Source organism: Modestobacter lacusdianchii, assembly GCF_054177765.1.
On record NZ_JBJJTJ010000011.1, the window covers coordinates 1 to 57,338 of the forward strand.

General features: G+C 74.1%; 54 protein-coding genes and 1 pseudogene (1 of these 55 running past the window's edge). 13 read left to right on the plus strand and 42 right to left on the minus strand.

The window, feature by feature from the left end:
* Positions 1-14 precede the first annotated feature (14 nt).
* Positions 15-224 (plus strand): helix-turn-helix domain-containing protein, encoded by a 210-nt coding sequence (locus tag ACJTNH_RS09935; protein ID WP_458175414.1) that lies wholly within the window; start codon positions 15-17, stop codon positions 222-224.
* 165 nt (positions 225-389) lie between these two features.
* Positions 390-689: a hypothetical protein gene (locus ACJTNH_RS09940; RefSeq protein ID WP_458175117.1), complete on the plus strand. Its 300-nt coding sequence runs from the start codon at positions 390-392 to the stop codon at positions 687-689.
* Here the strand turns inward: ACJTNH_RS09940 and ACJTNH_RS09945 are convergent, their stop codons facing one another.
* The 3 genes from ACJTNH_RS09945 to ACJTNH_RS09955 form a co-directional block, all read right to left on the minus strand.
* Complete coding sequence (locus tag ACJTNH_RS09945) at positions 690-911, minus strand: hypothetical protein (RefSeq protein WP_458175119.1); 222 nt, start codon at positions 909-911, stop codon at positions 690-692.
* A 716-nt stretch (positions 912-1,627) separates the two neighbouring features.
* Complete coding sequence (locus ACJTNH_RS09950; protein WP_458175120.1) at positions 1,628-1,864, minus strand: hypothetical protein; 237 nt, start codon at positions 1,862-1,864, stop codon at positions 1,628-1,630.
* Between the two features lie 58 nt (positions 1,865-1,922).
* Positions 1,923-2,729 carry a PP2C family protein-serine/threonine phosphatase gene (locus ACJTNH_RS09955; RefSeq protein WP_458175121.1) on the minus strand — a complete coding sequence of 269 codons (807 nt, stop codon included), beginning with the start codon at positions 2,727-2,729 and terminating at the stop codon, positions 1,923-1,925.
* Between the two features lie 620 nt (positions 2,730-3,349).
* On the opposite strand from ACJTNH_RS09955, the pseudogene ACJTNH_RS09960 reads away from it, so the two are divergent.
* Positions 3,350-3,570 (plus strand): annotated as a pseudogene (locus ACJTNH_RS09960) (methyl-accepting chemotaxis protein); the annotation flags it as partial.
* A gap of 169 nt (positions 3,571-3,739) precedes the next feature.
* On the opposite strand, the gene ACJTNH_RS09965 reads toward ACJTNH_RS09960, so the two are convergent.
* The 8 genes from ACJTNH_RS09965 to htpX form a co-directional block, all read right to left on the minus strand.
* Complete coding sequence (locus ACJTNH_RS09965; RefSeq protein WP_458175122.1) at positions 3,740-4,240, minus strand: ATP-binding protein; 501 nt, start codon at positions 4,238-4,240, stop codon at positions 3,740-3,742.
* Between the two features lie 133 nt (positions 4,241-4,373).
* Entirely contained in the window at positions 4,374-5,657 is a 1,284-nt protein-coding gene (locus ACJTNH_RS09970; RefSeq protein WP_458175123.1) for a PP2C family protein-serine/threonine phosphatase, read from the minus strand.
* Positions 5,654-6,613 carry a SpoIIE family protein phosphatase gene (locus ACJTNH_RS09975; protein WP_458175124.1) on the minus strand — a complete coding sequence of 320 codons (960 nt, stop codon included), beginning with the start codon at positions 6,611-6,613 and terminating at the stop codon, positions 5,654-5,656. The genes ACJTNH_RS09970 and ACJTNH_RS09975 overlap by 4 nt, the downstream gene beginning before the upstream one ends.
* Positions 6,614-6,657: 44 nt before the next feature.
* The gene (locus ACJTNH_RS09980) at positions 6,658-7,074 is read right to left on the minus strand and encodes an ATP-binding protein (protein WP_458175125.1); all 417 of its coding nucleotides are present in this window, start codon (positions 7,072-7,074) and stop codon (positions 6,658-6,660) included.
* On the minus strand, positions 7,052-7,426 hold the full coding sequence (locus ACJTNH_RS09985; protein ID WP_458175126.1) for an STAS domain-containing protein: 375 nt from the start codon (positions 7,424-7,426) through the stop codon (positions 7,052-7,054). Before ACJTNH_RS09985 ends, ACJTNH_RS09980 begins: the two co-directional genes overlap by 23 nt.
* Positions 7,423-8,286: an STAS domain-containing protein gene (locus ACJTNH_RS09990; RefSeq protein WP_458175127.1), complete on the minus strand. Its 864-nt coding sequence runs from the start codon at positions 8,284-8,286 to the stop codon at positions 7,423-7,425. The genes ACJTNH_RS09985 and ACJTNH_RS09990 overlap by 4 nt, the downstream gene beginning before the upstream one ends.
* A 457-nt stretch (positions 8,287-8,743) precedes the next feature.
* The gene (locus ACJTNH_RS09995; RefSeq protein WP_458175416.1) at positions 8,744-9,517 is read right to left on the minus strand and encodes an SGNH/GDSL hydrolase family protein; all 774 of its coding nucleotides are present in this window, start codon (positions 9,515-9,517) and stop codon (positions 8,744-8,746) included.
* Positions 9,518-9,551: 34 nt separating this feature from the next.
* Positions 9,552-10,424 carry a zinc metalloprotease HtpX gene (gene htpX, locus ACJTNH_RS10000; RefSeq protein WP_458175129.1) on the minus strand — a complete coding sequence of 291 codons (873 nt, stop codon included), beginning with the start codon at positions 10,422-10,424 and terminating at the stop codon, positions 9,552-9,554.
* 226 nt (positions 10,425-10,650) lie between these two features.
* Here htpX and ACJTNH_RS10005 point away from each other — a divergent pair, with 226 nt between their 5' ends.
* Positions 10,651-12,612, plus strand: coding sequence for a 2-oxoacid:acceptor oxidoreductase subunit alpha (locus tag ACJTNH_RS10005; protein ID WP_458175131.1), 1,962 nt, complete (start codon positions 10,651-10,653; stop codon positions 12,610-12,612).
* Positions 12,609-13,730: a 2-oxoacid:ferredoxin oxidoreductase subunit beta gene (locus tag ACJTNH_RS10010; RefSeq protein ID WP_458175133.1), complete on the plus strand. Its 1,122-nt coding sequence runs from the start codon at positions 12,609-12,611 to the stop codon at positions 13,728-13,730. Before ACJTNH_RS10005 ends, ACJTNH_RS10010 begins: the two co-directional genes overlap by 4 nt.
* A 257-nt stretch (positions 13,731-13,987) precedes the next feature.
* Here the strand turns inward: ACJTNH_RS10010 and ACJTNH_RS10015 are convergent, their stop codons facing one another.
* The 17 genes from ACJTNH_RS10015 to ACJTNH_RS10095 form a co-directional block, all read right to left on the minus strand.
* Entirely contained in the window at positions 13,988-15,208 is a 1,221-nt protein-coding gene (locus ACJTNH_RS10015) for a PQQ-dependent sugar dehydrogenase (RefSeq protein ID WP_458175135.1), read from the minus strand.
* 38 nt (positions 15,209-15,246) lie between these two features.
* Positions 15,247-16,260 (minus strand): polyprenyl synthetase family protein, encoded by a 1,014-nt coding sequence (locus ACJTNH_RS10020; RefSeq protein ID WP_458175137.1) that lies wholly within the window; start codon positions 16,258-16,260, stop codon positions 15,247-15,249.
* A gap of 114 nt (positions 16,261-16,374) precedes the next feature.
* Entirely contained in the window at positions 16,375-17,925 is a 1,551-nt protein-coding gene (gene nuoN / locus ACJTNH_RS10025) for an NADH-quinone oxidoreductase subunit NuoN (protein WP_458175139.1), read from the minus strand.
* Positions 17,925-19,601, minus strand: a complete 1,677-nt coding sequence (locus ACJTNH_RS10030; RefSeq protein WP_458175141.1) for an NADH-quinone oxidoreductase subunit M — start codon at positions 19,599-19,601, stop codon at positions 17,925-17,927. Before ACJTNH_RS10030 ends, nuoN begins: the two co-directional genes overlap by 1 nt.
* A gap of 61 nt (positions 19,602-19,662) precedes the next feature.
* Positions 19,663-21,564 (minus strand): NADH-quinone oxidoreductase subunit L, encoded by a 1,902-nt coding sequence (nuoL, locus tag ACJTNH_RS10035; protein WP_458175143.1) that lies wholly within the window; start codon positions 21,562-21,564, stop codon positions 19,663-19,665.
* 35 nt (positions 21,565-21,599) lie between these two features.
* Positions 21,600-21,899 (minus strand): NADH-quinone oxidoreductase subunit NuoK, encoded by a 300-nt coding sequence (nuoK, locus tag ACJTNH_RS10040; RefSeq protein WP_458175145.1) that lies wholly within the window; start codon positions 21,897-21,899, stop codon positions 21,600-21,602.
* Positions 21,896-22,789 carry an NADH-quinone oxidoreductase subunit J gene (locus ACJTNH_RS10045; RefSeq protein WP_458175147.1) on the minus strand — a complete coding sequence of 298 codons (894 nt, stop codon included), beginning with the start codon at positions 22,787-22,789 and terminating at the stop codon, positions 21,896-21,898. Before ACJTNH_RS10045 ends, nuoK begins: the two co-directional genes overlap by 4 nt.
* A complete protein-coding gene (gene nuoI, locus ACJTNH_RS10050; protein WP_458175149.1) occupies positions 22,786-23,445 on the minus strand; it encodes an NADH-quinone oxidoreductase subunit NuoI in 660 nt (219 codons plus the stop codon). The genes ACJTNH_RS10045 and nuoI overlap by 4 nt, the downstream gene beginning before the upstream one ends.
* Positions 23,438-24,892, minus strand: coding sequence for an NADH-quinone oxidoreductase subunit NuoH (gene nuoH, locus ACJTNH_RS10055; protein WP_458175151.1), 1,455 nt, complete (start codon positions 24,890-24,892; stop codon positions 23,438-23,440). The genes nuoI and nuoH overlap by 8 nt, the downstream gene beginning before the upstream one ends.
* Entirely contained in the window at positions 24,889-27,408 is a 2,520-nt protein-coding gene (locus ACJTNH_RS10060; RefSeq protein WP_458175153.1) for an NADH-quinone oxidoreductase subunit G, read from the minus strand. The genes nuoH and ACJTNH_RS10060 overlap by 4 nt, the downstream gene beginning before the upstream one ends.
* Positions 27,405-28,733 (minus strand): NADH-quinone oxidoreductase subunit NuoF, encoded by a 1,329-nt coding sequence (nuoF, locus tag ACJTNH_RS10065; RefSeq protein ID WP_458175155.1) that lies wholly within the window; start codon positions 28,731-28,733, stop codon positions 27,405-27,407. The genes ACJTNH_RS10060 and nuoF overlap by 4 nt, the downstream gene beginning before the upstream one ends.
* A 1-nt stretch (position 28,734) precedes the next feature.
* On the minus strand, positions 28,735-29,739 hold the full coding sequence (gene nuoE / locus ACJTNH_RS10070) for an NADH-quinone oxidoreductase subunit NuoE (protein ID WP_458175157.1): 1,005 nt from the start codon (positions 29,737-29,739) through the stop codon (positions 28,735-28,737).
* A 70-nt stretch (positions 29,740-29,809) separates the two neighbouring features.
* Positions 29,810-31,132, minus strand: a complete 1,323-nt coding sequence (locus tag ACJTNH_RS10075; RefSeq protein WP_458175159.1) for an NADH-quinone oxidoreductase subunit D — start codon at positions 31,130-31,132, stop codon at positions 29,810-29,812.
* Complete coding sequence (locus tag ACJTNH_RS10080; RefSeq protein WP_458175161.1) at positions 31,129-31,812, minus strand: NADH-quinone oxidoreductase subunit C; 684 nt, start codon at positions 31,810-31,812, stop codon at positions 31,129-31,131. Before ACJTNH_RS10080 ends, ACJTNH_RS10075 begins: the two co-directional genes overlap by 4 nt.
* Positions 31,809-32,483 (minus strand): NuoB/complex I 20 kDa subunit family protein, encoded by a 675-nt coding sequence (locus tag ACJTNH_RS10085; protein WP_458175163.1) that lies wholly within the window; start codon positions 32,481-32,483, stop codon positions 31,809-31,811. Before ACJTNH_RS10085 ends, ACJTNH_RS10080 begins: the two co-directional genes overlap by 4 nt.
* Before the next feature lie 217 nt (positions 32,484-32,700).
* Positions 32,701-33,063: an NADH-quinone oxidoreductase subunit A gene (locus ACJTNH_RS10090; RefSeq protein WP_458175165.1), complete on the minus strand. Its 363-nt coding sequence runs from the start codon at positions 33,061-33,063 to the stop codon at positions 32,701-32,703.
* 601 nt (positions 33,064-33,664) lie between these two features.
* The gene (locus ACJTNH_RS10095) at positions 33,665-35,059 is read right to left on the minus strand and encodes an HNH endonuclease signature motif containing protein (protein WP_458175167.1); all 1,395 of its coding nucleotides are present in this window, start codon (positions 35,057-35,059) and stop codon (positions 33,665-33,667) included.
* Positions 35,060-35,845: 786 nt separating this feature from the next.
* On the opposite strand from ACJTNH_RS10095, the gene ACJTNH_RS10100 reads away from it, so the two are divergent.
* The gene (locus ACJTNH_RS10100) at positions 35,846-36,775 is read left to right on the plus strand and encodes an aminoglycoside phosphotransferase family protein (RefSeq protein ID WP_458175169.1); all 930 of its coding nucleotides are present in this window, start codon (positions 35,846-35,848) and stop codon (positions 36,773-36,775) included.
* Here the strand turns inward: ACJTNH_RS10100 and ACJTNH_RS10105 are convergent.
* A complete protein-coding gene (locus tag ACJTNH_RS10105) occupies positions 36,772-37,488 on the minus strand; it encodes a demethylmenaquinone methyltransferase (protein WP_458175171.1) in 717 nt (238 codons plus the stop codon). The two genes, ACJTNH_RS10100 and ACJTNH_RS10105, sit on opposite strands and share 4 nt — an antisense overlap.
* Positions 37,489-37,526: 38 nt before the next feature.
* On the opposite strand from ACJTNH_RS10105, the gene ACJTNH_RS10110 reads away from it, so the two are divergent.
* Positions 37,527-38,798: an isochorismate synthase gene (locus ACJTNH_RS10110; protein ID WP_458175173.1), complete on the plus strand. Its 1,272-nt coding sequence runs from the start codon at positions 37,527-37,529 to the stop codon at positions 38,796-38,798.
* Between the two features lie 114 nt (positions 38,799-38,912).
* Positions 38,913-41,591 carry a putative bifunctional diguanylate cyclase/phosphodiesterase gene (locus ACJTNH_RS10115; protein WP_458175175.1) on the plus strand — a complete coding sequence of 893 codons (2,679 nt, stop codon included), beginning with the start codon at positions 38,913-38,915 and terminating at the stop codon, positions 41,589-41,591.
* Here the strand turns inward: ACJTNH_RS10115 and menD are convergent.
* Positions 41,588-43,372 (minus strand): 2-succinyl-5-enolpyruvyl-6-hydroxy-3-cyclohexene-1-carboxylic-acid synthase, encoded by a 1,785-nt coding sequence (gene menD, locus ACJTNH_RS10120; RefSeq protein WP_458175177.1) that lies wholly within the window; start codon positions 43,370-43,372, stop codon positions 41,588-41,590. The two genes, ACJTNH_RS10115 and menD, sit on opposite strands and share 4 nt — an antisense overlap.
* Entirely contained in the window at positions 43,369-44,328 is a 960-nt protein-coding gene (locus ACJTNH_RS10125) for an o-succinylbenzoate synthase (protein WP_458175179.1), read from the minus strand. The genes menD and ACJTNH_RS10125 overlap by 4 nt, the downstream gene beginning before the upstream one ends.
* 115 nt (positions 44,329-44,443) lie before the next feature.
* Here ACJTNH_RS10125 and ACJTNH_RS10130 point away from each other — a divergent pair, with 115 nt between their 5' ends.
* Genes ACJTNH_RS10130 through ACJTNH_RS10145 form a run of 4 tightly spaced genes read left to right on the plus strand, consistent with a single transcriptional unit; the run spans position 44,444 to position 47,776 of the window.
* Positions 44,444-45,139 carry a CDP-alcohol phosphatidyltransferase family protein gene (locus tag ACJTNH_RS10130; protein ID WP_458175181.1) on the plus strand — a complete coding sequence of 232 codons (696 nt, stop codon included), beginning with the start codon at positions 44,444-44,446 and terminating at the stop codon, positions 45,137-45,139.
* Positions 45,132-45,689 carry a hypothetical protein gene (locus ACJTNH_RS10135; protein ID WP_458175183.1) on the plus strand — a complete coding sequence of 186 codons (558 nt, stop codon included), beginning with the start codon at positions 45,132-45,134 and terminating at the stop codon, positions 45,687-45,689. The genes ACJTNH_RS10130 and ACJTNH_RS10135 overlap by 8 nt, the downstream gene beginning before the upstream one ends.
* Before the next feature lie 45 nt (positions 45,690-45,734).
* Positions 45,735-46,907, plus strand: a complete 1,173-nt coding sequence (gene menE / locus ACJTNH_RS10140) for an o-succinylbenzoate--CoA ligase (RefSeq protein ID WP_458175185.1) — start codon at positions 45,735-45,737, stop codon at positions 46,905-46,907.
* A complete protein-coding gene (locus ACJTNH_RS10145) occupies positions 46,907-47,776 on the plus strand; it encodes a 1,4-dihydroxy-2-naphthoate polyprenyltransferase (RefSeq protein WP_458175187.1) in 870 nt (289 codons plus the stop codon). Before menE ends, ACJTNH_RS10145 begins: the two co-directional genes overlap by 1 nt.
* Positions 47,777-47,907: 131 nt before the next feature.
* Here ACJTNH_RS10145 and ACJTNH_RS10150 read toward each other — a convergent pair whose 3' ends face one another.
* The gene (locus tag ACJTNH_RS10150; protein ID WP_458175189.1) at positions 47,908-48,231 is read right to left on the minus strand and encodes a DUF4229 domain-containing protein; all 324 of its coding nucleotides are present in this window, start codon (positions 48,229-48,231) and stop codon (positions 47,908-47,910) included.
* Positions 48,224-48,652: an Lrp/AsnC family transcriptional regulator gene (locus tag ACJTNH_RS10155; RefSeq protein ID WP_458175191.1), complete on the minus strand. Its 429-nt coding sequence runs from the start codon at positions 48,650-48,652 to the stop codon at positions 48,224-48,226. Before ACJTNH_RS10155 ends, ACJTNH_RS10150 begins: the two co-directional genes overlap by 8 nt.
* A 155-nt stretch (positions 48,653-48,807) precedes the next feature.
* On the opposite strand from ACJTNH_RS10155, the gene ACJTNH_RS10160 reads away from it, so the two are divergent.
* Positions 48,808-49,041 carry a hypothetical protein gene (locus ACJTNH_RS10160; RefSeq protein ID WP_299952469.1) on the plus strand — a complete coding sequence of 78 codons (234 nt, stop codon included), beginning with the start codon at positions 48,808-48,810 and terminating at the stop codon, positions 49,039-49,041.
* A gap of 170 nt (positions 49,042-49,211) precedes the next feature.
* Here ACJTNH_RS10160 and ACJTNH_RS10165 read toward each other — a convergent pair whose 3' ends face one another.
* The 9 genes from ACJTNH_RS10165 to hemB all read right to left on the minus strand — a co-directional run.
* Positions 49,212-49,547 (minus strand): hypothetical protein, encoded by a 336-nt coding sequence (locus ACJTNH_RS10165; RefSeq protein ID WP_458175193.1) that lies wholly within the window; start codon positions 49,545-49,547, stop codon positions 49,212-49,214.
* A 167-nt stretch (positions 49,548-49,714) separates the two neighbouring features.
* Positions 49,715-50,686 carry a c-type cytochrome biogenesis protein CcsB gene (gene ccsB, locus ACJTNH_RS10170; protein ID WP_458175195.1) on the minus strand — a complete coding sequence of 324 codons (972 nt, stop codon included), beginning with the start codon at positions 50,684-50,686 and terminating at the stop codon, positions 49,715-49,717.
* The gene (gene resB / locus ACJTNH_RS10175) at positions 50,683-52,305 is read right to left on the minus strand and encodes a cytochrome c biogenesis protein ResB (protein ID WP_458175197.1); all 1,623 of its coding nucleotides are present in this window, start codon (positions 52,303-52,305) and stop codon (positions 50,683-50,685) included. The genes ccsB and resB overlap by 4 nt, the downstream gene beginning before the upstream one ends.
* Positions 52,302-53,135 (minus strand): cytochrome c biogenesis CcdA family protein, encoded by an 834-nt coding sequence (locus ACJTNH_RS10180; protein ID WP_458175199.1) that lies wholly within the window; start codon positions 53,133-53,135, stop codon positions 52,302-52,304. Before ACJTNH_RS10180 ends, resB begins: the two co-directional genes overlap by 4 nt.
* A 3-nt stretch (positions 53,136-53,138) precedes the next feature.
* Positions 53,139-53,714 carry a TlpA family protein disulfide reductase gene (locus tag ACJTNH_RS10185; RefSeq protein ID WP_458175201.1) on the minus strand — a complete coding sequence of 192 codons (576 nt, stop codon included), beginning with the start codon at positions 53,712-53,714 and terminating at the stop codon, positions 53,139-53,141.
* Positions 53,707-54,378, minus strand: a complete 672-nt coding sequence (locus ACJTNH_RS10190) for a histidine phosphatase family protein (protein ID WP_458175203.1) — start codon at positions 54,376-54,378, stop codon at positions 53,707-53,709. Before ACJTNH_RS10190 ends, ACJTNH_RS10185 begins: the two co-directional genes overlap by 8 nt.
* A complete protein-coding gene (hemL, locus tag ACJTNH_RS10195) occupies positions 54,375-55,742 on the minus strand; it encodes a glutamate-1-semialdehyde 2,1-aminomutase (RefSeq protein ID WP_458175205.1) in 1,368 nt (455 codons plus the stop codon). The genes ACJTNH_RS10190 and hemL overlap by 4 nt, the downstream gene beginning before the upstream one ends.
* The gene (locus tag ACJTNH_RS10200) at positions 55,739-56,233 is read right to left on the minus strand and encodes a hypothetical protein (protein ID WP_458175207.1); all 495 of its coding nucleotides are present in this window, start codon (positions 56,231-56,233) and stop codon (positions 55,739-55,741) included. The genes hemL and ACJTNH_RS10200 overlap by 4 nt, the downstream gene beginning before the upstream one ends.
* A 140-nt stretch (positions 56,234-56,373) precedes the next feature.
* A protein-coding gene (gene hemB / locus ACJTNH_RS10205; RefSeq protein WP_458175209.1) for a porphobilinogen synthase crosses the window boundary here: on the minus strand, positions 56,374-57,338 show its 3' portion. 34 nt of this gene lie beyond the right edge of the window; the window shows 965 of its 999 coding nt (coding positions 35-999); its start codon lies beyond the right edge, outside the window; the stop codon is at positions 56,374-56,376.

Sequence of the window (57,338 nt, forward strand, 5' to 3'; positions counted from 1 at the left end):
CCCCGGAGCCAGCCGTGCCCGACCCCACCGCCGAACGCGAACCCGAGCTGCTCACCATCACCGAGGCCGCGGACGTGCTCCGCGCGCCCGTCGCCACCCTCCGGTACTGGCGACACCTCGGCACCGGCCCCATGAGCTTCCGACTCGGCCGGCGCGTCCTCTACCGCCGCACCGACCTGCGCACCTGGATCGACGCACAAGCAGACCAGTCCCCCCGCCGATAGCCGCCATCGGAGAGCGGCGGGACCGGACACCGGACCGCTGCGCATTCGGGCACACGGTGCGGCCCGGCGGCCAGCCCCGCCTGTGGACGACGACGGTCCTCCACAGAAGCCGAACAGAACCGGGTTCCGGCAGCGCCGGAACGGCGACGCTGAGAGGAGCAAGCGATGGGATGGATGCGCCCGGTCGTGAACGGCCAGGCGCACGAGGGCTGGGTGGTTTCGCTGCTCGCCGACCGCGCGGGGCAGCGCACGCTACTCGCCGTCGACCTCAACGGCGAGCCGCTGGCGCCGCTGCGCGCTCTGAAAGAGACCCCTCTGTTCCTGGGCACTTGGGGTGAGTACGCCCGGCAGGATCCAGGCACCGAGACCCATCCGCTTCGGGTGCCGGCGCGATCACCGCCCAATGTGGGCGTTCATCGACCACGGGCTGCAGGCAGCCGGGGGCCGCTGTTGCCCAACCCCTGATCAAGACTCGGCACGGCGTTCGAGGACAACCTTCGCCGCGAAGTAGCGCAAGCGAAGCAGACCGTCTCGCCGCTGCAGCCACCTCGGGCCCTCCCTGCACTGATAGCGGCGCAGCACCTCGACGGTCCATTCTTCAGCGGCAGTCTCTTCCTCACAGAGGTGGCGCATCCACCCGAACACGACTGCCACCTCGTCAACGGGCAGTTCACCGGCGATCGACACGAGCCTCTCTCGACACTCGCGGCCCGGGACATCCGCGGCTGCACCGAGGATGCCTTATCGGATTCACGCCCCGCAGTCGTGCGCGGATGCGCTCACCCCGACGAGCGATGAGCCAACGCCAGTCAGCGAGCCACCTGGCTCTCCGAGACGCCGAGAACCTGGTGAGCCCCGAGTGGGGTGAGGTAGACCTGCATGCTGTCCGCTGCCCAGGATCGAACCGGGCGCGCGTGGCCGTCCGAGAACCTAGCGACGCGCGATCCGTAGGAGCGACCGGACCTGGTTCCGTCCGACAGTGCCTCGATCTGGAGGGGCCGCCAAAGGTGACCACGAGGGCAGCAGGGGGCCGGCCGCTGGCGGCGTCGGACGACGCCAGGCGCGCGCTACGACATTCCCCACGCCGGCTCCCGGCCCGGCCAGCGCAGGCCGAGGGCGGTGCGGACGCCGGGCTGGGTCTGACCGGCTCGCACTGGTCGCCTTGGGACTCCGGCGTGGCGCCCGACGACGGACGCACATGCAGGGCCCCGCACTCGTCGGGTTCGGCGCTCTGACCGTGGTGGCCCTGAGCCTCGATCCGCCGCTCTCGCGAGTAGACGGTCCGTCGGTGAAATCATGGTCCCCACTTCGGCGCACGCGTCCCGCGCCACCTGTCGACACTGTTCGCCCGCCTCTGGGCTGTCGCAGGTGCGACACGGGGGGGCGAGGTCGGGCGGCTCCCATCAGTCCGGGGTGTGCACCGCGATCATCCGGCCGATCACCGTCGCCCATGCCGCCTGAGCTTCTGGTGGCTGGTCACTGACGACGCTGCTGGCGCCCATGACTGTGTCGCGGCCCCCGCTGGTGACGGTTTCGAAGGCGAGGCGAAACACGAGGACGCGGATCTGCTCCAGCTCCACGCCCGCAGCGAGTAGCGGCTGGATCAGCCAGTATTGCTGCTCCGGTGCAAGCGACTCCACGAACGGGTATTCGACGGGAAAGCCGTCGGATGCTTGGTGGTGGGGAACTGGCCGCCGCTCACTCGAGCAGGCGCAGCTCGCGTCCGGTCCGCCATCCGAGCAGAACGATGCTGGCGTCGTCCTGCAGCTGGTCGGACTGGTGCGCCAACACCTGGCGCCTCAGCCGCCGGACGGTTTCGGGGGCGGCGTCACCGGCCGCCGCGGCGTGCAGCACGAAGTCGGCGAGGCGTTCCTCGCTGAAGAACTCGCCGGTGGGCGAGCGCGCTTCGACGATCCCGTCGGTGTACAGCAGCACCTGGTCACCGGGCTCTAGCCGAGTCTCACACTCCAGCGGCTTGCCCGACTGCAGGCCCAGCGGCCGGGCCGGCGGGCACGCGAGAGGATGCAGAAGCGACCCTCCTCGCAGGATGAGCGGCGCGGGGTGCCCGGCGTTGACTGAGCGGAGCTGACCCGTTTCCAAGTCCAGGCGCACGATCGCTGCGGTCGCGAACTGACTGGCGCTGAACTGCTGGGCGATGACGGCGTCCAGGGCGTGACTGGTCTCGGACAGGTCAAGCTGGCTGCGGCGGGCATGCCGGTAGGCGCCGACGGCGGCGCTGGCCAACAGCGCGGAGGCCAGCCCGTACCCGACGGAGTCGAGCACGAGGACGTCGGCGGTGTCGTTGGTGACGGCGTAGTCGAAGGTGTCGCCGCCGATCTCGTAGGCCAGCTCCAGGGCGCCGGATATCACGAAGCGGTTCGTGGCGAAGGTCAGTGGCGGCAGGAGATCCCACTGGATCTCAGCAGCCAGGGTCATCACCCGCCGCCGGCGGAGCCGGGAGAAGGTGTCGCTGTACAGGTCGTTGACGACGAGGAGCTCGGCCACCAGCGATGCCAGGTTGCGGCCTCGTCATCGGCCTGGGCCGTGGCCGCCTCGACCTGGACTTCCATGACACCCAGGCGCTCGGCGCCGTCGAGCAACGGAAGCCACATATGGTGTCCACTGCCGGGCCGTTCCGTGTGGGCCACCCTGCATCCGCCGGTAGGCCAGTCCGGCGACCGTTCCCTCGATCGACAGTTCCTGGCGCGGCGGGACACCGTGGCCCGGAAGGGGCAGCAGTGAGACCTGCTCGTAGTCGACCAGGTAGATGACCGCCTCGGGGAAGCCGAGGTCGGCGGCGCGCGCGGCGACGACGGGTGCGACCTCGTCCGCGGACAGCAGGGCACTCCCGCAGGAGCTGCCGGATCGGGTCCTTGGAAGGGGTGCCGGACTCGTGGGATGTCACGGTTCATCCTCCTCTGGCGAGGTGACGCTCCTGTTGCGGGGCGGACGTGACGGACGTGCCGGAGCCAGGTTGCAAGGTCGCCGCCGGTCAAGAAGCAGCTCTCAAGACTCCACGGAGGGGCGTCTTCAGCAAGATGAAGCCGCGTACCCGTCAGGACGCCAGACATACCTGCACCTTCCGGCCTCGGGCGCTTCGATCAGAGCAGTGACGGCAGGGGCAGGTGGCCAGCCTCCGGGAGTCCAGCGCGGATATCAGCAAGGTCATCACGGCATCGCCGCGCAGACCAATCTCCTTGCGCTCAACGCCACGATCGAAGCCGCCCGCGCCGGCGAGGCAGGACGCGGCTTCGCCGTCGTCGCCAACGAAGTCAAGGAGCTGGCCAACAAGACCGCGACGGCAACGACCGAGGTGGACGTCAAGATCAAAGCAATCCGGGCTGAGGTCGACCTGGTCACCACCGCGCTCGCCGAAATGGGACCGCCGTCGAACGAATCGACGAATCCAGAGCATCATCGGCGCCGTCCTAACCGAACAAGCAGCCGTCACCAAGGCCATTCTGAATTGACGCGAGTTGGACGCACTTCGATGGCGTCGGGTTCGGTTGAACGGATCACGCAGCGGAGACGTCGCCGCCGGTCGCTGGTCGAGCACTCGGTGTCGGCAGGCAGGCCCACACGTGCTTGCGGCCGCCCTGCACGCTCCACCCGTAGTCGCTACTGAGCCGAGCCACCAGATGCAGCCCCAGCCCTCCCAACGCCGGGTCGCGGTCGACGGCGGGCTGCGGCGGCCAGCTGGGCGCGGCGTCGGTCACCTGCACCAGCCACCACTCCGCCCCCGCCTGGACCCGTGCGACGACCGGCGCCTGCCCATGCCGCAGACCGTTGGAGGCCAGCTCCTCGAACACCAGCAGCAGCTCCTCTACCGCCTCCTCGATGACCTCGACGGGGGCGTCGACGGAGTGGTCGGGCGGGGCACCGCTGATGGCCTTGACGGCCGCTGCGGCTCGCAGCCGGCGCCGAGCACCGCACACGTCGCTGGGAACCACCAAGTCCCAGCAGCCCATCAGCGTCCCGCCGGACTGCTGCGGGAGCAGCTGCTCAGTCCATGACACGAGTCCACAGTCCCCTCATCGGCACCGAAGCACCAATTCACCCGGCCGCGCCGATTGACGCACCACTGTTTCATCGGCTCCCGTATGGCCTGGCTGAACCGGAACCTGGCTGCGAGGTGGCTGACGCATCTGCTCAGAGTCGCCGCAGACCGAGGAGCAGCGCGTCGTCCTTGAGTGGTGCACGTTCGCGCACCGAGGACAGCAGGCCGTCGAGGAGCTCGTCGAGCTCGGCGTGGCGCATTTGCCCCGCGGTCGCACGGAGGAGATCGAGTCCCTCGTCGATGTCGGATCCGGTCTCGATGACCCCGTCGGTGTACAGGACGACGGTGTCCCCTCGCCCCAGCCGGACACTGCTGGCGCCGAGGCTGCCGGCGCCTGGGAAGCCGATCGGCCGTCCCTTGGCCTCGATGTACTCCAGGTCACCGTCCGCGGGGATGAGGAGCGCAGGGGGGTGACCTCCTCCGGCGAGCTCGAGCTCGCCGGTGTCCTGTGTGAGGCGCGCGAGCAGGACGGTGGCGAGTGCACCAGTGCCTTCCAGCAGTTCGTCGGCGCGGGCGATGAGCTCGGCGAGCTCGTGTCCCTCACGGCTGAGGGTGCGCAGCGCGTGGGTGACGTCCAGGGCGGCGCGGGTGCTCTCGACGCCGTGCCCGACGACATCGACGACTGTGACGTGCAGGCGACCGTCGCGCAGGACCAGCCAGTCGTAGAGGTCGCCGCCGGTGGGTGAGTTGGTCTGCGCAGGCACGTACCGGATGGCCAACTCGATATCGGGCAGCGGTGGCGGTGGAGGCCGCAGCGCGTTCTCCAGCTCGGTGAACACCTCGCGCTGGGCAAGGCGGATCCGTTCTGCCGAGTGCTCCAGCTCGGAGTAGAGCGCCAGGACGCCTCGGTTGGTCTCCGCCAGCTCGTCGTTGAGGCGCAGCAACTCGCTCTCGCGGGTGCGCAGTTCGGCGAGTGCGCTCGCCAGCTCGCCGTTCTGCTCGCTCAGGGCCTCGACGGGGTCGACCTCCACGTCGACGGCCAGCTGTCGCCGGGCCGCATCCAGAGCGTCGGCGGACACCGCAGAGGGTCCGGGGAGGCGCTTGCAGAGAACCCATCGGCGGTCGTCGTGCTCGTAGTGATCCAGCAGGCGGCCGACCACCTCGACCGTGTCCGGGCGGGAAACAGCCCCAGCCTTGGGCAGCTGGAAGACGGCACACAGCACATCGACGCCGTCGGGGCCCGGACCCACCTGGAGCCGCAGGCTGACCTCATCGGTGTCAGCGGCGCTCTGCCGCGCGACCTCGGCGGCCGCGGTCGCCAGCCGCACCTGGTCCTGGTCGCTGAGCCCGAGCAGCGCCCCCGCACGGCGCACGCTCGCCCGGACCCGCACCAGGTCGCCTCCACGGCGCAAGCGCAGCTGCAGGAGGTCGGTCACGACGCCGCCTCCGGCCGGAGCACGACGATCCCGACATCGTCGCTACCGCGCTCGTGATCCCGCATCATCGTCGCCGCGACGACCATCGGAGGTGGGGCCAGCGCGCCCGGTCGATCGCGCAGGTCCCACGAGCTCACGAGTCCGTCGGAGTGCATGACCACCACGCCATCGTCAGGTACGGGGGTGCTGGTCTCCACGGGGGTCCGCATGGTCAGCCCCGCGGTTCCGTGCCCGATCAGGGTGCGCCGCACCAGCCCGTCGGCGGAGACGACGGCGACCGCCACGTTCCCCACCCCAGCGGCGAGCAACTCGTGACCGTCGTCCGGTGCCCGCCGCAGACGAGCCACCGTGACCGCTGCCCCCCGGCTGCCACGCAGTCGATCATGGATCCGCCGCACGGCCTCCGGTAGCGGCAGTCCCGCCAGCTCCTCGGGATCGGCGACCGCTATTGCTCCGGCGGCAGCGGCGTCGGGACCGTGCCCGAGCCCGTCGGCGAGGACGGCGAAAACGCCGTCCTCATCAACCCACCACGCCCATGCATCACCATTGACCCGCTCCCCTCTACAGGGGAATCCGAGGCCGGCGACCGTCGCGGAGTGCCCAGGCGGCCCGATGCGTGCGCTCACGACCGTTGCGTGCCCGTCGGCCGCGCCGCTGACCGCCGTGGCCACACGGGACACCGCGCCCAGACCCGAGCCCAGCGAGCCTGCGGCCGTCGAGAACCCGTCGGTGAAGGACCGCGCCCAGTCCTCCATGCCGCGTCCACTGTTGAGCGCGACGACGTCGACCGCGCGGTCCTCCGCCGAGGGCTGGATCACCAACTGACCGCGGGCTCCGTGCCGTTGCGCGTTGCCGGCCAGCTCCGCTGCCACGAGCGCCGCCGCGTCGACACCGGCGTCGTCCAGACCGGCGAGGGCCGCGACCTGCCGCGCTCGTTGCTGGGCGACCAGCACCATCCCGGCGTCTGCCACGTCCAGACGCACGGAGCACTGGGCGACGGTCAGCGACGGCGCAGCCACTGGGTGATCTCCACGCGTGTTCCCCGTCCCGGCTCCGACTCGATGACGAACTCGTCGACCAGCCGCCGCGTTCCACTGAGCCCCAGACCCAGTCCACCACCGCTGCTCCAACCGTCCGTGAGAGCTTGGCGCAGGTCGGCGATGCCGCGGCCCTCGTCGACGAACTCCAGTCGAAGTCCCCGGCGCCGGCCGTCGTCCAGCTCGCTGATCGTCAGCATCCCGCCCCCGCCATAGGTGTGGGTGTTCCGCGCCAGTTCACTGGCGGCGGTCACGAGGCGGGTCTGGGCGACGAGATCGAAGCCCAGCGACGTGGCCAGGTCGCGGACCCGATGGCGGACCCGGACGACGTCGTCACCGCCTCGCACCGGCAGCGTCTCAGTCGCGCCAACCGTCGCCACCGGCACCGTCCTCCAGTGCGTCCAGCGCATCGTCGATCGTCAGGGCAGTGCGCACCCCCTCGAGTGTGAGCCCGAGCTCGACGAGCGTGATCGCCACGGCGGGCCGCATCCCGACGACCGCGACCCGTGCGCCAAGCAACCGGCAGACGCGGGCGATGTCCACGATCACGCGGCTGATGAACGAATCGACGATCTGCGCGGCCGAGACGTCCACCAGAACCGTCCGTGCACCGTTGCCGGCCACCTCCTGCGCCAGCCGGTCAGCCAGCGCCAGGGCACTGCGGTCGTCGATATCCTCCTGCATCGCGGCGACGGCGACGTCGCGGAAACGAACGACAGGAACCGACGTCACTGCTTCGCGAAACGGTCGACGTGCGCCTGCACCCGGGCGATGGCGAGAACGAGGGCATCAGCCAGGGAGGCACGCGTCGTCACCTCGCTGAGGTCGATGCCCAACTGCACCATCGTCTGCGCGGTCTGCGGCGCGATGCCGCTCACGATGCAGTCCGCGCCCATCAGCCGCGTCGCAGCCACCGTCTTCAACAGGTGCTGCGCGACGAGGGTGTCGACCGTCGGGACCCCGGTGATGTCAAGAATCGCAACGAGCGCGCCATCATCGCTGATGGCCTGCAGCAACGACTCCATGACCACCTGCGCGCGGGCGCTGTCCAGCGTGCCGACCAGCGGCGCGGCCACCACCCGGTCCCAGACCCGCACCACCGGTGTGGACAGCTCCAGGAGCTGCTCGCCCTGCTGCGAGATCACGTCCTCACGGCCGGCGAGGAAGCTGTCGAACGAGCCCAGGGCCAGGTCGTCCACCAGCCGAGCGGCCTCACGCGCGAGGGTCAAACCGTCCTCACTACTGCCTGCAAGGCTCAACTGAGACAGCAGCGCCTCCCGCAGACCGAGGAACAGCGCAGCGGTCTCGGCCGGCCGGGTGCCCTGCCGACTGCGGCGCAGACTGAAATCGCTCACCAGGCCGACAACGGGCGCAAGGTCCGGTTGCTCCTCCGAGGCCTCAAGTGCCGTCCGCAGCGCGGACAGGATCGCTGCCCCGTCGCGCCGCAGGTCTCTGGCGCCGCTCGCGCCGGCGACCGTCTCAGTCCGCCGGCTCCACGCCTCGAGGACCTCGGTGCTGCGACGCTCCAATACCTCGGCAATGCCCTCGATCGCCCGCACCGGTGCGCTCATGTCGTCCTGCGGTTGCTCCACCGTGCTCCTCGCGTCGAGACCTTCGCGGCGCATCATACGCGATCTCGGTCGTGTCACACCTAGTTCAAAAGCCGCTCAACTGGCGGCGGACGGTTGACTGCTGCCTTGCCCAGGCGTGTCACGGAACGGACGATCTCAGTCCGCAGCCAGTCCGCAGGAGTCCGCAAAAAGTCCGCAACTCGCCCGATCCCGACCGTCATCGACCAGTGGTGCTCAATCACAAAAATCCAGGTCAGACACCCTATCTATCGATAGATCGCATGCAATCGGAAGCAGCGGATCAGTACGACAACTACCGCTGACCCTGTCGCCGGGACGCGCGTCGACCCCGTGGTCCGTGCGGGCGCCCGGCGGACGGCCACCAGGCCGTCCGCCGGGGCGCGGTCCCGGCGGACCACCGGGCCGGGCGCCGCGCGGGCTCGCGGCTCGGCCGACGACCCGCCGCCCGGACGCGGGCTCAGCGGCTGGGCTCGTCCGCCAGGAGCGCCGGGCCCACCGGCACCAGCGTCCAGTCACGGTGCTTGCCGGTACGGCCGTCACCGGAGGAGCGGCGGGCCAGCTTGCGCAGCGCCCAGGGCACCAGGTGCTCGCGGTACCAGCGGGCCTCGGCGCCGAGTCGCCGGGCCCCGGCCGGGGCCGGGTCGACCGCGTGGCCGGCCACCGGGTGGCCCAGCCCGTCGAGCACGAGGCCGGCCACCCGGCGGTGACCGGCGGGACCCAGGTGCAACCGGTCCGCCGACCAGTACCCGGGACGGCGGAGCTCCTCGTCACCGAACACGTCGATGAACGTCAGCTCGTGCCGGGCCGCCAGCTCGGCGACGGCCGCGGTCAGCGCCGCCCCCCGGCGGTGCATCGTGCGGCCGAAGGGCAGCCGGCCCGTGGGGTCGGCGCCGCTCACGAGCACCAGCCGCACCCCCGCCCGGGCGCACCGCAGCACTGCCTGCTCGGTCAGCTCCACCAGCCGGGCCACGTCGCAGCTGGGCCGCATCATGTCGTTGCCCCCGCCGTTCAGGGTGACCAGCGTGGGCGCCGGGACCATGGCCAGCGCGGCCTCCAGCTGGTCGCTGACCACCGGGGCGAGCAGGCGGCCGCGCACCGCGGTGTTCGCGTAGTGCACCGGCCCGTCCACCGTGGCGGCCAGGCCGGCGGCCACCAGGTCGGCCCATCCGCGCACCGAGCCGTCGGGCAGCTCGTCGCCCATGCCCTCGCTGAAGCTGTCCCCGATCGCCATGTACCGCACGGCCCGAGGGTAGGGAACCAGCGGCTCAGTGCTGCCCGAGCTCCCGGGCCATCTGCTGCAGCCGCGCGATGCGCTCGGCCATCGGCGGGTGGGTGGCGAACATCGAGGCCATGCCCTGCCCGCGGAACGGGTTGGCGATCATCAGGTGGCTCTGGGTGACCAGCCGGTCGTCCTGGGGCAGCGGGCGGGCGGCGACCCCGCGCTCGAGCTTGGACAGCGCACTGGCCAGCGCCAGCGGGTCGTGGGAGAGCTGCGCCCCGGAGGCGTCCGCCTGGTACTCGCGGCTGCGGCTGACCGCCATCTGCACCAGCCCGGCGGCGACCGGGCCGAGGAAGACCAGGAGCAGGCCACCGAGCGCACCGCCGCCCTCGCGGTCGTCGGACCGGCCACCGAACAGCGAGGCGAACATCGCCATGTGCGCCAGGTAGGTGATCACCGTGGCCATCGCCCCGGCCACCGAGCTGATCAGGATGTCGCGGTTGTAGACGTGCGAGAGCTCGTGGGCGAGCACGCCGCGCAGCTCGCGCCGGTCCAGCAGCTCGAGGATCCCCTGCGTGCAGCAGACCGCGGCGTTGCGGGGGTTGCGGCCGGTGGCGAAGGCGTTGGGCTGGTTGGTCGGGCTGACGTAGAGCCGGGGCATCGGCTGACGGGCCTCGGTGGCCAGCTCGCGCACGATCGCGTAGAGCTGGGGCGCCTGGGTCTCGGTGACCGGGAACGCGCGCATCGCGCGCAGCGCGAGCTTGTCGGAGTTGAACCACGCCCAGCCGTTCACGCCCAGCGCGATCAGCAGGGCGATCAGCAGGCCGCCCCGACCGAAGGCGCTGCCGACCAGCAGGATGACGCCGGCCATCAGGCCGAGCAGCACCGCCGTCTTCAGACCGTTGTTCCACCGTTGCACGAGCCGTAGAACGCGGTCGCCCCGATCGCCGTTCCCCCGGTGCCCGTGCGCCCACCGGTCAGGGAAGGCAACCCTGTGTGCCTTCCCTCACGTTGCTCCGACGGCGAGTCGGCACGGCCGGCCCGCACGTAACCTGGCGGGTCGGAGGTACCTCACACACATGACTGGCACCAACCCCGGAATCAGCTCTGCCGCGAGCGACGTTGCCCCGAGCATGGACCCCGCCGTGGACACCCCCGTGCACAGCTCCGCTCCCGGCGGGCTGGTCAAGAGCGTCGTCGAGCTCGACCGCGTCGTCATCCGCCTCGCCGGCGACTCCGGCGACGGCATGCAGCTGACCGGCGGTCGCTTCACCAGCGAGACCGCCTCGTTCGGCAACGACCTGTCGACGCTGCCGAACTTCCCGGCCGAGATCCGGGCGCCGACGGGCACCCTGCCCGGTGTCAGCTCCTTCCAGCTGCACTTCGCCGACCACGACATCATGACGCCGGGTGACGCCCCCGACGTCCTGGTCGTGATGAACCCGGCCGCGCTCAAGGCCAACCTGGCCGACCTGCCCGGCGGCGGGCTGCTCATCGCCGACTCCGACGAGTTCACCTCGCGCAACCTGGCCAAGGTCGGCTACGACAGCAACCCGCTCGAGGACGGCTCGCTGGAGAAGTGGCAGCTGGTGAGCGTGCCGCTGACCTCGATGACCCTCGAGGCGCTGGCCGACTCGGGCCTGGGCAAGAAGGAGGCCGAGCGGAGCAAGAACATGTTCACCCTCGGCCTGCTCAGCTGGATGTACCACCGGCCCACCGAGGGCACGGTCCGCTTCCTGGAGCGCCAGTTCCGGCGCAAGCCGCAGATCGCCGCGGCCAACATCGCCGCGTTCCGGGCCGGCTTCAACTACGGCGAGACGACCGAGGCCTTCGCGGTCTCCTACGAGGTCAAGCCCGCCCCGATGGCGCCGGGGAGGTACCGGCACATCTCCGGCAACCAGGCGCTGGCCTACGGGATCGTCGCGGCCGGTCAGCGCTCCGGTCTCCCGGTGTTCCTCGGGGCGTACCCGATCACGCCGGCCAGCGACATCCTGCACGAGCTGTCCAAGCACAAGTCCTTCGGCGTGCGCACCTTCCAGGCCGAGGACGAGATCGCCGGCATCGGCGCCGCCCTGGGCGCCTCCTTCGGCGGGGCGCTGGGCGTCACGACGACGTCGGGCCCCGGTGTCGCGCTGAAGGCCGAGACGATCGGGCTGGCGGTGATGACCGAGCTGCCGCTGCTCATCGTCGACGTCCAGCGTGGTGGCCCCTCCACGGGCCTGCCGACCAAGACCGAGCAGTCGGACCTGCTGCAGGCCCTCTACGGCCGCAACGGCGAGGCCCCGGTGCCGGTGATCGCCCCGCGCTCCCCCGGCGACTGCTTCGACGCCACGCTCGAGGCCGCCCGGATCGCGCTGACCTACCGGACGCCGGTGATCCTGCTGTCCGACGGGTACCTGGCCAACGGCGCCGAGCCGTGGTCGATCCCGGAGGCATCGGAGCTGCCCGACCTGCGCACCGAGTTCGCCACCGAGCCCAACGGCGAGGACGGCGAGTTCCTGCCCTACCTGCGCGACCCGGAGACGCTGGCGCGGGCCTGGGCGGTGCCCGGCACCGCCGGGCTGCAGCACCGGATCGGCGGGCTGGAGAAGGCCGACCGGACCGGCAACATCTCCTACGACCCGGAGAACCACGACTTCATGACCCGCACCCGCCAGGCCAAGGTCGACGGCATCGCCGCCTCGATCCCGGCCACCGAGGTCGACGACCCGGACGGCGACGCCCGGGTCGCGGTCATCGGCTGGGGCTCCACGTACGGCCCGATCGGCGCCGCCTGCCGGCGGATCCGTGCCTCGGGCCGGTCCGTCGCCCAGGTGCACCTGCGGCACCTCAACCCACTCCCGGCCGACCTGGGCGAGATCCTCGCCCGCTACGACCGGGTGGTCTGCCCCGAGATGAACCTCGGCCAGCTGGCCATGGTGCTGCGCGCGAAGTACCTGGTCGACGTGCACAGCCACACCCAGGTGCGCGGTCTGCCGTTCCGCGCCGCGGAGCTGGCCGCGGTGTTCCAGGACGTCATCGACGGCACCACCGGGACGCCCGCCACGGCCGACCACACCGACACCACCATCCTCGACGTGCCTGCACAGACGGGAGCGGCCCTGTGACCGCCATCGAGTCCACCAACGCGCACGTGCACGACCTCGGCATGCCGGCCGGCCCGGACGTCACCACGATCGCCGGCGCCATCGACGCCTCGGTCGCGGCGAACGGCCCGAAGCAGACCGCGCTCAAGGCCAAGGACCTCAAGACCGACCAGGAGGTGCGCTGGTGCCCGGGCTGCGGTGACTACGTCATCCTGAACGCGGTCCAGAGCTTCCTGCCCAGCCTCGGCATCGCCCGCGAGGACATGGTCATCATCTCCGGCATCGGGTGCTCCTCGCGTTTCCCGTACTACATGAACACCTACGGGATGCACTCGATCCACGGCCGCGCCCCGGCCATCGCGACCGGCCTGGCGGCCTCCCGCCCCGACCTGTCGGTGTGGGTCGTCACCGGGGACGGCGACGCGCTGTCGATCGGCGGCAACCACCTGATCCACACGCTGCGCCGCAACGTGAACCTGACGATCCTGCTGTTCAACAACCGGATCTACGGGCTCACCAAGGGCCAGTACTCCCCCACCTCCGAGGTCGGCAAGGTCACCAAGTCCACGCCGATGGGCTCGCTGGACCACCCGTTCAACCCGGTGTCCCTGGCGCTCGGCGCGGACGCGACCTTCGTCGGCCGGGCGATGGACTCCGACCGCAAGGGCCTCACCGACGTGCTGCGGCAGGCCGCCGAGCACCAGGGCACGTCGCTGGTGGAGATCTACCAGAACTGCAACATCTTCAACGACGGCGCGTTCGAGCTGCTCAAGGACCCGAACACCGGTCCGATGTGGACCATCCCGCTGGTGCACGGCGAGCCCCTGGTCTTCGGCCCGAACGGGGCGTCCTGCGTCGTCCGGGACGAGTTCGGCGGGCTGCGGATCGCCGAGACCAACCAGGTCGACGCGTCGCAGATCGTGGTGCACGACGCGCACCGGGACGACCCGTCGTACGCGTTCGCGCTCTCCCGGCTCTCCAGCCAGGACCTGCGGTACACCCCGATGGGCGTGTTCCGGAAGGTGGCCAAGCCCAGCTACGACCGGATGATGGCCGACCAGCTCGAGGACGCCGCCGCGCAGCGGCCGGCCGACCTGGACGCGCTGCTGGCCGGCGGCGACAGCTGGACGGTGTCGTGACACGGTGATGCTCCGGATCACGAGGACGAGGTGATCCTCCGGATCACACCGCCACCACGAGCCGTGCCCGGCTGCCGCTGAGCTGTTCGCGCACTCCTCGCGGAGGCCTCCGGCCCCACTCGTCCTGGCGAGTCCTGCTCCGCAGGACGAGGTACGCAGCGGCCCGTCCCCCACGTGGGGGACGGGCCGTTCGTGTTCGGAGGGACGGTCGGTGGCGACGCGGTCCGTCCCTCGTGGGACGGGCGACCGTTCGGGCCTCAGGCGCGGGGGGTGACCCGCAGCAGCTGGTCCTCGCCGTCGCCGTTGTCGGTGGTCACGTAGAGGGCGCCGTCGGTGCCCTGGACCGGGGTGCGGATGCGCCCGTAGGTGTCCTCCAGCTCGGGCACCCGGAACTGCTCGAGCAACCGGCCCTCGTCGTCGATGCGCAGGCCGAGGACGCCGGTGTCCTTCTGCACGCCGACCATCAGCACGCCGGCGTAGCCGCCCCACTCGTCCCCGTCGACGAAGCCACCCCCGCTGGTCGCGATCGTCGGGTCGCCCGAGGACCACACCGCCTCGATCGCGCCGGGGATGGCGGGGTCGGTCATCGGCACGCTCTCGTCGTACTCCCCCTCGGGCCCGGCGGGTGCGCCGTCGGGGTCGTACCCGTAGTTGCCCCCGGCGACCAGGCGGTTGACCTCGTCGTCGACGCCGGTGCCCTGCTCCACGCCGTACACCTGGTCGGTGCCCGGCTGCACGGCGAGGCCCTGCACGTTGCGGTGCCCGTAGCTCCAGATCAGCCGGGTGTCGGGGTCCTCGGCGTCCGGGAACGGGTTGCCGGCCGACGGGCCACCGGTCTGCGGGTCGATGCGCAGCACCTTGCCGGCCAGCGAGGTCAGGTCCTGCGGGTTGCTGCCGACCGCGTTGTCCCCGGTGGCCACGAGCAGCTGGCCGGCGGGGTCGAACCGGGGGCGGCACCCGCCGTGCCGGCCGCTGGACTCGTTGACCGGGATGCCGCCCAGCAGCGGATCGGCGACCCGGGTGGCGGCCGTCCAGTCCGCGTCGACGGTCCAGGCGATGACCTGGATCTCCGCGCCACCGTCCTCCTCGACGCCCTGGCAGGTGTAGAAGCGGCGGTCGTCGGCGAACGCCGGGCTCAGGGTCAGGCCCATCAGGCCGGTCTCCCCGTCGGCGAACAGGTCGTCGAGGTCCGCCTCGAGCGGGCGCACCTCGCCGTCGGGCAGGACGGCGGTCAGGCCGCCACCGCGCTCGTCGAACAGCAGCGTCCCGTCCGGCGCCTGCGCCACGTCCCAGGGGTGGTCCAGCCCGTCGGCGACCACCTCCACGTCCAGGGCCGGCACCGCGGCCGACGGGCTCGCGGCGGCGGCGTCGGGGACGTCTGTCCCGGTGCCCTCCCCCTGCTCACCGGGTGCGTCGCTGCAGGCGGCCAGCAGCAGGAGGCCGGCGAGGGCGGTCGAGGTACGGGTGCGTCGGTTCACCCAGCCCAGCATCCCCGGCCGCGACCGGTCGTGCACGATCAGCTGGTGCGGGTCACCACGTACGTGCACAGCGCCGACAGCGCCTCGCGGACCGGGCCCTCGGGGACGGCGGAGAGCCGGGCCCGTGCCCGGTCGGCGTACCCCTCGAGCACCGCGGTGGCCCGGGCGAGGGAGGCGGAGTCGCGCAGCAGCGCGAGGGCCTCGGCGTGCTCGGCGTCGTCGACCACCGGGCCGGCGACCAGCTCGCGCAGCCGGGCCTCCGCCGGGTCGTCGCCGGCCAGGGCGAACAGCACCGGGAGGGTGGCGATGCCCTCGCGCAGGTCGGTGCCCGGCTGCTTGCCGGACGCGCCACCCTCGCTGACGATGTCGATCAGGTCGTCGGACAGCTGGAAGGCGACGCCGACCTCCTCGCCGAAGGCGGTCAGCTCGGCGACCAGGGCGGCGTCGACCCCGGCGAACGAGGCGCCGAACCGGGCCGAGGTGGCCACCAGCGACCCGGTCTTGTCGGCGAGCACGCTCAGGTAGTGGTCGATCGGCTCCTCGCCGGCCTGCGCGCCGACGGTCTCGCGCAGCTGGCCGGTGACCAGTCGCTCGAAGGTCTTCGCCTGCACCCGGACCGCCTCGGGCCCGAGGTCGGCGAGCAGGTCCGAGGCCCGGGCGAACAGGAAGTCGCCGGTCAGGATGGCGACGCTGTTGCTCCACCGGCTGTTCGCGCTGGGGGCGCCGCGGCGCACGGACGCCTCGTCCATCACGTCGTCGTGGTAGAGCGTGGCCAGGTGGGTGAGCTCGCAGACGACGGCGGCGTCGACCACCTCGGGTGCGTCGGCGTCGCCGAGCTGCGCGGCCAGCAGCGCCAGCATCGGCCGGAAGCGCTTCCCGCCGGCGGACATCAGGTGACCGGCCGCCTCGCTGACGAACGAGTGGTCGCTGGCGACCGCCGTGGCCAGCGACGCCTCGACCCGGGCCAGGCCCGCGGCCAGCGAGTCGCCGAGCTCACCCTCGGGCAGCCACGGCCCGATGGTCGAGGGCGGGGTGGACGGCCGGTGCCACAACGGGGTCTCCTGGTGGTCTCTGCGTCCACGGGCCCGCGGGCTGGTGGTGCCGGCTCCGGTCATCAACCGCTGAAGATACAGGCCTGGACACCGGCGACGGCCGGGCCCGTCGACTCAGCCGACCAGCACCGCCGCGGAGTCGGCGAGGTCCAGCACCGACCCGGGGAGCACGCCCAGCACCAGGGTGGCCGCCGCGGTGACCGCCACCACGATCGTGGTGGGCAGGCCGGGGACGCCGACGGTGGGCCCGTCGGCCGCGGGCTCGGAGAAGTACATGAGCACGATGATCCGCAGGTAGAAGAAGGCGGCGACCGCGCTGGTGACCAGGGCGACCACCGCCAGCGGCCAGGCGCCGGTCTCGATCGCGGCCCGGAAGACGGCGAACTTGCCGGTGAACCCGCTGGTGAGCGGGATGCCGGCCAGCGCGAGCAGGAACAGGCCCATCAGCGCGGCGACGACCGGGGAGCGTTGCGCCAGCCCGGCCCACTGCGACAGGTGCGTCGCCTCGCCCTCCCCCGACCGCACCAGCGTGACCAGGCCGAAGGCGCCGAGCGTGGTGAGCCCGTAGGCGAGCAGGTAGAACATCGTGGCCGCCAGCCCCGGCCCGCTGCCGTCAGCGCCCAGCCCGATCACGCCGGTGAGCAGGAACCCGGCGTGCGCGATCGAGGAGTAGGCCAGCATCCGCTTGACGTCGGTCTGGGTGAGCCCGAGCACGGCGCCGACCACCATCGAGGTGATCGCCAGGGCGTAGACCAGCGGCCGCCAGGTCCACTCGGCGGTGCCGAAGGCCACGTAGAGCAGCCGCAGCACGGCACCGAAGGCGGCGACCTTGGTGGCCGCGGCCATGAAGGCGGTGACCGCGGTGGGCGCCCCCTGGTAGACGTCCGGCGTCCAGGTGTGGAAGGGCGCCACGCTGGCCTTGAACATCAGCCCGACCACCAGCAGGCCCAGGCCCAGCACCAGCACCAGCAGGGTGTCACCGCCCTCGACGACGGCGGCGTCCCGGATCGCCGACAGCCGCACGCTGCCGGTGGCCCCGTAGACCAGCGCCAGGCCGTAGAGGAAGAAGGCCGAGGCGAAGGCACCCAGCAGGAAGTACTTGACCGCCGCCTCCTGGGACAGCAGCCGCCGGCGGCGGGCCAGGCCCGACATCAGGTACAGCGGCAGGCTGAGCACCTCGAGGGCCACGAACATGACCAGCAGGTCGTTGGCGGCGGTGAACAGCATCATCCCGCCGAGGGCGAAGGAGGCCAGCGGGTAGACCTCGGTCTGCACCCGCTCGTCGGTGGCCAGCTCGCGGTCCCGGGCGCTGCCGGCCGGCACCGAGGCGACCGCGACGAACGCCGAGCGGGCCGGGTCGAGGGCGCGCTCGCTGAACAGCAGCACCGACAGCGCCCCCAGGACGGCGATCGTGCCCTGCAGGAACAGCGCGACCCCGTCGACGGCGAGCGCCCCACCGGCGGTGACCTCGCGGGTGCCGGCCAGCAGCAGGGTGGCCGCGAAGGCCCCGACCGCACCGGTCAGCGCGATCGCCACCTGCGCGGGGTGCCGGACGGCGCGGGGCGCGAACGCCTCCACCAGCACGCCGAGCGCGGCGGCGCCGAAGACGAACAGCAGCGGGGCGAGCGCTGCGAACGACAGGTCCGGGGCCTGGACGCCGTCCATCAGTCGGTCCCTCCCTCGGTGCCGCCGGCCTGCGGGGTGCTGCCACCGGGGTCGGCGCCGACATCGCTCATGGTGGCCTCCACGGCCGGGGTGACCAGGTCGATCAGCGGCTGCGGGTGGACGCCCAGCAGCAGGACCAGCGCGACCAGCGGGCTGACCACGGCGACCTCGCGCCGGGACAGGTCGGGCACCCGCCGCGTGCGGGGCGGCGCCGGCGCGGTCAGCACCGCGGTCGCGCCGCCGCCGTCCGGCCGGTCGGCGGGCTCGGGGTGAGGCTCGGGCTCGGGATCGGGCTCGGGCTCGGGCTCGGGCTCGGCGAGCACGCCGCGGGCGGGGCCGTGCATGACCCGCTGGTACATCAGCAGCACGTACAGGGCGGCCAGCACGATGCCGAGGGTGGCCAGGACCGTGTGCACGGGCCGTTCCGGGAACGACCCGATGAGCACCAGGAACTCGCTGACGAAGCTGTTGGTGCCCGGCAGGGCCAGCGACGCCAGCCCGGCCAGCAGGAAGACCCCGGCCAGCAACGGCACCCGCGAGGCCAGGCCGCCGTGGTCGCTGATCCGGCGGGAGCCGCTGCGGGCGATGACCATCCCGACCACCACGAAGAGCAGGCCGGTGGCGATGCCGTGGTTGACCATGTAGAGCACCGCACCGGTGGCCGCCTCGGTGGTGAAGGCGAAGATGCCCAGCGCGATGAAGCCGAAGTGCGCGACCGAGGTGTAGGAGACCAGCCGCTTCATGTCGTCCTGCCCGACGGCCACCAGCGCGGCGTAGAGCACCCCGACGACGGCCAGCGCCAGCACCCAGGGCGCGAGGTCCCGGGAGGCGTCGGGGAACAGCGGCAGGCAGTAGCGCAGGAAGCCGAACGTGCCGACCTTGTCCAGCACGCCGACCAGCAGCACGGAGGCACCGATCGGGGCCTCGGCGCCGGAGTCGGGCAGCCAGGTGTGGAAGGGCACCAGCGGTGCCTTGATCGCGAAGGCGACGAAGAACCCCAGGAACAGCAGCTTCTGCACCCCGGGGTCGATCTCCAGCTGGCGCAGCGCGTCGAAGGCGAAGGTGCCCTCACCCAGCTCGGAGTTGCTGACCACGTACAGCCCGATCACCGAGGCGAGCATCACCAGCCCGCCGAGCAGGCTGTACAGGAAGAACTTCACCGCCGCGTACTGCCGGTTCGGCCCCCCGAAGCTGCCGATCAGGAAGTACATCGGGACGAGCATCGCCTCGAAGAACACGTAGAACAGGAAGACGTCGGTGGCGGCGAAGACGCCGACCATCAGCGACTCCAGCAGCAGCAGCCAGGCCCAGAAGGCCCGCATCGAGCGCGGCCCGCGGTCCGGCCGGGGCGGCGGCGTCTCGTGCCACGAGGCGCCGACGACGACGGGCACGAGCACCCCGATGAGCAGCAGCATGCTCAGCGCGATGCCGTCGACACCCAGGGCGAAGTCGACGCCGAAGTCCGGGATCCAGGCCACCGCGGTGGTCAGCTGGAACCGGTCGCCGCCGGTGTCGAAGGCCACCGTGGCCAGCACGGCGAGCAGCAGCACCAGCAGGCTGACCGCCAGGGCCAGCGGCCGGGCCAGCGTCTCGCGGGCGGCCGGCAGCGCGGCGACCACGGCGGCGCCGACCGCCGGCACGACGATCATCAGCAGCAACCAGGGGACGTCGGTCATGACGGGGCCACCTCTCGTCCGGGTCGGGCGCTCGTGCCGTCGCCGCTCATGCCGTCGCCGCTCATGCCGTCGTCACCGCGACCAGCGCCCCGGCGACGAGCACCGCGCCGCCGAGCATCCCCAGGGCGTAGCTGCGCACGAACCCGGTCTGCGCGCGGCCCAGCCGGGACGACGAGCCACCCAGGGCCGCCGCGGCGCCGTTGACCACGCCGTCGACCCCCCGGTTGTCCAGCCAGACCAGCGCCCGGGTGAGCCAGATGCCCGGCCGCATGACCAGGGCCTCGTTGACCGTGTCGGCGTAGAGCGCCCGCCGGGCAGCGGTGACCACCGGCGAGACCCGGGCCGGCGCGGTGGTGGGCACCTCCCGCCGGCCGACGAACAGCCAGGCGGCCAGCACACCGAGCGCCATCACCGCGGTGACCACTGCGCCGACGACGGCGGGGGCGACCACGTGCGCGGCCTCCGCCGGCTCGCCGAACACCGGCTCCAGCCACTCGGCCAGCGGGAAGACCTGCACCAGCAGGAAGCCGGCGGCCACCGACCCGACGGCCAGCACCACCATCGGCGCGGTCATGGTGGGCGGCGACTCGTGCGGGTGGACGCCCGGGGTCCAGCGGGCCTTGCCGAAGAAGGTCATCAGCATCAGCCGGGTCATGTAGAAGGCGGTCAGCCCCGCGCCCAGGACGGCGACCCCACCGAGCACCCAGCCCGACCAGCCGCCGCGGTCCAGCGCCGCCTCGATGATCGCGTCCTTGGTCCAGTAGCCGGACAGGAACGGGAACCCGATGAGCGCCAGGTAGCCCAGCCCGAAGGTGACGAAGGTGACCGGCAGCCGCTTCGCCAGCCCACCGAAGCGGCGCATGTCGACCTGGTCGTCCATCGCGTGCATCACCGAGCCGGCGCCGAGGAACAGCCCGGCCTTGAAGAAGCCGTGGGTGAGCAGGTGGGCGATGCCGGCGGCGTAGCCGACCGGGCCGAGCCCCACGGCCAGGAACATGTAGCCGATCTGGCTGACCGTGGAGTAGGCCAGCACCTTCTTGATGTCGTCGTACGCGCAGCCCACGATCGCCCCGATCAGCAGGGTGACCGCACCGACGGCCAGGACGACGGTGCGGGCGGTCGGCGTCTCGTCGTAGACCGGGGCGCTGCGGGCGATCAGGTAGACCCCGGCGGTGACCATGGTCGCGGCGTGGATGAGCGCGGAGACCGGGGTCGGGCCCTCCATGGCGTCGGGCAGCCAGGCCTGCAGCGGGAACTGGCCGGACTTGCCGCAGGCCCCCAGCAGCAGGAGGAGGCCGATCGCGGTGACCGTGCCGCCGGCGAGCAGGCCGACCTCGCCGAAGACGCCGGCGTAGGACGTCGTCCCGAGCTGGGCGAACATCAGGAAGATCCCCAGGGCCAGGCCGACGTCCCCGATCCGGTTCATCAGGAAGGCCTTCTTCGCCGCCGTGGCGGCGGCCGGGCGGGTGTACCAGAAGGCGATGAGCAGGTAGGACGCCAGCCCGACGCCCTCCCAGCCGACGTAGAGCGCCACGTAGCTGTTGCCCAGGACGAGCAGCAGCATCGCCGCGACGAACAGGTTCAGGTAGGCGAAGAACCTGCGGCGGCCGGGGTCGGAGGCCATGTAGCCGATCGAGTAGACGTGGATCAGCGCCCCGACCCCGGTGATCAGCAGCATGAACACCGCCGACAGCGGGTCGATCAGCAGCCCGGCCGACACGTCCAGCCCGCCGGTGCGGATGAAGGTGAACAGGTCGACGCTGGCGGCGTGCCCGGGCCGGTCGCTCAGCTGCAGGGTGCACGCCACGGCCAGCACGAACGCGACGACCACGGTGCCGGTGGCGAGCAGGTGCCCCCAGCGGTCGGTGCGCCGGCCACCGAGCAGCAGCAGCGCGGCGCCGGCCAGCGGCAGCGCGATCACCAGCCAGGCGACCGACAGCAGCCCGTCGACGGGCACGGACACCGGTACGACCTCGTTCACCCTCGCACCCCGTCCGCTCAGTACTTCAGCAGGTTGACGTCGTCGACGGAGGCCGAGCGGCGGGTCCGGTAGATCGACATGATGATCGCCAGCCCGACCACGACCTCGGCGGCGGCGACCACCATCACGAAGAAGGCGATGAGCTGGCCGTCGAGCGTGCCGGTCGAGCGGGCGAAGGTGACCAGGGTCAGGTTCACCGAGTTGAGCATCAGCTCGACGCACATGAAGACGACGATGGCGTTGCGCCGCACCAGCACACCGACCGCGCCGATGGTGAACAGGATCGCCGCCAGCACCAGGTAGTTGGTGATCGTCATCGGGGCGCTGCCTCTCCGCTGCCGGGGACCGGGCCGGTGGTGCCGCCGCCGAGCGTGCCGAGGGCCGCGTCGGTGCCGCCGGCGTGGCCGATCCCCTCGCGCTCGGCGCCGGTGCTGCCGGTGCGCGGCAGCTCGTCGACGACCTGGGGCTCCACGCCGGTGGCGAAGCTGCGCTCGGACGGCGTCCCGTCGGGCAGCCGGCCCGGGGCGGCGATCGAGTTGGCCCGGGCGTAGACGCCGGGTCCGGGCTCGGTCTGCGGGTGGTCGCCGGTGAGGAACCGGGCCCGGGACAGCTCCTTCTGGCTGCGGCGGGTGCCCGGTTCGCGCTCGGTGTGCGCCAGCACCATGGCGCCGACCGCAGCCGTGATCAGCAGGGCGCTGGTGACCTCGAACGCCAGCAGGTACCGGGTGAACAGCAGCTCGGCGATCGCCTGGACGTTGCCGTCGGCCGCACCCCCGGCCCCGCCCTGCACCCCGGCCAGCCCGGTGAGCACGGCGTCCTCGGTGGCCCGGGCGACGCCGGCGCCGACCAGCCCGGCGAAGCCGATGCCCAGCACGATCGCCGCGACCCGTTGGCCGCGCAGCGTCTCGACCACCGAGTCCGATGCCTCGCGGCCGACCAGCATCAGCACGAAGAGGAACAGGATCATGATCGCGCCGGTGTAGACGATGATCTGCACCGCGCCGAGGAACGGCGCCTCCTGGACGACGTAGAAGACGCCCAGCGCCAGCATGGTGTTGACCAGCCAGAGCGCGGAGTGCACGGCGTTCTTCGACAGCACCATGCCCAGCGCGCCGGCCAGCGCGATCGGCGCCAGCACCCAGAAGACGACGGTCTCCCCCGTGCCGATGATCACGCCGGTGTCGGCGGCTGCCGCCAGAACGGTCATGCCCGCTCCCCGACCACCGGCTCGGCCGGCGAGGAGGCCTCCGGGACGCGGAGGTAGTAGTCCTGCTCGTCGGTGCCCAGCCGCATCGGGTGCGGCGGCTGCTCCATGCCCGGCAGCAGCGGGGCCATCAGCTGTTCCTTGGTGTAGATCAGCGCCTGCCGGTCGTCGTCGGCCAGCTCGACGTCGTTGCTCATCGTCAGCGAGCGGGTGGGGCAGGCCTCGATGCACAGCCCGCAGAAGATGCAGCGCAGGTAGTTGATCTGGTAGACGCGGCCGTACCGCTCACCCGGGGAGTAGCGGGCGTCCTCGGTGTTGTCCCCGCCCTCCACGTAGATCGCGTCGGCCGGGCAGGCCCAGGCGCACAGCTCGCAGCCCACGCACTTCTCCAGGCCGTCGGGGTGCCGGTTGAGCACGTGTCGGCCGTGGTAGCGCGGCTTCGTCTGCTTCGGGACCTCCGGGTACTGCTCGGTGGTCACCTTCTTGAACATGGTGGCGAAGGTGACCCCGAAGCCCTGGGCGGGCCCGGGCAGCCAGCTGCTGCGCTTGCCGCTGGTCGCCGGGGCCGCGCCGCCGGCCGGCCGGTCGAGGGCGCCGCCCTCCCGGCGGGCGGGTGTCCGGTCGGGCACGGACTGGTCGGGGACCGACTGGTCAGGCATCGCCGTCCTCCTCGCTGGTCGGGGTGGGGTCGGCCGCGCCGGAGCCGCGGCGGCCGGTGCCGACGACCGTGCCGGCGCCGACCGTCTCCCGGCTGCGCAGCCGGGGCGAGGGCGGCACGACCAGGTCCATCGGCGGCACCGGGAACCCCCCGGCGGCGCGGTCGCGGCCACGCGGGGCCAGCACCTGCGGTTCGGCCGGGGTCGGCGCCCCGGCAGCGGCGGCGCGGGCCACGACCCGGGTGTCCCGGTTCCTCGTCCGGGAGGCGAGCAGCAGCCCGCCGAGCACGACCAGGGCGATCGGCACCCCGACGAAGACGGCGACCTGGCCGCCGTCCAGGTCGGTCTCCCGGGACACGGTGCGCATGGTCGCGACGACCAGGATCCAGGCCAGCGCGGTGGGCACCAGCACCTTCCAGCCGAAGCGCATGAACTGGTCGTAGCGCAGCCGGGGCAGCGTGCCGCGCAGCCAGACGAAGACGAACAGCGCGACCACGACCTTGGCCAGGAACCACAGCAGCGGCCACCAGCCGGTGTTGGCGCCGTCCCAGATCGATATCGGCCACGGTGCCCGCCAGCCGCCGAGGAAGAGCGTCGCGGCCAGCGCGGAGACGGTGACGATGTTGATGTACTCGGCCAGGAAGAACAGCGCGAACTTCAGCGACGAGTACTCGGTGTGGAAGCCGCCGACCAGCTCGCTCTCGGCCTCGGGGAGGTCGAACGGCGCCCGGTTGGTCTCCCCGACCACGGCGATCACGTAGATGACGAAGGAGACCGGCAGCAGGACGGCGAACCAGCTGGGTCCGGTGAACTCCAGGCCGAAGAACGACAGCTGCGTGCCGTCGGCCTGCGCGGCGACGATCTCCGAGGTGGACATCGAGCCCGCGTACAGGAACACCGCCACGATCGACAGGCCCATGGCGATCTCGTAGCTGACCATCTGGGCCGCGCTGCGCAGCGAGCCCAGCAGCGGGTACGTCGACCCGGAGGCCCAGCCGCCGAGCACGATCCCGTAGACCCCCATCGCCGAGCAGGCCAGCACGATGAGCACGCCGATGGGGGCATCGGTGAGCTGCAGCGGGGTGCGCTCGCCGAAGATGCTCACCGTCGGGCCGAGCGGGATCACCGAGAAGGCCAGGAACGCCGGGATGGTGGCGATGACCGGGGCCAGGAAGTACACCGGCCGGTCGGCCAGCGCCGGCATGATGTCCTCCTTGAACGCCAGCTTCAGGCCGTCGGCGAGGCTCTGCAGGTAGCCGCGGGGGCCGACCCGGTTGGGGCCGATCCGCTGCTGCATCCGGGCGACGACCTTGCGCTCGAAGACGATGGCGAACAGCGTCATCAGCACCAGCACCCCGAAGATGCCGACGATCTTGATGAGCACGATCCACCACACGTCGTTGCCGAAGTCCTCCAGCGTCGGGGAGTCGGCGGCGGCGAAGACGGTCACTCCTGGGCCTCCCGCAGGCTGGACAGGGACGTCGCGCCGGCCGGGGTGGGCGGCGGCCCCGCCAGCCGGACGACGGAGCCGGGACCGGCACCGAGCTGGCTGCGCACCTCGCTGCCCGGGGAGCGCATCGGCAGCCAGACGACGCCGTCGGGCATGTCGACCAGCCGCACCGGCAGGGTGATCGCCCCGGCCGGACCGGTGACGGTGAGCGGATCGCCGTCGGCGACGCCCAGCCGGCGGGCGGCGTCCTTGCCCAGCCGGGCGGCCGGCGGGCGGGCGGTCCCGGCCAGCGCGGGCTCCTCGCGCTGCAGGGTGCCGACGTCGACCAGCTGCCGCCAGGAGGCGAGCACCGCCTCGTCCTCGGCGAGCTGCGGCAGCGGGCCGGGCGCGATGTCGGCCGCGGGCACCTCCGGGGCGGAGGCCGCGCCGCCGAGGGCGACCAGCTCGGCCCGGACCTCGCTGACCGAGCCCAGCCGCAGGTCCAGGCCCAGGTGCTCGGCGATGCCCTGCAGCACCCGGCCGTCGCTGAGCTGGCCGGTGCCGTGCAGCGTCGCGTCGAACGGGCGGACCCGGCCCTCCCAGTCGAGGTAGGCGCCGGCCTTCTCCGGCGCGGCGGCGACCGGCAGGACGACGTCGGCGCGGGCGGTGACCGCGGAGGGGAACAGCTCCAGGCTGACCACGAACCCGGCCGCGGCCAGCGCCTGCTCGGCGAGCAGCGGGTCGGGCAGGTGGGGGGGGGCGACCCCGCCGACGAGCAGGCCGCCCAGCGCACCGTCCCGGACGGCGGTGAGGATGCCGGTGAGGTCACGGCCCGGGGTGGCCGGCACCTCGGCCCCCCACCGCTGGGCCACCGCCGCACGGTCGGCGGCGCTGGTCACGGTGCGGCCGCCGGGCAGCAGGGTGGGCAGCGCGCCGACCTCGACCACGCCCCGCTCGCCCGCCCGGCGCGGCACCCAGCCGATCCGGGCGCCGGTCTCGGCGGCGAGTGCGGTCAGCGCGCTGAACGCGCCGGGCACCTCGGCCAGCCGCTCGCCGGCCAGCACGACCGCGCCGGGCCGGAACAGCGCGGTGGCCACCTCGGCCAGCACGCCGTCCACCGGGTTGGCCGCGAGCCGGGCCAGCAGCCGGGTCTCCTGGCCGGGGACCGTCGGCAGCACGGTGGCCTGCAGCTTCTCCGCCGCCCGGGTGGCGAACGGCGCGACGTCGAACACCTGCAGGCCGGCGGTGCGGACCGCCCGGCGCAGCCGCAGGAAGACGATCGGCGACTCCTCCTCCGGCTCGAACCCGACCAGCAGCACCGCGGGTGCGGCGGACAGGTCGTCGTAGGTGACCGCCCCGGCGCCCGGGGCGGTGCCGGCGACGTGGGTGGTCAGGAAGGCCAGCTCCTCGGCGGAGTGCGCGCGGGCCCGGGCGTCGACGTCGTTGGTGCCCAGCGCGACCCGGGCGAAGGTGGCGTAGGCGTAGGCGTCCTCGACGGTCAGCCGGCCGCCGGGCAGCACGCCGACCCCGCCGGCCTGCCGCGCCCGGCGCAGCCCGTCGGCCGCGGCGGCCCAGGCCTCCGGCCAGGAGGCGGGCTGCAGCTCGCCGTCCCGCCGGACCAGCGGCGTCATCAGCCGCTCGTTGCTGCTGGCGTACCGGAAGGCGTAGCGGCCCTTGTCGCAGTTCCACTCCTGGTTGACCGCGGGGTCGTCGCCGGCCAGCCGCCGGGTCACCGTGCCGCGCCGGTAGTCGGTGCGCTGGGCGCAGCCGCTGGCGCAGTGCTCGCAGACGCTGGGCTCGCTGCGCAGGTCGAACGGGCGGGCGCGGAACCGGTAGGTGGCGCTGGTGAGCGCGCCGACCGGGCAGATCTGGGTGGTGTTGCCGGAGAAGTAGGACTCGAACGGCTCGTCCTCGTAGACCGCCACCTGCTCCAGGGCGCCGCGCTCGAACAGCTCGATGAACGGGTCGCCGGCGACCTGCTGGCTGAACCGGGTGCAGCGGGCGCACAGCACGCAGCGCTCGCGGTCCAGCAGCACCTGGGAGCTGATCGGCAGCGGCTTCGGGTAGGTGCGCTTGGTCTCCACGAACCGCGTCTCGGCGCGCCCGTTGCTCATCGCCTGGTTCTGCAGCGGACACTCGCCGCCCTTGTCGCAGACCGGGCAGTCGAGCGGGTGGTTGACCAGCAGCAGCTCCATCGTGCCCTGCTGGGCCTTGTCCGCGACGGGGCTGCTCAGCTGGGTCTGCACCACCATGTCCGGGGCGACCGGGGTGGTGCAGGAGGCGACCGGCTTGCGCTGGCCCTCCACCTCCACCAGGCACTGCCGGCAGGCGCCGATCGGGTCGAGCAGCGGGTGGTCGCAGAACCGCGGGATCTGCACGCCGATCATCTCGGCCGCCCGGATGATCAGCGTGCCCTTGGGCACCGCGACCGGGAAGCCGTCGATGGTGCAGTGCACGGCGTCCGGCGGGGTGTGCGGGCCGGGAGCGCCCGGCGGGAGCGCCGGCGCGGGCTCCGGGGTGGCCGGGGTGAGGGTCATGAGGGTGCTCCAACCGGCTCGAGCCGCAGCGACCGGCCCAGACGGGCCTGCTCGTCAGCCGGCAGCAGCGCGACGTAGTCGTCCTTGAAGTACTTCAGCGAGCTGGCGATGCAGCTGGTCGCGCCGTCGCCGAGGGCGCAGAACGAGCGGCCCAGGATGTTGTCGCAGGTGTCGGTGAGCAGGTCCAGGTCGGCGGCCCGGCCCTCCCCGCGCACCAGCCGGTCCAGGATCTGGACCAGCCAGTAGGTGCCCTCCCGGCACGGGGTGCACTTGCCGCAGCTCTCGTGCGCGTAGAACTCGGTGAACCGCAGGGTCGCCTCCACGATGGAGTCGGTCTCGTCGAAGACCATCAGCGCGGTGGTGCCGAGCATCGAGCCGGCCTTGGCCACCGAGTCGAAGTCCAGCGGGACGTCGAGGTGCTCGGCGGTGAAGTAGGGGGTGGAGCTGCCGCCCGGCGTCCAGAACTTGAGCTCGTGCCCGGGCCGCACGCCGCCGGCCATGGCCAGCAGCTCGCGCATCGTCGTCCCCATCGGGGCCTCGTACTGGCCGGGGCGCACCACCCGGCCGGAGAGGGAGTAGATCTTCGGGCCGGGCGACTTCTCCGGGCCCATCGTCTTGAACCACTCGGCGCCGCCGCGGACGACGTAGGGGACGCTGGCCAGCGTCTCCACGTTGTTGATCACCGTCGGGGAGCCGTAGAGGCCGGCGACGGCGGGGAACGGCGGCTTGAGCCGAGGCTGGCCGCGGTAGCCCTCCAGCGAGTCCAGCAGCGCGGTCTCCTCGCCGCAGATGTAGGCGCCCGCGCCGGCGTGCACCACCAGCTCGAGGTCGTAGCCCGAGCCCAGCACGTCGCTGCCGAGGTAGCCCGCGGCGTAGGCCTCCTGGACGGCGGCCATCAGCCGGCGGTGGGCGTGCACCGCCTCGCCGCGGACGTAGATGACGGCGAAGTGCGAGCGGATCGCGTAGGCGGTGATGATCACCCCCTCCACCAGCGAGTGCGGGTCGGCCATCATCAGCGGCACGTCCTTGCAGGTGCCGGGTTCGCCCTCGTCGGCGTTGACCACCAGGTACTTGGGGGCCGCGGCCGGGCCGGTCGGGGTCTCCCCCGGCTTGGGCTGCGGGATGAAGCTCCACTTCATGCCGGTCGGGAAGCCCGCGCCGCCGCGGCCGCGCAGCCCGGAGTCCTTGACCAGGGCGACGACGTCGTCCGGTGCCATCGCCAGCGCCGACCGGAGCGCCCGGTAGCCGTCGGTGCGCTCGTAGGTGTCCAGCGTCCACGACCGCGGTTCGGCGAACCGCGCCGTGAGCACAGGGGTCAGCGGCATCTCAGGCCTCCCGCTCTCTCGCGTCGCCGGCCACGGCCTGGGAGTGGCCGGCCGGCGTGTCGGTGCCCTCGCGGCCGCGCTCGGCCGGCTGGCGGCCGGCCGGCTCGGGGGCGTCGGGGTGGTGCTGGGCGGCGCCGGCCCGCTCGGCCGGGGTGTCCGCGGAGGCGACGGCGGTGTCCGCGGCCTGCTCGCTCTGCGTCTCCCCCGTCCCTGCCGCGGGCTCGACGTCCGGCTCGGGTGCCTGTTCGGGGTGGGCATCGCCCATGGGCGGGGCCACCTCGCCGCGCTCGGCGGCGAGCCGGACCCCGACCAGCGTCGGCTCACCGGCCGACGGGGCGTCGATCGCGGCGCGCTCGGCGGCGGCGTCGGCGTGCTGGGAGAAGCCGGCGAGCTGGCGGGAGATGCCACGGAAGTCGGTGAGCGGCGCGCCCCGGGTCGGTGCCGGCTTCTCGCCCCGGCGCAGCGCGGCCACCAGCGCACGGGCCGACTCGACGTCCTGCTGGTCGTAGAACTCGTAGTCGACGGTGACCACCGGCGCGTAGTCGCAGGCGGCCAGGCACTCGGCGTGCTCCAGGGTGACCGAGCCGTCGGCGGCGGTCTGGTCGTGGCCCACGCCCAGGTCGGCGGAGACGGCGTCGTAGATCCGCTGCCCGCCGAGGACGGCGCAGAGCGTGTTGGTGCAGACGCTGACCAGGTGCCGGCCGGTCGGGTGCCGCTTGTACATCGTGTAGAAGGTCGCGACCGCGCCGACCTCGGCCTTGGTCAGGCCGAGCAGCCGGGCGCAGAAGCCGACGCCCTCGGGTGAGACGTAGCCCTGCACCGACTGCACCAGGTGCAGCATCGGCAGCAGCGCGGAGCGGGGCTGCGGGTAGCGGGCCATGACCTCGCGCGCCTCGGCCTCGGTCTGCGCGGTCAGCGGCGGCAGGTCCGGGGCGGCGGGCTCCACCGGGCTGGAGTCCAGCCCGGTGACCGCCGTCCCCTCGTACGAACCGGGCAGGGCGCTCACGTCGTCACCTCGCTGGCGCTCGTCGACGCCGCTGGCGCGGCGCTGCTGTGCTGCCTGGATGCGCGCTGGCTCATCGGTCGACGCCCCCCATCACCGGGTCGATCGAGGCGATCGCGGCGATGACGTCGGCGATCATGCCGCCCTCGCTCATCGCCGCGGTGGCCTGCAGGTTCACGAAGCTGGGGTCGCGGACGTGCACCCGGAACGGGCGGGTGCCGCCGTCGCTGACCACGTGGTAGCCGAGCTCGCCGCGGGGTGACTCGACGGCGGCGTAGACCTGGCCGGCCGGCACCCGGAAGCCCTCGGTGACCAGCTTGAAGTGGTGGATCAGGGCCTCCATCGACTGGCCCATGATGTGCCGCACGTGGTCGAGGGAGTTGCCCATGCCGTCGGCGCCGAGCGACAGCTGGGCCGGCCAGGCGATCTTCTTGTCCTCGACCATCACCGGGCCGGGCTCCAGCCGGTCCAGCGCCTGGGCGACGATCTTCAGCGACTCCTGCATCTCGGCCACCCGCACCAGGTAGCGGCCCCAGGCGTCGGAGCTGTCGGCGGTCGGCACCTCGAAGTCGTAGGTCTCGTAGCCGCAGTAGGGCTCGACCTTGCGCAGGTCCCAGGGCAGCCCGGCCGAGCGCAGCACCGGCCCGGTCACCCCGAGGGCGACGCAGCCGGTCACGTCGAGCCAGCCGACGTCCTTGAGCCGGCGCTGCCAGATGGGCTGGCCGGTGAGCAGCCGGTGCAGGCCGGCGATCCGCTCGGGCATGACGGTGAGGAACTCGCGGACGTGCTCGACGGCACCCTCGGGGAGGTCCTGCGCCAGGCCGCCGGGACGGACGTAGGCGTGGTTCATCCGCAGCCCGGTGATCTCCTCCAGCAGGTCGAGCACCAGCTCCCGCTCCCGGAAGCCGTTGGTCATGCCGGTGAGCGCGCCCATCTCCATGCCGAACGTGGCCAGGCCCACCAGGTGCGAGGCGATCCGGTTGAGCTCCATCACCAGCACCCGGATCGTCTGCGCGCGCTGCGGCACCTCGATGCTCAGCAGCTTCTCCACGCCCAGGCAGTAGGCGGTCTCGTTGAACAGCGGGGCCAGGTAGTCCATCCGCGTGACCAGCGTCGTGCCCTGGGTCCAGGTGCGGTACTCCGCCGTCTTCTCGATGCCGGTGTGCAGGTAGCCGATGACGACGCGGGCCTTGGTGACCGTCTCGCCCTCGAGGTCGAGCACCAGCCGCAGCACCCCGTGCGTGGAGGGGTGCTGCGGGCCCATGTTGACGACCAGCCGCTCGTCGTCGTGTGTGTCGGCGCCGAAGGTCTGGTCCCAGTCGCCGCCGGTGACCGTGTAGACCCGGCCCTCGGTGGTCTGCCGGGAGCCGGCGTACGGGTCCTGCGTGGTGGTCATCGGTAGCTCCGGCGCTCGTCGGGCGGCGGGATCTGGGCGCCCTTGTACTCGACCGGGACACCCCCGAGCGGGTAGTCCTTGCGCTGGGGGTGGCCCTCCCAGTCGTCGGGCATGAGGATCCGGGTCAGCGCCGGGTGGCCGTCGAAGACGACGCCGAACATGTCCCAGGTCTCCCGCTCGTGCCAGTCCGCCGTCGGGTAGACGTGGACGGCGGAGGGGACGTGCGCGTCCTCGGCGGTGACCGCGACCTCCAGCCGGATCCGGCGGCGGTAGGTCATCGAGGTCAGGTGGTAGACGACGTGCAGCCGGGGGCGGCCGGGCGTCGCGGCCGGGCCGCCGCTGTCGGCGTGGTCGACGCCGGAGACGCTGGAGAGCAGCTCGAAGCGCAGCGACTCGTCGTCCCGCAGTGCCTGGAGCAGGGTGAGCAGGTGCTCGCGGTGCACGAACCAGGTGATCTCGCCCCGGTCGACCAGCACCCGCTGGACGGCGGCGGCGTAGGTGGCGTGCCCGACGGCGTCGGCCAGGGCGTCGGCGACCTCGTCGAACCAGCCGCCGTAGGGCCGGTCGGTCGAGTGCAGGGCGACGGCGCCGCCGGGCTCCACCCGCACCAGGCCGCCGAAGCCGGAGGTGTCCCCGCTGCCGGTGACGCCGAACGCGCCCCGGCGGAAGCCGTCGGTCATCGCGGGGCTCCGGAGCCGGGCAGGACGACGGCGTTGCCGCCCCGCTGCTCGATGGCGAACTGCCCGGTGCGCCCCTCGGCGGCGGCCTGCTCGTAGGCCCGCCGGGCCGCCGGGTCGACCCGCACGCTGGAGGGCATCTCCAGGTGCAGGTCGGGTGCGGTGCCGTCGGCCCGGGCGGCGGCCAGCTGGCGGGCCCGCTTCGCGCCGAGCGGCTCGTGCTGGATCTTGTGGTGCAGCTTGAGGATGGCGTCGGTGAGCATCTCCGGCCGGGGCGGGCAGCCGGGCAGGTACATGTCCACCGGGACGACGTGGTCGACGCCCTGGACGATCGCGTAGTTGTTGAACATGCCGCCGGAGCTGGCGCACACGCCCATCGCGAGCACCCAGCGGGGTTCGGGCATCTGGTCGTAGATCTGGCGCAGGACCGGCGCCATCTTCTGGCTGACCCGGCCGGCGACGATCATCAGGTCGGCCTGGCGCGGGGAGGCGCGGAAGACCTCCATCCCGAAGCGGGCCAGGTCGTAGCGGCCGGCGCCCGAGGCCATCATCTCGATCGCGCAGCAGGCCAGGCCGAAGGTGGCCGGCCACAGCGAGGACTTGCGGGTCCAGTTGACCAGCTTCTCGACGCTGGTGAGCAGGACGCCGCTGGGCAGCTTCTCCTCGAGGCCCATCAGGACCCTCCGTCCCTGGGTGCGGTCGCACGGGGTGCCGCCGGCCTGACTGCGGGCGGTCCGGGTGCCGTGGCGCGGGCTGCGGTCGGTCCGGGTGCCGTGGCGCGGGCTGCGGTCGGTCCGGGTGCCGTGGCGCGGGCTGCCGTCGGTCCGGGTGCCGTGGCGCGGGCTGCCGTCGGTCCGGGTGCGGCCGTCGCCGGGGCCCGGCGCAGGCCGGTCACTCCCACTCCAGTCCGCCGCGGCGCCAGACGTAGGCGTAGGCGATGAAGACGGTGGCGATGAAGACGGCCATCTCGATGAGGCCGAAGAGCCCGAGGGCGTCGTTGGCGACCGCCCACGGGTAGAGGAAGACGATCTCGATGTCGAAGACGATGAACAACATCGCGGTGAGGAAGTACTTGACCGGGACCCGGCCGCCGGTGAGCGGCTGGTCGACCGGCTCGATGCCGCACTCGTAGGCCTCGAGCTTGGCGCGGTTGTACCGGCGTGGGCCGATGAACGGGGCGGCCGTCACCGAGAAGAGCGCGAACCCCGCGGCCAGCACGAAGAGGCCGACGAGCGGCACGTAGTTCGACAGCATCAGCGGCGACTCACCCCCTCGGCGGTGGCCGCAGCAGGCATCGCTGCGGCACCCGCGTCGGGTGTGCACCTCGTCGTGCAGACCACGGAGACGACCTCCACTCGGCCCCGGGACACCGGAGCAGTGCTTGTGAACTACTTCACAAAGTCGAGCGGTCGAAGCCTATCCATGCAACGCACCGGAACGCCAGGACCCCCGGTGACCGAGTTCACACCGAGGGTCCTGATGCCGTGCTGAGCTGGGACGTCAGGTCACAGCGGGCCGGGGCTGGGGGCCGGCGGCGGGGCGGTCGGGTCGGTGGGGCCGGGGGTCGGGACCGGCGCCGGGGACGGCGGGGACACCGGGTCGGTCGGCGACGGGGACGGCGAGGGCGGCTGGGGCGCAGGAGTGGTCATGCCGCCTCCCGTGCCCGGTGCCCCACCGCGAAAACCGCCGCACGCTCCGCTCACGGCGAACCGCCCGAGCGCCGGCGAGGTCATCGATCTGGGGGCGAGCCCGGTCCAGCGCACGCGCGGCCCACGCCGAGCCGCCCACCCGGTGGCGAGGGCATCGACGTGAGAGCGCACGCGACCCGGCACATGCGCTGCCCACAGCTGAGGAGTCAGAAGGGTGGCGGGTCGTCGGCGTCCGGTGGTGCCCCGGTGCCGATCAGCTGGGCGGCGAGTCGGAGGCCGGGTGGTCGGGTGGTGCGGGTGACGCCGGAGGGCGTGGTGACGTGCAGGGTGCCGTCGGGGGTCATCCGGTACCGCCAGCCCGGGGCGTGGGTCTTGAGCCGGTGGTGCCGGCGGCACAGGCAACAGAGGTTGGTGCAGTCGGTGGCGCCGCCGTCGCGGTGGGCGCAGACGTGGTCCAGGTCGGTGCGGGCGGCCGGTCGACGGCAGCCGGGATGCCGGCAGGTGCGGTCCCGGGCCTGGAGGAACCGGCGTTGCGCCGGGGTCGGTTCGTACCGGTCGACCGGTGGTGGCCGGTCCAGTACCGCGCAGCCGCACTCGGTTTCCGGCGGGTGGTCAGGGCAGCCGCGGCGGGCCAGTCGTTCGAGTTCTGGGCGGCTGACGGTCGCGCGGAGTCCGCCGGTGGCCGGATCGACCAGCGAGATGCCCAACGTGCCACCGGCCGGCGCCTGCAACCCACCCGGGCAGAGCGCGTCCAGCTGCTCGAGCAGCTCCCGCAGCTGAGCGGCGGTGATCGGCGCCCCGTCCACCGTCGCCGCATCCGCCTCGGCGTACGCAGCCGGGTCTGCACACCCAGCCGGGCTCCCATGCCCGGTCGGGCCGGCCGGCGCGGTCGGGCCTGCCTGCGCGGACGGGCCTGCGTGCCCGGTCGGGCCGCCATGCCCGGTCGGGCTGGTGGGGAACACCGGCAGCGGGGCGAGGACGGACAGGTGCGCGGTGACCGGCTCGCGCGAGGTGTCCCAGGGCCGCAGGATCAGATCGGCCAGCACCATCGTCCGCAGCTGCCCGACCGGATGCCCGTCCCCGTCTGCCTTGGCCATCCGGGCGTAGCCGTCCACCGCCTCCCGGCATGCAGCGGCCACCGGGGCAGGCAGGGTCGCGGTCAGCTCCGCCATCCCATCCGGCAGACCACGCACCGTCACGTCGGCCAGCCGCTCGGCCTTCTTCCGCCGCCGGTCCGCCGCCGCCTCATCCGCCGCGATCAACGCCGCCGCCGCCCGCTCCTGCAGCCGGCGCGGGGTCTCCCCCGCACGCGCCCACCCGAGCGCCTGCGCCTCGACCTCCGCCACCACACCCGGGTCGACCACCCCACCGGCATCCACCGACTGCCCACCCAGCGCCCTGGCGATCGCACTCGCCCGCGGCGGATCGATCAGCGAATCGGCCAACGCAGCCCACGTCGCCGGCAGCTCGTGCACCAACACCAGCGACCGCTCCGCCAGCACCGTCGCCGCCGTACGCGACACCCCAGCCACGACCGCCAGCTCATCGGCGAAGAACTCCCCCACCCCCACCGGAGCCGGCTCCGGCAACCAGCCCGCCACCGCATGCCCCGGCTCACCGTCACCCGGATCCGAGCAGGCCGGCCGACGGCGGGCCAACTCCGCCACCACCGCCGCCTCATAGGCGGCCAACTGCGCCCGCACATCCGCGATCGAGGCCAGCTCACCAGCCAGACCAGCGTCGGAGAACCCCGCCGGCTCCAACACCTCCGACAACCGGCTCCGACGCCGCGTCACCCCCGGCGGCAACGGAGGCAACGGAGCCGGCGCCGACCGGCGGGCACGCGACACCGTCACCCCCACCCCGAACCCACCGGCCTCGAACACACCCCGAACCTACGGCCGGGGTACGACAGTTCCTGCAGCTCATCGCGGCAGTCCGGGCTTGCGCTTCGGGCACCGTCCGACCTCCATGCGGGCGGCTGGACGAAGCAGCGCGACCGGACACAGCAGGGGCGGCCGGACGGACCAGAGACGGCCAGGTGGAACGGAAGGGACAGACGGACCAGGGCGACCGGAGGGAGCAACGCGACCGGACAGACGGCGACCGGACAGACGGCGACCGGACGAAGCAGAGCGACCAGACAGAGCAGAGGCGACCGGACAGAGGAGAGCGACCAGACAGAGCAGAGCGACCAGGCAGACGGAGCAGAGGCGGCCAGGTGGAGCGGAAGGGCCAGACAGAGCAGGGCCGACGCCTGTCAGATGCACAGCACAGCGCGCCGACAGCGAACTCCAGGTACCGGCCGTCCCCTACGGGGGTTCGGCGACTCCCCATGACACCGGAAACCGGTGGCCGCGCCGGCCGCCGCGGGGCACGGTGACGCCGTGACCGACGTGCGGATCGACGTCCCGCTGGTGCGCCGGCTGGTCGCCGCGCAGTTCCCCGCCTGGGCCGACCTGCCGGTGGTGCGGGTCGAGCCGGGTGGCTGGGACAACCGCACCTTCCGGCTCGGCACCGAGCTGCTCGTCCGGCTGCCCAGCGCGCAGGCCTACGCCGCGCAGGTGCGCAAGGAGCAGGAGTGGCTGCCCCGGCTGGCCCCGCACCTGCCGCTGCCGATCCCGGTCCCGCTCGGACGGGGCACGCCGGGCGAGGGCTTCCCGTGGCCGTGGTCGGTGCACCGCTGGCTGGACGGCGAGGACGCGGCCGCCGCCCCCGTGGCCGACCGGGTCGCGCTCGCCACCGACCTCGCCGCCTTCCTGACCGCCCTGCAGGACGTCGACCCCGCGGGCGGCCCACCGGCCGGACCGCACACCTGGCTCCGCGGCGCCCCGCTCACCGGGTACGACGCGCAGACCCGCCAGGCGATCGAGGTGCTCGGCGACACGATCGACGGCGCGGCCGCCGCGGCGGTCTGGGCCGACGCCCTGTCGACCAGCTGGGACCGGCCGCCGCGCTGGTTCCACGGCGACGTCGCGGCCGGCAACCTGCTGGTGCGCGACGGCCGGCTGGCCGCCGTCCTCGACTTCGGCACCTGCGGCGTCGGCGACCCGGCGTGCGACCTGGTCATCGCGTGGACGCTCCTGGACGGCGACAGCCGGGAGGCGTTCCGCGCCGGCCTGGACGTCGACGACGGCACCTGGGCCCGCGGCCGCGGCTGGGCGCTGTGGAAGTCGCTGATCGTGCACGCCGGGCTGATCGGGACGAACGCGGTCGAGCAGCGCGGCGCCGCGGCGACGCTGGCGGCCGTCCTGGGACCCACCGAGCGCAGGCCCGCATCGGCCGTAGGCGCGGCCGGCGGGCGGGCCGAGGACTAGAGGCGGGTGCCGCGGTGCAGGGCGACGACCCCGCCGGTCAGATCGCGCCACTCGACGCCGCCCCACCCGGCACCCTGCAGCCAGCGCGCCAGCTCCGGCTGCGGCGGCCACGCCCGGATCGACTCGGCCAGGTACACGTACGCCTCCGGGTTGCTGCTCACCGCCCGGGCGATCTGCGGCAGCGCGCGCATCAGGTACTCGGTGTAGACGGTGCGGAACGGCCGCCACACCGGGCTGGAGAACTCGCAGACCACCAGCGTGCCGCCCGGCCGGGTCACCCGGGCGAACTCGCGCAGCGCCGCCTGCGGGTCGGCCACGTTGCGCAGGCCGAAGGAGATGACCACGCCGTCCACGCTCTCGTCGGCCAGCGGCAGCGCCATGGCGTCGCCGGCGACCTTGGGCACCGGGCGCGAGGCCCCGGCCCGGAGCATGCCCTGGGAGAAGTCGCAGGCGATGGCGTGCACCCCGCCGGCCGCGAGCTCGACGGTGGAGACGGCCGTGCCGGCGGCGACGTCCAGGACGGTCGAGCCGGGGCGGGCGCCGAGCGCCTCGCGGGTGGCCCGCCGCCAGCCGGCGTCCAGGCCGCCGGAGAGCACCGTGTTGGTCAGGTCGTACCGGCCGGCGACCCGGTCGAACATCGCGGCGACCTCCGCCGGGCGCTTGTCCAGCCCGGCCCGCACCCCCGCCGCCTCAGGTCCTCCAAAGGTCGCCACGTCGGCGACGCTACCTGCGCCCCTCCTACGCTGGAGCGGTGACCACGGCAGCCGTCAGCACCACCGAGGGCAAGGCCGCCGTCACCACCACCCCGCTGGGCGCCCGCCGCACCCCGCTGCTCACCCTGCTCCCCCGGGACGGCGCCCTGGCCTGGGTGCGCCGCGGCGAGGGCCTGGTCGCCTGGGGCGAGGCCGACCGGCTGGAGGTCTCCGGGCCCGGCGCGCTGGCCGAGGCCGCCGCCTGGTGGGCCGACCGCTGCGCCCGCACCGTCGTCGACGACCCGCTCGGCGTGCCCGGCTCCGGCCCGGTCGTGTTCGGCTCGATCGCCTTCGACACCGCGGCCGGGACGTCGGTGTTCGTCGTCCCGGAGGTCGTGGTCGGCCGGCGCGACGGGCAGACCTGGGTGACCGTCACCGGGGACGCCGACGACCACCACGCGGTGGTCGAGACCTCACCGCAGCACGCCGCCACCTCCATCGGCCGGCTGGCCTACGCCGACGGCGCCCTGGACCCGATGGCCTGGTGCGGCGCCGTGGCCAGGGCGGTCGCCCGGATCGGCGCCGGGGAGCTGGACAAGGTGGTGCTCGCCCGCGACCTGCTGGTCACCGCCGACCGCCCGCTGGACCCCCGGCGGCTGCTGCTCCGGCTGGCCGACCGGTTCCCCGACACCTGGACCTTCGCGGTCGACGGCCTGCTCGGCGCCACCCCCGAGCTGCTGCTGCGGCGCACCGGCCGCGACATCGACTCCCGGGTCCTGGCCGGCACCGCCCCCCGCGGCGCCGGCCCCGAGGACGACCGCCTGGCCGCCGACCTGCAGGCCTCGGCCAAGGACCACGCCGAGCACGCCTACGCCGTCGACTCCCTGGCCGACGCGCTGCGCCCGCACGTCGAGGAGCTGGTCGTGCCCGCCCAGCCGGAGGTGCTCACGCTGCCCAACGTGCGGCACCTGGCCAGCGACGTCCGCGGCCGCCAGCGGGACGGCGACGCCGCCGGGCTGCTCGAGCTGGTCGGCGCCGTGCACCCCACCGCCGCGGTCTGCGGCAGCCCGCGGGCCACGGCGGCCCGGGTGATCGGCGAGCTGGAGGGGATGGACCGCGGGCGGTACGCCGGCCCGGTGGGCTGGCTGGACTCCCGCGGGGACGGCGAGTTCGGGCTGGCGCTGCGCTGCGCGGAGCTGACCGGCGCCGACGGCGGCCGGCAGGCGCGGCTGTTCGCCGGCTGCGGGATCGTCGCCGGCTCCGACCCGATCGCCGAGCTCGCCGAGACCCAGGCCAAGTTCGCCGCCTTCCAGGCTGCGCTGGAGGACTGAGCGACCTCCCCCGGACGGGGTGGACGGACCGGCGGATGACCCGGTCAGGTGAAGACAGCGCGTCGATGTTCCGAAACGCTCCAGGTCAGCATCACCGACCGAGGGACCCAGGACATGGCCAGCTGGACGGCGCACCACCGCGGCAGGACCGTCGCCACCGCGTGGCTGCTGCTCGCCGCCGTCCTGGTCTCGGTGGTCGTCGTGACCGACGGGACGACGTTCGCCTCCGTCACCTACCAGGTCGTCACCGTCGGGGCCGCCGTCGCCGCCTGGGTCGGGGTGCGGCGCCGCTCGGCCGGCCGCGCCGGCCGCTGGTTCGCCGCCACCGTCACCCTCAACGCGGTCGGCGACGTGGTCTGGCAGGTGCAGTCCTGGGTCGCGGGCAGCGCACCGGACGTGTCGCTGGGCGACCCGGCCTACCTCGCCTCCTACGTCGCCCTGGGCATCGCGCTCACGCTGTACGCCCGCGACGACGACGCCGGCGACCGGGCGCGGTTCCACTCGCTGCTCGACGGCGCCGCCGTGCTCGTGGTCGCCCTCCTCGTCGTCTGGCAGAGCTCGGTGCAGTCCACCCTGACCGACGACACCCTGCCGCTCCTCACCAAGGTCGCCTGGGCGGCGTACCCGGTGCTGGACGCGGTGGCCCTCGGGCTCGTCGTCCGCGGGGTGGTGCTGCGCTCGCAGCTCACCCGGCCCGCCCTGCTGCTGGGCCTCGGCACGGCGGCGTGGCTGGGCTCGGACATGGCCTGGCTGCTGCTGGCCTCCGCGGAGACCGTCAGCGGCTGGCTGGACGCCGGCTGGCTGGTCGGGGCGCTGCTGCTGGCGGCCGTGCCGTGGGCGACGCGGCAGGGCCCCGCCGGGCGGGCGCGGGAGTCGTCGGACACGGTCGTCGGTCGGGTGCGGATGGTCCTGGCGTTCCTGCCGCTGCTGGTCCCCGGCGCGTTCGAGGTGCGGGCGTGGCTGACGGGCACCGACATCGACCCGCTCCCCGGCCTGCTCGCCACCGTCACGCTGACCGCCCTGATGGTCGTCCGTGCCCAGCGGCTGCTCTCCGACAGCGCCCGCGCCCGGGCGCTGGTGGACTCCCAGGCCCGGCGGTTCGAGGCGCTGGCCGTCAACTCCTCGGACGCCGTGGTGGTCGTCGACCTGGCCGGCCGGCTCACCGCCGACTCCACCACGCTCACCGACATGCTCGGCCGGCCGGCGTCGGCCGGGTGCTCGCTGCCCGACCTGCTGGGCGGGCTGGGCATCGACCCGGCCGACGTGCGCGCGGTGCTGGACCGGGCCGGCTCCGTGCCGGGTGAGCCGGTGGAGCTCGAGCTGCGTGGCGGACACCCCCGCGGCGGGGTGGTGTGGCTGGGCGGCCGGGCGGTGGACCTGCTCAGCGACCCGGACGTCGGCGGGATCGTGGTCGGCGTGTACGACATCACCGCCCGCAAGGAGGCCGAGCAGGAGCTGGCCCACCAGGCCTTCTACGACGGCCTGACCGGGCTGGCCAACCGCTCGCTGTTCCTCGACCACACCGAGCAGGCGCTGCGCCGGGCGGGCCGCAACGGCACCGCCCCGATCGTGCTCTGCCTGGACCTCGACGGCTTCAAGGACGTCAACGACAGCCTCGGCCACCTCGCCGGCGACGAGCTGCTGCGGACGGTCGCCGGCCGGCTGCTCGGCGTGGTCCGCGCCGCGGACACCGTCTCCCGGCTGGGCGGCGACGAGTTCGCCGTGCTCGTCGACGACACCCGCGGCGGGCTGCCGGCCGCCGCCTCGCTGGCCGAACGGCTGCTGCGGGTGATCGGCGAGCCGGTGGACCTGGGCGGCCACCGGGTGACCGTCGGCGCGAGCATCGGCATCGTCGCCGCCGAACCCGAGGCCACCCCACTGTCGCTGTTCCGGGACGCCGACATCGCCATGTACCGGGCCAAGGCCGCCGGCCGCGCCACCTGGGTGGTCTTCGACCCGGAGATGCGCGCCGCCGCGCTGGAGCGGATCGAGCTGGAGCGGGAGCTGGGCGGGGCGCTGGCCGCCGGCCAGCTGCGGCTGGTCTACCAGCCGGTCGTGGACCTGCAGACCGAACGGGTCGTCGGGTTCGAGGCCCTGCTGCGCTGGCAGCACCCCACGCTGGGCGCGATCGGGCCGGACCGGTTCGTCCCGGTCGCCGAGGACTCCGGCCACATCGTGCCGATCGGCCGCTGGGTGCTGGCCGAGGCCACCCGCACCGCCGCCCGGTGGCAGCGCGCGCACCCCGGGTCGCCGCCGCTGTCGATGGCGGTGAACGTCTCCGCGCGGCAGCTGGCCGGCGGCACGCTGGTCGAGCAGGTCGCCGAGGCGCTGACCGCCAGCGGCATCGCGCCGTCCTCACTGGTGCTGGAGGTGACCGAGACGGCGCTGGTCACCGACCCGGACGCGGTGGCCGAGCGGCTGTCGGAGCTGCGCGCCCTGGGCACCCGGCTGGCGCTGGACGACTTCGGCACCGGCTACTCGTCGCTGAGCTACCTGCGGCAGTTCGACGTGGACGTGCTCAAGATCGACCGCTCCTTCGTCGGCCTGCTCGACGAGGCCGGCGCGGACGCCGCGATCGTGCACGGCCTGGTCCAGCTGGGCCGCACGCTGGGGCTGGAGGTCGTCGCCGAGGGCGTGGAGACCGGCGCCCAGCGCGACCTGCTGCGCGCCGAGCGCTGCGACCTGGCCCAGGGCTGGCTGTTCGCCAAGCCGCTGGAGGCCGCGGAGGCCGAGCAGCTGCTGCAGTCCCAGGCGGCCCCGGCGACCGACCTGCGCCCGCTCGCCCAGAGCTAGGGCTGCAGCTCGGCCAGCGCCGCCGCGGCAGCCTCGCGCAGCCGCACCGCCAGCGCGGCCTCGGCCGCGGCGTCGGTGCGGACGACGACCACCCGCGGCCCGCCTGCGCCGAGCGCCGCCACCAGCTGCGCGGCGTCGCTGACCGCGGTCGCCGCCCAGCCCAGCGACCGGGCCACCGCGACCAGGTCGCGGCCGTGCGGCGTGCCGAACACCCGCTGGTAGCTGGCCGCGTACTGCGGCTGCCCCGGCTCCAGCTGGGCGAAGATCCCGCCCCCGTCGTTGTCCGGGACGACGACGGTGAGGTCCGGCCGCGGCTCGCCGGAGCCGGGCAGCAGCCCGGTCAGGTCGTGCAGGAAGGTCAGGTCGCCCATCAGCGCGAACGCCGGGCCGCCACCGGCGCCCTGGTGGGCCAGCGCCGCACCGACCGCGGTGGAGATCGTGCCGTCGATCCCGGCGACGCCCCGGTTGGCCAGCACGGTCAACCCCGGGCGCGGGACGGCGAGCCGGTCGACGTCACGCACCGGCGTCGAGGAGCCGAGCACCAGCAGCGCCCCGGCGGGCAGCGTGGCGACCAGGTCGCGGGCCAGCCGCGCGGCGGTCAGCCCCCGGCCGGCGTGCTCGTCGAGCTCGGCGTCCACCGCCCGGCCCACCCGGGCGGCCGCGTCGGCCCAGGCCGCGGCCCAGCCCCCGGCCACCGAACCCGCCGCCGGACGCGGGCCCACCTCGCGCAGCGCCAGGCCCGGGTCGAGCTGCGCGCTGCCGACCACGCTGCTCCCCCGCCCCGGGTCGGCCCAGCGCGGCGTCGGGCCGTAGGTCTCCACGCTCACCGCCGGGTCGCCCAGCAGCGCGTTGACCGGCCGGGACAGCGTCGGCCGGCCGACCACCACGACCCGGTCGGGGCGGTGCGCGGCCAGCCAGTCAGCGGCGCCCAGCAGCAGCGCCGGCCCGCGGAGCGCACCGGCGGCACCCCAGGCGCCGCTGCTCGGCTCGGCCAGCACCGGCCAGCCGCGCTGGTCGGCGACGACCGCCGCAGCCCGCCCGACCGCGGACGGCGCATCGCCGGCGACCAGCAGCGTGCGGGCGCCCCCGGCCGGGTCGACGCCGGTCAGCGGGGCGCTGCGCCGGGCGCTGCCGTCGGTGACCGCCGTGGTCCACGGCGCCCCGCCCGGCCGGCCGGCGAACTCCCCCGCGGGCAGCGCCGGCCGGACGCCGGGCGCGGCGTCGGTGGGCATCAGCGGTTCGCGCAGGGCCAGGTTGAGGTGCACCGGGCCCGGGTCACCGGACAGCTCGCCGCGGGCGACCAGCAGCGCCTTGGCCACCACCGACCGCCAGTACCGGTTCTGCGCGGCCTCCCGGCCGGGCTCGGGCACCCCGACGTCCAGCGCCCAGCGCACCGCGCCGCCGTAGAGCCCGACCTGGTCGATCGTCTGGTTCGCGCCGGTGGCCCGCAGCTCCGGCGGCCGGTCGGCGGTGAGCGCGAGCAGCGGCACCCCGCTCTCGTGCGCCTCCAGCACCGCCGCGTGCAGGTGCGCGGTCGCCGTCCCGGAGGTGGTGAGCACCGGCACCGGGCGGCCGGCGGACTTGGCCAGCCCCAGCGCCAGGAAGGACGCCGTCCGCTCGTCGATCCGCACGTGCAGCCGCAGCCGGCCGGCCACCTCGGCGTCGGCCAGCGCCAGCGCCACCGGTGCCGACCGCGAGCCGGGCGCGACGACCGCGTCGGTGACGCCGCCGCGGACCAGCTCGTCGACCAGCACCCGGGCGAAGGCGGTGCTCGGGTTCACCGGGCCTGCACCGCCGCCAGCCGGGCGCGCCAGCGCTGCTGGGTGTCCGGGTCGGCGGCCACCTCGGCCAGCCGGTCGGGCACCGGACGCACCACCGGCAGCGCACCGTCGACCGGCAGCAGCGGCTCGCTGGTCACGTCGCCGGTGAACAGCGCCACGGTGGCCAGCCCGCAGGCGAACGGCAGCTCCGGCAGCGCCGCGGCCAGCGCGACCCCGGCGGCGATGCCGACCGAGCTCTCCAGCGCGGAGGAGACCACGCAGGGCAGCCCGTGCGCCTCGGCCACCGCGAGCGCGGCCCGCACCCCACCCAGCGGCTGCACCTTGAGCACCACCACGTCGGCGGCCTCGCGCAGGTCGACCCGCAGCGGGTCGGCGGCGCGGCGGACCACCTCGTCGGCGGCGATCCGGACGTCGACCCGCCGGCGCACCGCGGCCAGCTCCTCGACGGTCGCGCAGGGCTGCTCGACGTACTCCAGGCCGGCCCGGTCCAGCGCGGTGATCCGGCGGACCGCGGTGTCGACGTCCCAGGCGGTGTTCGCGTCGACCCGGATCGCGCCGTCCGGCCCGAGCGCGTCGCGCACCGCCTCCACCCGCGCCTCGTCCTCGGCCTCGGACTGCCCGGGCTCGGCCACCTTCACCTTCGCCGTGCGGCAACCCGACGCGGCCACGATCGCGTGCGCCTGCGCCGGCCCCACCGCAGGCACCGTCACGTTCACCGGCACCGCCGCGCGCACCGGGTCGGGCCAGCCCAGGACGGCGGCCTCGTGCGCGCTCCGCCACCACCGGCGGCTCTCGGCGACGTCGTAGTCCCAGAACGGGGAGAACTCGCCCCAGCCGGCCGGGCCCTGCACCAGCACGCCGTCGCGGGTGTCGATGCCGCGGAAGCGGGTGCGCATCGGCACCGACCAGACGTGCGCCGCCAGCGGGTCGACGGCGTCGGACGGGGCGGTGACCACGGACGACAGCCTAGGCGCGGTCCGGCGGACACCCGGCGACGCTGCTGGTGCGCCGACCGGGCGCCGCCTAGCGTGCAGTCCGCGCCGTCCGGCGCCCGAGAACCCGGAGGTCACCGTGGCCCACTCGACGGCCCCACGGACCGTCCCCGCCGACCGCAGCCCCCGCGGTCCCGGGCTGCCGGTGCGCTGCGGCGTGCGCGGGTGCGCCTGCGAGGACCCGCGGCAGCTGCTCAACGCCGCCAACGTGGTCACCGTCGTCCGCACGGTCGCCTCGCTGGCGCTGGTGGCCACCGCCGCCGTGCAGCACTCCTGGCCCTGGCTGCTGGCCGGCTACCTGACCTACTGGATCGGCGACTCCGCCGACGGCAACATCGCCCGCTGGCGCGACCAGGAGACCCGCTTCGGCGCCGTCTTCGACGTGGTCTGCGACCGGGTCAACTGCGTGAGCTGCGCGATCGTGTTCCTCCAGTTCGTCGACGCACCCTGGCCGATCGCGGTGTTCCTGTTCCAGTTCGTGGTGGTCGACCTGCCGTTGACGCTGCTGCCGATGCGCTGGCCGGTGCTCTCGCCGAACTACTTCTTCCTGATCGACCGGCTCGCCTACACGCTCAACTGGCACGTGGTCGCCAAGGTCACCAACACCACCCTGCTGATCACCCTGCTGGTGGTGCTGCCCGACCAGCAGTGGGTCGCCCTGGTCGCCGCGTCGACCGTGCTGGCGATCAAGATCTGGTCGCTGGGCCGGGTGCTGCGCCTGCAGGTCCCGACGGACACGCCGCACGTGCCGCAGGGCGCCGCCACCCGTGCCTGACGCCGGCACGATCGGCCTGATCGCGCTCGGCCTGGTGGTCGGCGCGGTCTCCGCCGTCACCCCGTTCCTCCCGGTCGAGGCCTACGTGATCGGCCTGGCCGTCGCCGAGTCCCCGCCCGTGGCGGTCGCCGGTGCGGTCGCCGCGGCCATCGGCCAGACCGTGGGCAAGGTCGTGCTGTTCACCGCGGCCCGGGGGGCGGCCACCTCCCGGTGGTCGCAGAAGCTGCGCGACCGCGGCGCCCAGGAGGCCGCGGAGATCGCCGCCGCCGAGGAGGCCGGGGAGCCGCCACCGGGTGGACCGGTGAAGCGGGCGCTGCGGCCGGTGGGGCGCTGGCTCACGCGGGTCAACGCCGTCGGCATCCGGCTGCTGAGCGGCCGCTGGGGCCCGGGCGTGGTGCTGCTCAGCGGGTCGGTCGGCATCCCGCCGCTGCTGGCGATCGCCTTCTACGCGGGCACCTCGAAGATGAGCCTGCGGGCGTTCGTCGTCACCTGCCTGGCCGGGCGCGCCATCCGGTTCGTCGTCCTCGCGCTGGTGCCCGACCTGTTCTGAGCTGCGTCCGACCTGTTCGGGGAGGCCGCCGTAGCCTGACTCCTCGTGCACCGCCAGCTGACCCTCGTGGCCGCGCCGCCGCCCGAGGCGGCCGCGGCGGTGCTGACCACCGTGTGGCCGGCGCTGCGCCACGCCCTGGACGGTGCGGCGCCGCTGGCCGTGCTGCCCGCCGGCACCGGCCCGGCCGACACCGCCCGCGCCGTGCTGGCACCCGACCACCCGCTGGAGCCCGGCACCGACCTGGTCGTGGTGACCTCCGGGTCGACCGGCACCGGCAAGGGCGTGCTGCTGTCCGCCGCCGCGCTGCGGGCCTCGGCCACCGCCACCCTCGACCGGCTGGGCGGCCCGGGCAGCTGGCTGCTGGCGCTGCCGACCTCGGCGATCGGCGGGCTGCAGGTGCTCGTGCGCAGCGCGCTGGCCGGCCGGGAGCCCGCCGTCCTCACCCGCGGCTCGACCCTGGCCGAGGCCGCCGGCCGGCTGCCGGCCGGGGACCGCCGGTACACCGCGCTGGTGCCCACCCAGCTGCGCCGGTACCTCACCGACGAGCCGGAGGTGCTCGCCTCCTTCGACGGCGTGCTGGTCGGCGGCGCCGCCACCGACCCCGGCCTGCTGGACGACGCCCGGGCGGCCGGGGTGCGGGTGCTCCAGACCTACGGGATGAGCGAGACCGCCGGTGGCTGCGTCTACGACGGCGTGCCGCTGGCCGGGGTGTCGGTGCGGGTGGCCGAGGGCGTCGAGCTGGCCGGCCCGGTGCTGGCGCACGGCTACCGGCGCGACCCGGCCGGCACCGCCGCCGCGTTCGTCGACGGCTGGTTCCGCACCCGGGACGCCGGCGCGGTGGACGGCGGCCGGCTCACCGTGCACGGCCGGCTGGACGACGTGCTGATCAGCGGCGGGGTCAACGTCGCCCCGCAGGCGGTCGAGGCGGTGCTGCGCGAGCACCCCGCGGTCGCCGACGCCGTGGTCACCGGGCTGCCCGACCCGGAGTGGGGCCAGCGGGTGGTCGCGGCCGTCGTCGCCGCCCCCGGTGCGGTGCCCGAGCTGGCCGGGCTGCGGCCATGGGTGGCCGCCCGCCTCGGTGCGGCCGCGGCGCCCCGGGAGCTCGTGCTGATCGGCGCCGTCCCGACCCTGCACACCGGCAAGCCCGACCGCCGGGCGGTCGCCGCCCTGCTCATCGAACGCACGACCACCGGACGCACGCCGAAGGGAACCGACTGATGGCCACCCCCGCCCAGTGGCTGGAGGGGGCGCGCCCCCGCACGCTGCCCGCCGCGCTCGCGCCGGTGCTCGTCGGCACCGGCGCCGCCGCCGCGCTCGACGGCTTCCGGCTGCTGCCGGCGCTGCTCGCCCTGGTCGTCGCGCTGGCGCTGCAGGTGGCGGTCAACTACGCCAACGACTTCTCCGACGGCAAGCGCGGCACCGACGCCGACCGGGTCGGCCCGATGCGGCTGGTCGGCTCCGGGGCGGCCACCCCGCGGCAGGTGCTGGTCGCGGCGCTGCTGTCGTTCGCGGTGGCCGGCCTGGCGGGGCTCGCGCTGGCGGCGGTGTCCAGCTGGTGGCTGGTCGCGGTGGGTGCGGTGAGCATCCTGGCCGCCTGGACCTACACCGGCGGGCCGATCCCCTACGGCTACCGGGCGCTGGGCGAGGTGTTCGTCTTCGTGTTCTTCGGCCTGGTGGCCGTCGTCGGGACGACGTTCGCCCAGACCGAGTCGCTGGACGGGCTGGCCTTCGCCGCCGCGGTGCCGATCGGGCTGTGCTCGGTGGCGCTGCTGGTGGTCAACAACCTGCGCGACGTGCACGGCGACGCCGCCGTCGGCAAGCGCACCCTGGCCGTGCTGCTCGGCGAGGCACGCACCCGGGTGTTCTTCACCGGGCTGCTGGTGGTCGCCTTCGCCGTGGTGGTCGCGATCGGCGTGGCCCGGCCGTGGGCGCTGCTCGCGCTGCTGGCCGCGCCGCTGGCGGTCCCACCGGTGCGCACCGTCCTCGGCGGCGGCCGGGGCCCGGTGCTGATCGGCGCGCTCAAGGCCACCGGCCAGGTCACCCTGGCCACCGGCGTCCTCCTCGGCCTCGGCCTCGCCCTCAGTTAGGCCCCGTCCCGGGGCCCGCCCTGAGCGTGCGAAGGGTGGGGAGGACGGGGTCCTTCGTCCCGCTGCCCTCGGCCCCGCTGCAGGGCCCCGCCGCGTGCGGAGCGCGTGGCGGGGGGCAGCGGGGTCCTTCCTCAGTCGGGGTCGGTGCCGCGGAGCTCGGCGCGCAGCGCCTCCTTGCGCTCGGCGCGGAGCACCAGCGCGTTGGTCAGCTGCTGGCGCACCCGGCCCAGCGCCAGGTAGGAGACCGGCATCGCCAGCAGCACGCCGAAGAGGAAACCCGGGGTGCCGGGCAGCCCGAGCACCCACAGCAGCGCGACCAGCGCGGCGGCGATCGCCAGCCGGCCCAGGGTGTAGAGCGCCAGCCACTGCGCCACCTTCGGCTCACCCGTCGCCCCGCCCGCGGGCGCGGTCGCCCCGGTCGCGTTGCCCTGCGGTGCCCTGTCCTGCTCAGCCACGACGGCCCTCCCACTTGGTCGAGAGGACGACGGTGGTGCGGGTGCGCGCCACCCCTCTGATCCGGTTCAACGCGCTGATGGTGTCCTCGAGTGCCCGGATGTCGGGGACGCGCACCTTGAGCACGTACCCCTCGCTCCCGGCGACCCGCCAGCAGTCCTCGACCGAGGGCAGCTCGCCCAGGGCCTCCTCCAGGCCGGTGTCGTCGACCTGGTCGCTCTCAATCACCCCGACCAGGGCCGTGACCCCCAGGCCCACCGCGGCCGGGTCGACGACCGCGCGGTAGCCGGTGATGACCCCGGCAGCCTCGAGCTTGCCGATCCGCTCGTGCACCGAGGGCGCCGAGAGGCCGACCTGCCGCGCCAGCTCGGCGTAGCTGGCCCGGCCGTTGGCCCGCAGCAGGCTGATCAACTGCTCGTCCACCGCGTCGATGACGGCCTCCGGTCTGGTCTGCGGGTGCGCCGACGACGCCCGGTCGTGGCGGTGCTGGGACGGGTCCGGCCCCCGTGGGGCGAGATCACCGGGTCCGAGTATCGCCGCGGTCGTACATTGGGAGGCGACGAGGGGGGGGTGGCCTGATGGTCTTCCTGGTGATGCTGGTGATCGCGGTGGCCGTGGTCGTGCTGGTGATGCGGGCGGCGTCCGCGCAGGGCGGCGGTCCCGGGGGTGTCGACCGGCCCGGTCGCCCGCCGCGGCCGACGCGTCCGCCCCGTGGGCAGCGCCCCACCCGGCCGGTGGCGCCGGACGACGACCCGGAGTTCCTGCGCGAGCTCGAACGGCGCACCCGCCGGGACGACGGCAGCCTGAGCTGACCGCCGGCCCCCGAGGGGGCCGCTCCCGACGGACGACGAGCCGTCAGCCCTCCCTGGGCTGACGGCTCGTGGCGTCTCGTGGCCGGGCTGTGCGCCGACTGTGCTCCACCAGGTGCTCCGGCCAGGCCCGGCGCCCGGCCCGGTCCCCGGTCGGCCGGTGGCCGCGCCGGCTACGCGGCGGTGGTCTCCTGGGCCGGGTCGGTGGTCGCCGGGGCGCCGCCACCGAACAGGCGTCGCCAGCCGAGCTTGCGCCGGGCCGGCCGTGTCTCGGCGCCGGCCCGGGCGTCGGCCGGCTGGTCGGCCGCGGTGCGGGCGGCGTCCTCGGTGCCGGCGGCGTCCTCGGTGCCGGCGGGCCAGCCGAGGCCGGTGCCCTCGCCGGGCTCACCCGGCCAGCCGAGGCCGCCCGGCTGCCCGTCGGAGGCCCGGGGTGCACCGGCCAGGTGCCGCGGCTCCCCCGGCTCGACGGTCGCCGACTGCTGCAGCGCGGCTGCGACGAGCGGGTGCACACCGGCCCCGTCGCCGGCCGCGTGCCTACCCACGGTGATCCCCACGGCGCTCGGTCATGCGGTCAGGATGCCACGATCCGCATGCCACGGGCGAGCCGCGGACGTACCGCACGGTGTCGTTTCACCCGTGCGTGACGGTCAGTGAGCGGCCGGGTCGCCCGGTCGGGTCAGCTGACCCCGCCGTAGCTGTGCAGCCCGGTGGAGACCAGGTTGACGAACAGCAGGTTGAAGATCATCACGACCAGCCCGACTACGTTCACCCACGCCGACGGGCGACCGCGCCACCCCGAGGTCGTCCGGGCGTGCAGGTAGGCGGCGTAGACCACCCACGCGATGAACGCCCAGGTCTCCTTCGGGTCCCAGCCCCAGAAGCGGCCCCAGGCGCTCTCCGCCCAGATCGCGCCGGCGATGACGGCGAAGGTCCAGATCGGGAAGCCGAACACCGCGGTGCGGTGCGCGGTGCGGTCCAGCGCCGCGGCCGAGGGCAGCCGGTCCAGCAGCGAGGACCCGCCGGCGACCTCCCCGGTGGCGACGCGCTCGTCGTGCCGGGAGCGCAGCAGGAACAGCAGGCTCGCGATGCCGCTGACGAAGAAGATGCCGAAGCCCAGCGTCGCGGTGCTGACGTGCACGGCCAGCCACGACGAGCGGAGCGCGGCGACCAGCGGGCCGGTCTCGACGTAGAGGAAGAGCCCGATGAGCACCATGGAGAGCACCACGGGGCCGAGCACGAAGACGCCGATGTGCCGCAGGGCCGGCGCGCGGACGGCGAGCACGCCGTAGGCGACCACGGCCACCAGCACGACGGCGGTGGAGAACTCGTACATGTTGCCCCACGGCAACCGGTCGGCGGCCAGCCCGCGGCAGACCAGCACCGCCGTGTGGGTGAGCGCGCCCAGGCCGGTGAGCACCATCGCCACCAGACCCAGCCGGCGGGCACGGGCCGGTTCGGCCGCTGCGGCGTCCGGCCCGGCGACGGTCGCGCCGTCCGCGGGCGCGCCGCCGGCGGCGACCAGCTGGCGCGCACGTGCCGGGCGGCCGAAGGCCAGCTCGGCGCAGAAGGCGACCACCGCGAGGGAGTACAGCGCGACGGTGATGGAGAAGAACGTGTCGGACAGCGTGGCCAGCGACTCGTCGATCACGACGGCGGTGCCTCCTCGGCGGACGGGCTGGATGCGGGTGCGCGAGCCGCCAGGGCGGTGCGCAGGTCGTCGGTGAGCGCGGCGAACCGTGGCCCGGTGTCGGCGCTGCCCCGGGTCAGCGAGCCGATCGAGAGCACGGTACCCCCGCCGTCGGGCGCCGGGCCGACGCGGGCGAAGACCCGCTCGCGACGCACCAGCAGCATGCCCAGCAGGCCGACCAGCACGGCGATCGAGGCACCGAGCACCCAGACCTGGCCGGGGTCGTGCGAGACCTGCAGCGCGGCGAACTGCTGGTACCCGCTGAAGGTGACCACCGTGCCGTCGGGCAGCGTCAGCGACTCCCCCACCACCAGGTTCGCCCGGGCCTGCTCGGTCAGCGAGCCGCGGTCGATCAGCCGCTGGTCGAGTGAGTAGACCGACTGCGCCAGCCCGGAGTCCAGGCCCAGGTAGCCGGTGTAGACGATGATCCCGACCTGCGGGTCCAGCGGCCGGGGGTCGACCGAGGTGACCACCCCGGCCTGCAGCACACCGGTGGGGGCGAAGAAGCCCTCGATGGCCAGCTGGTCGGTGCGGCCCGCGCCCAGGTCGGGGAGCTTCAGCACGCCCTGGCTGAGCATCGTGCCCTGGTCGGCCGGGAGGAACGGCGCGGACAGGTCGGAGAACGTCGTCCCGTCGGGCAGGGTGACGCTGAACTCCGGGCTGTAGCCGTGGCCGGTGACGTACACCCGGTCGCCGTCGACCCGCAGCGGGTCGTTGACGCCGATCGTGGTGTCCACCGGTTCGCCGCCGTCCAGCTCGTAGGTGAGGTCGGCGGTGTAGGAGGCGGCGGTGAGGTCGTCCTCGTACTCGGCCCGGAAGTCGGCCAGGTCGACGCAGAGCGGCGAGAGCTCGGCGCTGTCGACCAGCGGGCCGGCGGAGTAGGTGTCGTACTGCTGGAAGGCGTTGCAGAAGCCCTGGCCCTCGGTGACCAGGATGCTGCCCTCGTAGCCCCACATCTTCCCGCCGGCCAGGCCGAGCAGCAGGGCGAGCAGCGACAGGTGGAAGAGCACGTTGCCGGTCTCGCGCAGGTAGCCCTTCTCCGCCGACACCTCCGGACCGGACCTCCCGTCCCGGCGGGCCACCCGGAACCGGCGGACCCGCAGCTCCTCCTCCACCGCGTCGAGCGCGGCCGGGCCGGCCAGCGGGGTGGGCAGCTCGGCGTGCTCGGGCAGCCGGTGCAGGTGCCGGGGGGCCATCGGCGGCGGCGCGGTCAGCGAGCGGGCGTGCTCCAGCGCCCGGGGCAGCACGCAGCCGATCAGCGAGATGAACAGCAGCAGGTAGATCGCGGCGAACCACGGCGAGCTGAAGACGTCGAACAGGAACAGCCGGTCCAGCCACGGCGCCAGCGTCGGGTGGTCGGCGAAGTACTGGGTGACGTTGCTCTGCGACAGGGAGCGCTGCGGCAGCAGCGAGCCCGGGATCGACGCGACGGCGAGCAGGAACAGCAGCACCAGTGCGGTGCGCATCGCGGTGAGCTGGCGCCACCAGCGCAGCAGCCGGGCCAGCACCCGGCGGCCGGGTGAGGGCGGGGACGGCGGGGTGGCCGGCGCGGCCGGCCGGGGCGGGGCGGTGGTGGTCACAGGAAGGACTCCCCCAGCCCGGCGGCGCCGATCCACGAGCGCAGCCACTGCATCATCTCGGTCCAGGCGCCGGTCACCAGCAGCAGGCCGACGGCGATGAGCACGAAGCCACCGACCCGGGTGACCGTGCGGGCGTTGCGGCGCAGGAACGACATCGCCCCGACCGCCCACCGGGCACCCAGCGCGACCAGCACGAACGGCACGCCCAGACCCAGGCAGTACGCGAGACCCAGGAACGCACCGCGCCCCACCGTCGCCTCGCTGAAGGCCAGGTTCTGCACGGCGGCCAGCGTCGGGCCCAGGCACGGCGTCCAGCCCAGGCCGAAGACGACGCCCAGCAGCGGCGCGCCGGCCAGGCCCACCGCGGGCCGCGCGGTGAGCCGGGCGGTGCGCTGGAGGAAGGGCAGCCAGCCCAGGAAGCCCAGCCCGACGACGACGGTGACCAGGCCCATCGCCCGGGTGATCACGTCGTTGTGCTCGAGCAGCAGCCGGCCCAGCCCGCCGACCGCGCTGCTGATCGCCACGAACACCACGGTGAAGCCGAGCACGAACAGCGACGCGCCGAGCACCATCCGGCCGCGCGGTGCGCGCTCGTCGACCGGCCGGACGGCGGTGGCCACGGTCGCCCCGCCTCCCCCGGCCGGGACGTCGGCGACCGGGGCGGTGCTCCGGGTGCCGCTGCCGACCAGGCCGGTGACGTAGGACAGGTAGCCGGGCACCAGCGGCAGCACGCACGGCGAGGCGAAGCTGATCAGCCCGGCGAGCGCGGCGACGGCCGCGGCGACCAGCAGCGGGCCGTCACCGATCAGCTCCCTGATCCCGTCGACCACGGCTCAGGCCTCCCCGGTCAGGGCGGCGAGCACCGATCGCAGGTCGTCCTGGCGCACCTCACCGGTGTACACCGCCGCGACCCGGCCGTCCGGGTCGAGCACGATCGTCGACGGGATGGCGTTGGCCGGGTAGTCGCGGAAGGCCAGCGCCACCTCACCGCGCGGGTCGTACAGCGAGGGGAAGGTGATCGCCTTGCTGTCCAGGAACGCCTGGGCCAGCTGCTCGCTGTCCTTGACGTTCAGGCCGAGGAACTGCACCCCCTCGTCCCGGACGTCGGCGTAGACCTCCTGGAACTCCGGCGTCTCCACCCGGCAGGGCGGGCACCAGGAGCCCCAGAAGTTCAGCACCGCCACGTCCCCGGACAGCTCCGCGGAGTCGAACCGGCCGCCGCCGAGCAGCTCGCCGGAGAACTCCGGGGCCGCGGCGCGCTCGTCCTCCGGGATGACCTCGCCGCTCGGGGTCGCCTCGACGAACCGGAACTCGCCGCCGTTGTTCACGTCCACCGCGTCGCCGCCGGTGGAGCACCCGGTGGCCAGCAGCGCCGCGGCCCCCAGAGCGGCCGCCAGCCGGCTACGCACCGGGCACCGCGTCGGGGTCGGTGGCGCCGGCCGGCTCGGCGTAGTCGATCCCGACCAGCCGGTCACCGTCGTAGGTCAGCGAGGTGACGCTGGCCAGGCCGCACTCGCGCCGGCGCGGGTCGTGCAGGTAACGGCGGCCCTCCAGGTGCAGCCGCACGGTCCAGATCGGCAGCTGGTGGCTCACGCACACCGCGGCGTGCCCGCGAGCGGCGTCCCGGGCGGTGGTGATCGCGCCGAGCATCCGGGCGGCGATCTCCCGGTACGGCTCGCCCCAGGACGGCGTCCACGGGTTGCGCAGCCGCCACCAGTTGGCCGGGTGGCGCAGCGCCCCGTCACCGACGCCGAAGGTCTTGCCCTCGAAGGAGTTGCCCGCCTCGATCAGCCGCTCGTCGGTGGCGATCTCCAGGCCGAGGGAGTCGGCGATCGGCCGCGCGGTCTGCTGGGCGCGCTCCAGCGGGCTGGCCACCAGGTGCGTGACGTCCCGGTCGGCGAACCAGGCGGCCGCGGTGCGGGCCATGCCCTCGCCGGCCTCGCTCAGCCGGTAGCCGGGCAGCCGGCCGTAGAGCACGCCGGCGGGGTTGTGCACCTCGCCGTGCCGCATCAGGTGGACGACGGTCCGTGAAGGGCCGAAGTCGCGATCTTGGCCCGGGGTCGGGTCGGTCACGGCTGCAGCTCCTGGGCGTCGGTGGAGACCGGCGAGGGCGCGGGGCCACCGGCGGCGGCCGCGGCGGCCTGCGCGGCGGCGGGCAGCGCGGCGAGCACGTGCTCCACCGCCTCGTCGTCCAGCGCAGCGCTGACGAACCACGCCTCGAACGCCGACGGCGGCAGGTACACCCCGCGGGCGAGCATGGCGTGGAAGAAGGCGGTGTGCGCGGCGACGTCCTGGGTGCGGGCGTCGGCGTAGTCGCGCACCTGCCGCTCGTCGGGCACGAAGAACACCGAGAACATCGACCCGGCCTGCTGCACCCGGTGCGGCACCCCGGCGGAGAAGAGCGCGGCACTGGCCGCGCCGCGCAGGGTGGCGGCGACCTGGTCGCAGTGCGCGTAGACGTCCTCGGTGCACAGCCGCAGCGTGGTGAGCCCGGCGGCGACGGCGACCGGGTTCCCGGCCAGCGTGCCGGCCTGGTAGACCGGGCCGGCCGGGGCCAGGTGGTCCATCACGTCGGCCCGGCCGCCGAAGGCCGCGGCCGGCATGCCGCCGCCCATGACCTTGCCGAAGGTGAACAGGTCGGCGTCCACCGGGTCGAGGCCGTACCAGCCGGCGCGGGACACCCGGAAGCCGGTCATCACCTCGTCGACCAGCAGCAGCGCGCCGTGCGCCGCGGTGATCCGGCGCAGCTGGGCGTTGAAGCCGTCCAGCGGCGGGACGACGCCCATGTTGCCCGGCGCGGCCTCGGTGACGACGACGGCGATCTGGTCACCGCGCTCGGCGAACACCGCCTCGACCGCGGCGACGTCGTTGTAGGGCAGCACGATCGTGTCGGCCGCGGCCCCGGTGGTGACGCCGGGGGTGTCGGGGAGCCCGAGCGTGGCGACGCCCGACCCGGCGGAGGCCAGCAGCGCGTCGACGTGGCCGTGGTAGCAGCCGGCGAACTTCACGACCAGCGGCCGGCCGGTGTACCCGCGGGCCAGCCGCACCGCCGACAGCACCGCCTCGGTGCCGGAGTTGACCAGCCGGACCCGCTCGACCGGGGCGACCCGGCCGGCGATCTCCTCGGCGAGCTCGGCCTCCGCGGCGGTGGGCGTGCCGAAGGTGAACCCGTTGCGCGCCGCGGCGGTGACGGCGGCGACGACCTCGGGGTGCGCGTGCCCGAGGATCATCGGCCCCCAGGAGGCGACGAGGTCGACGTAGCGGCGGCCGTCGGCGTCGGTCAGCCACGGCCCGGACGCGGAGGCCATGAACCGCGGGGTGCCCCCGACGGCCCGGAATGCGCGCACCGGGGAGTTGACGCCACCGGGCGTCACCCGGCCGGCCCGCTCGAACAGCTCTGCCGACACCGGGGCCTCGTACGGGTAGGGCTCAGTCACGGCCCCACTCTCCCAGGCCCGGCTGTGTCCGCGCCGCCGGCGGGGTGGGCGGTGAGCAGCGCCACGTCCAGCTCGCGCGGCGCACGGGTCGGGACGAGCACCGTCGTCCCGTCGGTGCGCCGCAGCGGCAGCCCGGCACGGCCCCGCGGCAGCGACCAGCCGCCGCCGAGCACGGGGGCCCCGGCGTCCACCCCGGCCGTGCCGGCACGGACCGCCTGCAGGTGCCCGGCGTCCACCGCGGTGAGCAGCACCCGCTCCCGGCCCACCCGCAGCGCGGCCTCGGGGCCACGTCCCTCCACCCGGACGGTCCACGTCCGGCGGGCCGCCAGGCAGCCGGCGGCCACCAGGCCCAGCACGAGCGCCACGACGGCCGCGACCACCAGACCGGGCACGCCCAGGGCCAGCGCGCCCACGGTCAGCACCGCCAGCGCGGCCGCGGTCAGCCAGAACGGCCGCCACGAGCCCCCGGGCTCGACGTAGGTCGCGTCCACGGTCCCTCCGCCCTCCACGGTGATGGGTCGGCCGCCCTCCAGGGGCCCGCGCCGAGCGTGCGAGGCGTGGGGGAAGGCCCCGTCCCGAGGCTCGCCCCGAGCGTGCGAGGGGTGCGGAGGGCGGGGTCCTTCCACCTTCGTCAGCGCAGCCAGCGGGCGGCCTCGACCGCCCAGTAGGTGAGCACCGAGCCGGCACCGGCCCGCCGGATCGCGGTGAGCGTCTCCAGGACAGCCCGTTCGCGGTCGATCCAGCCGTTGGCGGCGGCCGCCTCGACCATCGCGTACTCCCCGCTCACCTGGTAGGCGCTGACCGGGACGTCGACGGCGTCGGCCACCTTCGCCACGATGTCCAGGTACGGCCCGGCCGGCTTCACCATGACGGCGTCGGCGCCCTCGGCGAGGTCCTGCGCCACCTCGCGCAGCGCCTCGTCGGTGTTCGGCGGGTCCATCTGGTAGGTCGAGCGGTCGCCGAACTGCGGCACCCCCTCGGCTGCCTCGCGGAAGGGCCCGTAGAAGCCGGAGGCGTACTTCGCGGCGTAGGCCAGGATCGGCGTCTCGGTGAACGCGGCGCTGTCCAGCCCGGCGCGGATCGCCGCCACCTGGCCGTCCATCATGCCGCTGGGGGCGATGACGTGCGCTCCGGCCTGGGCCTGGGCGATCGCCACGGCGGCGTACCGGTCCAGCGTCGGGTCGTTGTCCACGACCCCTGCGGGAGTGACCACGCCGCAGTGCCCGTGGTCGGTGTACTCGCACAGGCACAGGTCGGCCATCAGCACCAGCTGGTCGCCGAGGTCGGCGCGCAGCTGCTGCAGGGCGACGTTGACGATGCCGTCGGCGGCGTCGGCCTGCGAGCCGACGGCGTCCTTCTCCGCCGGGATGCCGAACAGCATCAGCCCGCTGATCCCCGCCTCGGCCGCCTCGGCGGCGGCCTTCCGCAGCGAGTCCAGGGTGTGCTGGACGACGCCGGGCATCGAGGTGATCGGCACCGGCTCGGTGATGTCCTGCTTGACGAACACCGGCAGCACCAGGTCGGCCGGCGCGAGCCGGGTCTGCGCCGTCCACCGGCGCATCGCCGGGGTCGACCGGAGCCGGCGCCCCCGGGCGA

What these genes read in the sequence shown, in the direction of transcription:
- ACJTNH_RS10075 (WP_458175159.1), bottom strand. Translation starts at nt 31,132, where the DNA reads ATGACCACCACGCAGGACCCGTACGCCGGCTCCCGGCAGACCACCGAG.
- nuoI (WP_458175149.1), bottom strand. Translation starts at nt 23,445, where the DNA reads ATGCCTGACCAGTCGGTCCCCGACCAGTCCGTGCCCGACCGGACACCC.
- ACJTNH_RS10160 (WP_299952469.1), top strand. Translation starts at nt 48,808, where the DNA reads ATGGTCTTCCTGGTGATGCTGGTGATCGCGGTGGCCGTGGTCGTGCTG.
- ACJTNH_RS10045 (WP_458175147.1), bottom strand. Translation starts at nt 22,789, where the DNA reads ATGACCGTTCTGGCGGCAGCCGCCGACACCGGCGTGATCATCGGCACG.
- ACJTNH_RS10145 (WP_458175187.1), top strand. Translation starts at nt 46,907, where the DNA reads ATGGCCACCCCCGCCCAGTGGCTGGAGGGGGCGCGCCCCCGCACGCTG.
- ACJTNH_RS10090 (WP_458175165.1), bottom strand. Translation starts at nt 33,063, where the DNA reads ATGCTGTCGAACTACGTGCCGCTCGTCGGCCTCTTCGTGCTGGCCGCG.
- ACJTNH_RS10085 (WP_458175163.1), bottom strand. Translation starts at nt 32,483, where the DNA reads ATGGGCCTCGAGGAGAAGCTGCCCAGCGGCGTCCTGCTCACCAGCGTC.
- nuoF (WP_458175155.1), bottom strand. Translation starts at nt 28,733, where the DNA reads ATGCCGCTGACCCCTGTGCTCACGGCGCGGTTCGCCGAACCGCGGTCG.
- ACJTNH_RS10080 (WP_458175161.1), bottom strand. Translation starts at nt 31,812, where the DNA reads ATGACCGACGGCTTCCGCCGGGGCGCGTTCGGCGTCACCGGCAGCGGG.
- nuoN (WP_458175139.1), bottom strand. Translation starts at nt 17,925, where the DNA reads ATGGACGGCGTCCAGGCCCCGGACCTGTCGTTCGCAGCGCTCGCCCCG.
- ACJTNH_RS10115 (WP_458175175.1), top strand. Translation starts at nt 38,913, where the DNA reads ATGGCCAGCTGGACGGCGCACCACCGCGGCAGGACCGTCGCCACCGCG.
- ACJTNH_RS10030 (WP_458175141.1), bottom strand. Translation starts at nt 19,601, where the DNA reads ATGACCGACGTCCCCTGGTTGCTGCTGATGATCGTCGTGCCGGCGGTC.
- ACJTNH_RS10060 (WP_458175153.1), bottom strand. Translation starts at nt 27,408, where the DNA reads ATGACCCTCACCCCGGCCACCCCGGAGCCCGCGCCGGCGCTCCCGCCG.
- nuoK (WP_458175145.1), bottom strand. Translation starts at nt 21,899, where the DNA reads ATGACGATCACCAACTACCTGGTGCTGGCGGCGATCCTGTTCACCATC.
- ACJTNH_RS09975 (WP_458175124.1), bottom strand. Translation starts at nt 6,613, where the DNA reads ATGGTGCTGGTCGCCCAGCAACGAGCGCGGCAGGTCGCGGCCCTCGCC.
- ACJTNH_RS09995 (WP_458175416.1), bottom strand. Translation starts at nt 9,517, where the DNA reads ATGGCGATCGGGGACAGCTTCAGCGAGGGCATGGGCGACGAGCTGCCC.
- ACJTNH_RS09940 (WP_458175117.1), top strand. Translation starts at nt 390, where the DNA reads ATGGGATGGATGCGCCCGGTCGTGAACGGCCAGGCGCACGAGGGCTGG.